Source organism: Zooshikella ganghwensis, assembly GCF_018263875.1.
GTDB lineage: Bacteria > Pseudomonadota > Gammaproteobacteria > Pseudomonadales > Zooshikellaceae > Zooshikella > Zooshikella ganghwensis.
Genome location: NZ_JAEVHG010000003.1, coordinates 346,029 through 403,699, shown reverse-complemented (window position 1 = coordinate 403,699; position 57,671 = coordinate 346,029). Strand labels below are relative to the sequence as shown.

Annotated in this window: 52 protein-coding genes (1 of these 52 only partly in view); 30 read left to right on the top strand and 22 right to left on the bottom strand. The window is 42.1% G+C overall.

The features are described from left to right. Positions 1-959: 959 nt before the first annotated feature. From KHS79_RS07800 to KHS79_RS07790, 3 genes are all read left to right on the top strand, one after another. Positions 960-1,568 (top strand): MarC family protein, encoded by a 609-nt coding sequence (locus KHS79_RS07800; RefSeq protein WP_212718109.1) that lies wholly within the window; start codon positions 960-962, stop codon positions 1,566-1,568. 85 nt (positions 1,569-1,653) lie between these two features. Next, complete coding sequence (locus tag KHS79_RS07795; RefSeq protein ID WP_212718107.1) at positions 1,654-2,148, top strand: GNAT family N-acetyltransferase; 495 nt, start codon at positions 1,654-1,656, stop codon at positions 2,146-2,148. Positions 2,149-2,573: 425 nt separating this feature from the next. Continuing rightward, a complete protein-coding gene (locus KHS79_RS07790) occupies positions 2,574-3,296 on the top strand; it encodes an alpha/beta hydrolase (protein WP_212718106.1) in 723 nt (240 codons plus the stop codon). Positions 3,297-3,807: 511 nt separating this feature from the next. On the opposite strand, the gene KHS79_RS07785 is transcribed toward KHS79_RS07790, so the two are convergent. The 5 genes from KHS79_RS07785 to KHS79_RS07765 all read right to left on the bottom strand — a co-directional run bounded on the left by KHS79_RS07785 (position 3,808) and on the right by KHS79_RS07765 (position 9,657). Beyond that, on the bottom strand, positions 3,808-4,584 hold the full coding sequence (locus KHS79_RS07785; protein ID WP_212718104.1) for a hypothetical protein: 777 nt from the start codon (positions 4,582-4,584) through the stop codon (positions 3,808-3,810). Positions 4,585-4,804: 220 nt separating this feature from the next. Next, on the bottom strand, positions 4,805-5,686 hold the full coding sequence (locus tag KHS79_RS07780) for a Hint domain-containing protein (RefSeq protein ID WP_094787591.1): 882 nt from the start codon (positions 5,684-5,686) through the stop codon (positions 4,805-4,807). 53 nt (positions 5,687-5,739) lie between these two features. Further along, complete coding sequence (locus tag KHS79_RS07775) at positions 5,740-6,564, bottom strand: hypothetical protein (RefSeq protein ID WP_094787590.1); 825 nt, start codon at positions 6,562-6,564, stop codon at positions 5,740-5,742. Positions 6,565-6,961: 397 nt separating this feature from the next. Continuing rightward, positions 6,962-8,587 carry an aldehyde dehydrogenase (NADP(+)) gene (locus KHS79_RS07770; protein ID WP_212718102.1) on the bottom strand — a complete coding sequence of 542 codons (1,626 nt, stop codon included), beginning with the start codon at positions 8,585-8,587 and terminating at the stop codon, positions 6,962-6,964. Positions 8,588-8,655: 68 nt separating this feature from the next. Next, the gene (locus tag KHS79_RS07765) at positions 8,656-9,657 is read right to left on the bottom strand and encodes a 4-hydroxyproline epimerase (protein ID WP_027709792.1); all 1,002 of its coding nucleotides are present in this window, start codon (positions 9,655-9,657) and stop codon (positions 8,656-8,658) included. 205 nt (positions 9,658-9,862) lie between these two features. Here KHS79_RS07765 and KHS79_RS07760 point away from each other — a divergent pair, with 205 nt between their 5' ends. After that, a complete protein-coding gene (locus tag KHS79_RS07760; RefSeq protein WP_212718101.1) occupies positions 9,863-11,125 on the top strand; it encodes an NAD(P)/FAD-dependent oxidoreductase in 1,263 nt (420 codons plus the stop codon). 58 nt (positions 11,126-11,183) lie between these two features. Next, a complete protein-coding gene (locus KHS79_RS07755) occupies positions 11,184-12,092 on the top strand; it encodes a dihydrodipicolinate synthase family protein (RefSeq protein WP_212718099.1) in 909 nt (302 codons plus the stop codon). 9 nt (positions 12,093-12,101) lie between these two features. Here the strand turns inward: KHS79_RS07755 and KHS79_RS07750 are convergent, their stop codons facing one another. Next, on the bottom strand, positions 12,102-12,848 hold the full coding sequence (locus tag KHS79_RS07750) for a substrate-binding periplasmic protein (protein WP_212718097.1): 747 nt from the start codon (positions 12,846-12,848) through the stop codon (positions 12,102-12,104). 227 nt (positions 12,849-13,075) lie between these two features. On the opposite strand from KHS79_RS07750, the gene KHS79_RS07745 reads away from it, so the two are divergent. Beyond that, a complete protein-coding gene (locus tag KHS79_RS07745; RefSeq protein WP_212718095.1) occupies positions 13,076-13,804 on the top strand; it encodes a carbohydrate-binding protein in 729 nt (242 codons plus the stop codon). 93 nt (positions 13,805-13,897) lie between these two features. Here KHS79_RS07745 and KHS79_RS07740 read toward each other — a convergent pair whose 3' ends face one another. After that, positions 13,898-14,524 carry a Smr/MutS family protein gene (locus tag KHS79_RS07740; protein ID WP_212718093.1) on the bottom strand — a complete coding sequence of 209 codons (627 nt, stop codon included), beginning with the start codon at positions 14,522-14,524 and terminating at the stop codon, positions 13,898-13,900. 149 nt (positions 14,525-14,673) lie between these two features. Between KHS79_RS07740 and prmB the strand changes: the two genes are divergently transcribed. From prmB to KHS79_RS07725, 3 genes are read left to right on the top strand one after another with little or no spacing between them, the layout of a single operon-like run. Continuing rightward, positions 14,674-15,606: a 50S ribosomal protein L3 N(5)-glutamine methyltransferase gene (gene prmB / locus KHS79_RS07735; protein ID WP_212718091.1), complete on the top strand. Its 933-nt coding sequence runs from the start codon at positions 14,674-14,676 to the stop codon at positions 15,604-15,606. Positions 15,607-15,666: 60 nt separating this feature from the next. Next, positions 15,667-16,803: a chorismate synthase gene (gene aroC, locus KHS79_RS07730; RefSeq protein WP_094787585.1), complete on the top strand. Its 1,137-nt coding sequence runs from the start codon at positions 15,667-15,669 to the stop codon at positions 16,801-16,803. A gap of 18 nt (positions 16,804-16,821) precedes the next feature. Next, entirely contained in the window at positions 16,822-17,985 is a 1,164-nt protein-coding gene (locus KHS79_RS07725) for an MFS transporter (RefSeq protein ID WP_212718089.1), read from the top strand. Here KHS79_RS07725 and KHS79_RS07720 read toward each other — a convergent pair. Continuing rightward, positions 17,973-18,485 (bottom strand): SixA phosphatase family protein, encoded by a 513-nt coding sequence (locus KHS79_RS07720; protein WP_212718087.1) that lies wholly within the window; start codon positions 18,483-18,485, stop codon positions 17,973-17,975. The two genes, KHS79_RS07725 and KHS79_RS07720, sit on opposite strands and share 13 nt — an antisense overlap. Before the next feature lie 83 nt (positions 18,486-18,568). Further along, on the bottom strand, positions 18,569-19,474 hold the full coding sequence (locus tag KHS79_RS07715) for a LysR family transcriptional regulator (RefSeq protein ID WP_094787582.1): 906 nt from the start codon (positions 19,472-19,474) through the stop codon (positions 18,569-18,571). Positions 19,475-19,685: 211 nt separating this feature from the next. Between KHS79_RS07715 and leuC the strand changes: the two genes are divergently transcribed. The 15 genes from leuC to KHS79_RS07640 all read left to right on the top strand — a co-directional run bounded on the left by leuC (position 19,686) and on the right by KHS79_RS07640 (position 37,577). After that, positions 19,686-21,107 carry a 3-isopropylmalate dehydratase large subunit gene (gene leuC / locus KHS79_RS07710; RefSeq protein WP_212718085.1) on the top strand — a complete coding sequence of 474 codons (1,422 nt, stop codon included), beginning with the start codon at positions 19,686-19,688 and terminating at the stop codon, positions 21,105-21,107. 9 nt (positions 21,108-21,116) lie between these two features. Next, a complete protein-coding gene (gene leuD / locus KHS79_RS07705; protein WP_212718083.1) occupies positions 21,117-21,764 on the top strand; it encodes a 3-isopropylmalate dehydratase small subunit in 648 nt (215 codons plus the stop codon). A gap of 45 nt (positions 21,765-21,809) precedes the next feature. Further along, a complete protein-coding gene (leuB, locus tag KHS79_RS07700; RefSeq protein ID WP_212718081.1) occupies positions 21,810-22,889 on the top strand; it encodes a 3-isopropylmalate dehydrogenase in 1,080 nt (359 codons plus the stop codon). Between the two features lie 113 nt (positions 22,890-23,002). Next, positions 23,003-24,025, top strand: a complete 1,023-nt coding sequence (locus KHS79_RS07695; protein WP_212718079.1) for an aspartate-semialdehyde dehydrogenase — start codon at positions 23,003-23,005, stop codon at positions 24,023-24,025. Between the two features lie 324 nt (positions 24,026-24,349). Then, positions 24,350-27,292 carry a FimV/HubP family polar landmark protein gene (locus KHS79_RS07690; RefSeq protein ID WP_212718062.1) on the top strand — a complete coding sequence of 981 codons (2,943 nt, stop codon included), beginning with the start codon at positions 24,350-24,352 and terminating at the stop codon, positions 27,290-27,292. Next, positions 27,293-28,150 (top strand): tRNA pseudouridine(38-40) synthase TruA, encoded by an 858-nt coding sequence (truA, locus tag KHS79_RS07685; protein ID WP_212718061.1) that lies wholly within the window; start codon positions 27,293-27,295, stop codon positions 28,148-28,150. It begins immediately after the preceding gene. An 80-nt stretch (positions 28,151-28,230) separates the two neighbouring features. Beyond that, the gene (locus KHS79_RS07680; RefSeq protein WP_212718056.1) at positions 28,231-28,854 is read left to right on the top strand and encodes a phosphoribosylanthranilate isomerase; all 624 of its coding nucleotides are present in this window, start codon (positions 28,231-28,233) and stop codon (positions 28,852-28,854) included. A gap of 16 nt (positions 28,855-28,870) precedes the next feature. After that, the gene (gene trpB / locus KHS79_RS07675) at positions 28,871-30,067 is read left to right on the top strand and encodes a tryptophan synthase subunit beta (protein WP_094787575.1); all 1,197 of its coding nucleotides are present in this window, start codon (positions 28,871-28,873) and stop codon (positions 30,065-30,067) included. Positions 30,068-30,081: 14 nt separating this feature from the next. Then, the gene (gene trpA, locus KHS79_RS07670; RefSeq protein ID WP_027708559.1) at positions 30,082-30,885 is read left to right on the top strand and encodes a tryptophan synthase subunit alpha; all 804 of its coding nucleotides are present in this window, start codon (positions 30,082-30,084) and stop codon (positions 30,883-30,885) included. A 51-nt stretch (positions 30,886-30,936) separates the two neighbouring features. Continuing rightward, the gene (accD, locus tag KHS79_RS07665; protein ID WP_212718053.1) at positions 30,937-31,983 is read left to right on the top strand and encodes an acetyl-CoA carboxylase, carboxyltransferase subunit beta; all 1,047 of its coding nucleotides are present in this window, start codon (positions 30,937-30,939) and stop codon (positions 31,981-31,983) included. Further along, positions 31,973-33,244: a bifunctional tetrahydrofolate synthase/dihydrofolate synthase gene (gene folC / locus KHS79_RS07660; RefSeq protein ID WP_212718051.1), complete on the top strand. Its 1,272-nt coding sequence runs from the start codon at positions 31,973-31,975 to the stop codon at positions 33,242-33,244. Before accD ends, folC begins: the two co-directional genes overlap by 11 nt. Before the next feature lie 174 nt (positions 33,245-33,418). After that, complete coding sequence (locus tag KHS79_RS07655) at positions 33,419-34,105, top strand: SPOR domain-containing protein (protein ID WP_212718049.1); 687 nt, start codon at positions 33,419-33,421, stop codon at positions 34,103-34,105. 73 nt (positions 34,106-34,178) lie between these two features. Further along, positions 34,179-34,703, top strand: a complete 525-nt coding sequence (locus KHS79_RS07650; protein WP_233468307.1) for a CvpA family protein — start codon at positions 34,179-34,181, stop codon at positions 34,701-34,703. 86 nt (positions 34,704-34,789) lie between these two features. After that, on the top strand, positions 34,790-36,301 hold the full coding sequence (gene purF / locus KHS79_RS07645; protein ID WP_212718047.1) for an amidophosphoribosyltransferase: 1,512 nt from the start codon (positions 34,790-34,792) through the stop codon (positions 36,299-36,301). Between the two features lie 58 nt (positions 36,302-36,359). Further along, entirely contained in the window at positions 36,360-37,577 is a 1,218-nt protein-coding gene (locus tag KHS79_RS07640; RefSeq protein WP_027708553.1) for an O-succinylhomoserine sulfhydrylase, read from the top strand. Positions 37,578-37,651: 74 nt separating this feature from the next. On the opposite strand, the gene KHS79_RS07635 is transcribed toward KHS79_RS07640, so the two are convergent. The 7 genes from KHS79_RS07635 to KHS79_RS07605 form a co-directional block, all read right to left on the bottom strand. Next, a complete protein-coding gene (locus tag KHS79_RS07635; RefSeq protein ID WP_212718045.1) occupies positions 37,652-38,452 on the bottom strand; it encodes a DUF817 domain-containing protein in 801 nt (266 codons plus the stop codon). 223 nt (positions 38,453-38,675) lie between these two features. Continuing rightward, positions 38,676-39,416 (bottom strand): hypothetical protein, encoded by a 741-nt coding sequence (locus tag KHS79_RS07630; protein ID WP_212718040.1) that lies wholly within the window; start codon positions 39,414-39,416, stop codon positions 38,676-38,678. After that, a complete protein-coding gene (locus KHS79_RS07625; RefSeq protein WP_212718038.1) occupies positions 39,413-40,450 on the bottom strand; it encodes an alpha/beta hydrolase in 1,038 nt (345 codons plus the stop codon). Before KHS79_RS07625 ends, KHS79_RS07630 begins: the two co-directional genes overlap by 4 nt. An 11-nt stretch (positions 40,451-40,461) precedes the next feature. Beyond that, on the bottom strand, positions 40,462-42,351 hold the full coding sequence (locus KHS79_RS07620) for a GMC family oxidoreductase N-terminal domain-containing protein (RefSeq protein ID WP_212718036.1): 1,890 nt from the start codon (positions 42,349-42,351) through the stop codon (positions 40,462-40,464). Next, positions 42,332-44,284 carry a GMC family oxidoreductase gene (locus KHS79_RS07615; RefSeq protein WP_212718035.1) on the bottom strand — a complete coding sequence of 651 codons (1,953 nt, stop codon included), beginning with the start codon at positions 44,282-44,284 and terminating at the stop codon, positions 42,332-42,334. Before KHS79_RS07615 ends, KHS79_RS07620 begins: the two co-directional genes overlap by 20 nt. Beyond that, positions 44,274-45,647: a hypothetical protein gene (locus tag KHS79_RS07610; protein ID WP_212718032.1), complete on the bottom strand. Its 1,374-nt coding sequence runs from the start codon at positions 45,645-45,647 to the stop codon at positions 44,274-44,276. Before KHS79_RS07610 ends, KHS79_RS07615 begins: the two co-directional genes overlap by 11 nt. Beyond that, a complete protein-coding gene (locus tag KHS79_RS07605) occupies positions 45,638-46,081 on the bottom strand; it encodes a divergent PAP2 family protein (protein WP_212718024.1) in 444 nt (147 codons plus the stop codon). Before KHS79_RS07605 ends, KHS79_RS07610 begins: the two co-directional genes overlap by 10 nt. 687 nt (positions 46,082-46,768) lie before the next feature. Here KHS79_RS07605 and KHS79_RS07600 point away from each other — a divergent pair. Further along, on the top strand, positions 46,769-47,353 hold the full coding sequence (locus KHS79_RS07600; RefSeq protein WP_212718022.1) for a DUF4412 domain-containing protein: 585 nt from the start codon (positions 46,769-46,771) through the stop codon (positions 47,351-47,353). 133 nt (positions 47,354-47,486) lie between these two features. Here KHS79_RS07600 and KHS79_RS07595 read toward each other — a convergent pair whose 3' ends face one another. Both KHS79_RS07595 and KHS79_RS07590 read right to left on the bottom strand, forming a co-directional pair. Further along, positions 47,487-48,767, bottom strand: a complete 1,281-nt coding sequence (locus KHS79_RS07595) for a YncE family protein (protein WP_212718020.1) — start codon at positions 48,765-48,767, stop codon at positions 47,487-47,489. An 864-nt stretch (positions 48,768-49,631) separates the two neighbouring features. Next, positions 49,632-50,438, bottom strand: a complete 807-nt coding sequence (locus tag KHS79_RS07590; RefSeq protein WP_212718018.1) for an alpha/beta fold hydrolase — start codon at positions 50,436-50,438, stop codon at positions 49,632-49,634. A 548-nt stretch (positions 50,439-50,986) separates the two neighbouring features. On the opposite strand from KHS79_RS07590, the gene KHS79_RS07585 reads away from it, so the two are divergent. The 3 genes from KHS79_RS07585 (at position 50,987) to KHS79_RS07575 (ending at position 52,138) form a co-directional block, all read left to right on the top strand. Then, a complete protein-coding gene (locus KHS79_RS07585) occupies positions 50,987-51,325 on the top strand; it encodes a DUF2845 domain-containing protein (protein ID WP_212718016.1) in 339 nt (112 codons plus the stop codon). Between the two features lie 80 nt (positions 51,326-51,405). After that, the gene (locus KHS79_RS07580; RefSeq protein ID WP_212718014.1) at positions 51,406-51,909 is read left to right on the top strand and encodes a hypothetical protein; all 504 of its coding nucleotides are present in this window, start codon (positions 51,406-51,408) and stop codon (positions 51,907-51,909) included. Between the two features lie 13 nt (positions 51,910-51,922). After that, positions 51,923-52,138, top strand: a complete 216-nt coding sequence (locus tag KHS79_RS07575) for a helix-turn-helix domain-containing protein (RefSeq protein ID WP_027709186.1) — start codon at positions 51,923-51,925, stop codon at positions 52,136-52,138. Positions 52,139-52,906: 768 nt separating this feature from the next. Here KHS79_RS07575 and KHS79_RS07570 read toward each other — a convergent pair. Beyond that, positions 52,907-53,284 (bottom strand): ankyrin repeat domain-containing protein, encoded by a 378-nt coding sequence (locus KHS79_RS07570; RefSeq protein ID WP_212718012.1) that lies wholly within the window; start codon positions 53,282-53,284, stop codon positions 52,907-52,909. A 560-nt stretch (positions 53,285-53,844) separates the two neighbouring features. Between KHS79_RS07570 and KHS79_RS07565 the strand changes: the two genes are divergently transcribed. Then, positions 53,845-54,444: a LysE family translocator gene (locus KHS79_RS07565; protein WP_212718010.1), complete on the top strand. Its 600-nt coding sequence runs from the start codon at positions 53,845-53,847 to the stop codon at positions 54,442-54,444. A gap of 513 nt (positions 54,445-54,957) precedes the next feature. Here KHS79_RS07565 and KHS79_RS07560 read toward each other — a convergent pair. The 3 genes from KHS79_RS07560 to KHS79_RS26340 form a co-directional block, all read right to left on the bottom strand. After that, entirely contained in the window at positions 54,958-55,455 is a 498-nt protein-coding gene (locus KHS79_RS07560) for a GNAT family N-acetyltransferase (protein ID WP_212717999.1), read from the bottom strand. Between the two features lie 569 nt (positions 55,456-56,024). After that, on the bottom strand, positions 56,025-56,429 hold the full coding sequence (locus tag KHS79_RS07555; RefSeq protein ID WP_212717997.1) for a hypothetical protein: 405 nt from the start codon (positions 56,427-56,429) through the stop codon (positions 56,025-56,027). A 213-nt stretch (positions 56,430-56,642) separates the two neighbouring features. Next, positions 56,643-56,831 (bottom strand): LysR family transcriptional regulator, encoded by a 189-nt coding sequence (locus KHS79_RS26340; RefSeq protein WP_407704223.1) that lies wholly within the window; start codon positions 56,829-56,831, stop codon positions 56,643-56,645. 437 nt (positions 56,832-57,268) lie between these two features. Between KHS79_RS26340 and opgC the strand changes: the two genes are divergently transcribed. Then, a protein-coding gene (opgC, locus tag KHS79_RS07545) for an OpgC domain-containing protein (protein ID WP_212717994.1) crosses the window boundary here: on the top strand, positions 57,269-57,671 show its beginning. The gene runs 740 nt beyond the window's last position; the window shows 403 of its 1,143 coding nt (coding positions 1-403); it begins with the start codon at positions 57,269-57,271; its stop codon lies off the right edge, out of view.

The following is a 57,671-nucleotide window of genomic DNA, read 5'->3' as shown; positions in this document are numbered from 1 at the left end:
AGATTACCAACCCCCTCGAAAAAACTACCGATAACCGGTGTTGTCGGTAATTTTGATCATTTTCTCGTAAAATACTATCACTTTTAGTATCCCCAATACGAATGGTTTTTAGGTGCGGCCATCGAGTGACGAAGCCCCATGAGCCTATATTAATAGGTGATTGGGGTGAGGAGTGAAGATAACAAAACCTAGAAATCATTCGTGAAGGGTATATTACGCAATACTAAATAGAGTATCCGCTTTAAATAGGGGGAGGATAAGAATAGCATCCAGGCCAATCGCTTATCATTTTACGGCAATAAAAATCACCTTTGTTGAACGTCTGTATAACACCCGTCGAACACGCTGTGAATCCTTCCCTGGAGGCTTGGTTACTGCATCCTTGCGGAAAACAGTTCGACATGTCTTACCCAGCCGTTGTCTTACAAATACCACATTGAAATATCATTTTTGTTTTTATAAGCATGAATGGAATATTGCAAAAAGCGGGTTTACAATGTTTGAATGGGTTTGTGACGCAGCTGCTGGGAGCACTGTTCGCAGTTGCAATTGCTTTGCAGCAGCTTACCCAGTTTTAGCTAGAAGACAAGGATTAAAAATCAAAGCTAAATTGACTGTCATTTACAACAGTTTAGCTACCATAGGTTACAGTCAATAGCGTACATAATATACAACAATCATTACCTTACTTGCCTTTCAACTGTTTAGAAAGCTGCTTTTAATTTACGAATAGTCATTCCAGGTATCGATTCAATAAGCCTGTTTTTAAAACAAACATTAAGCTTATGGGTTATGAAGTATCCCTTGAAAATAGCCATTCATCATTGTTATTTCAGGGGAGAGGATGCTTTAGAATTGAAGAGCGAGGTGCCCTATACTTTATAGGGTTAATGAAATAGTTAATGCTGAAGTTTTACAAGTATTGTGTGAATTCACTAACTAGCTGAGTAGATGATCAAATGGTGAGTATAATTGAATCTGGTACATTGCTGCTTGCCCTGCTGAATCCATTTTTACTGATTATCTATTTGGTTGATCCAATGAAAAAGCTTGATCAACTACAGTTTCAAAAGGTGTTAATAAGAGCGGGAGTTATAGCAGCTATTGTCTTTTGTTGTTTTGCTGTCTTAGGTGATGCAATTTTTTCAACCATTCATGCTGAGTTTGCATCATTTCAAATGTTTGGTGGTTTGATATTTATTATCATTGGTATGCAGTTCGTTTTTAAAGGTCCTACAGCGATAGAAATTTTACAAGGAGAAGCCGCTCATATTTCAGGTGCGATAGCAATGCCTGTTCTCATTGGTCCAGGCACAATTAGTGCCAGTGTTGTTATAGGTAAACGTCATGATCCACTTATCGCATGTGGTATAGTGGTTATCGCAGTTTTCGCATCTGTGGCAATTGTGATACTGCTTAAACTCATTCATGATTATGTTCAGGTGCGTCGAGAAGCATTAATTGAACGGTATATTGAAATCGCTGGGCGAATTACTGCGCTGTATATTGGTACTGTTGCCGTGGAAATGGTGATGACGGGATTAAGGTCATGGCTGATGAAAGTGTAGTATGGTTTTTTTTAGTTTCGACTCTATAATGGGCTAATTTACCTGATAAGACTGGCGTTATATAGTGAATTGACTAGGATCTTGTGTGGAAATTCTGGTAGGAAAGCGTTCTCACGTAGAAGCAATCACTGAAATATTTAATCATTATATTTTGACTTCAAATGCACGATTCGAAGAAGAAATATTTACCTATAAAAATCGTTTGGAATGGTTTTTACAATTTAATCATGATACCAGGCACCAAATTTATGTAGCACAGACTCATAATGAAGTGTTAGGATTTGCATGCTCTCAACCTTATCGGCCTAGTATGGCTTTTAGCGAGACTGTCGAAGTAACAATCTATTTGCGTGAAAATGCAAAAGGTGCAGGGATAGGAACAGCGCTGTATACCAGATTATTCTCAGCGTTATCTACTCAAAGAGTGCATAGAGCACTTTGTGGAATTGCCTCGCCAAATGACGCATCGGTCAATTTTCACAGACGTTTTGGGTTTAGTGAAGTGGGTGTGTTTAATGAGTATGCTAAAAAAAGAGGAGAGTATATAAGCGCTATTTGGTTAGAAAAAATGTTTATTTAAACTAGGGCCTGTTAACACTATTTTAATATCACTGTTATGGGGGTAAAAGCACTCATCTAGGCGCGAAGTTTAGTTGTTCTAAATGAACAATGAGCAACAACGAGTAGTGCTTTTACCGTCATAACCCATCGGGCCGTGATTATTTTTCCACCTAGCAGCGTTACAAGTCACTTATGTAGAATGACTACACGGCATTCCTTGTGCCTTGCCAGGTGGAAAAATAGTCTACGGCAGTAGTGATTCAAATAGTGTTAACAGGCCCTAGGTGATTCTAATTCAAAAGAAGCGTTTTTAGTGGGATTAAAAACTAGTGAGAGTAACAGTCAAAGCTAAAAAAACGCTAGCTGGACCGTTATGCGATGAAGAGCCTCAGGCAAGTAGTTTACTACTTTGAGTTTAAAAGTTAGATATTAAGGCTGTTCACAGTGCAAAGAAAAAACTTAATGATTGGTAGTATACCTGCAATTCTGTGGGGCGACGTATCAGAGAAGTTATTTATAGTAGTACATGGAGATAAATCAAATAAAGCAGATAATACAACTGTTATATTCGCAGAAGAAGCGACGAAATTAGGCTATCAAGTGCTCAGTTTTGACTTGCCTGAGCATGGTGATCGGGTTAATGAAACGTACCCTTGCAAAGTACAAAACGGTATCAAAGACTTAAACTGTATTATGCATTATGCTCAGCTTAGGTTTACAAATATTAGTTTGTTTGCATGTAGTGTGGGTGCATACTTTAGTCTGTTAGCGTATAAGAATGATGAATTGAAACAATGCTTATTTCTGTCTCCTATTGTTGATATGGAAGGCATCATCGACAAGATGATGAGTTGGTTTGGCATTAGTGAAGATAGACTGCAAGTTGAAAAAGAAATATCTACACCTATTGGACATACCCTTTATTGGGATTACTATTGTTATGTAAAAAAACACCCTATTGTCAATTGGTCAGTGCCGACGTCAATTTTATATGGCTCCGAAGATGACATAAGTGAGTTTGAAGTTATTTCTTCGTTTTCAAATCGATTTAACTGTCACTTGGACATTTTAAAAAATGGAGAACATTTCTTTTATAGCGAGAAGCAACTAGATTATTTTAGACGATGGTTGAAAAACAGGCTAAAAAAACAGGACAATCGCATATAAAAAGAGTATATGATGATCAGATATTGTACTTATGTAATGCTTGAATTCATTTGTTCCTCCCGCAGCAGAAGACCATCCTTGGTCTTTACTGCTTACGGTGCTCCTGGTACCTGTTTCACTAACAAATTCAAGTCCCTTGCCCTGAATATACCCATAATGAATAATTTTTAGGTGCCAAAATAAAGTGGTATATACTCACGGCGAAGGGTTATTTAGGCGAGGCCACCGAGCGATGAAGCCCCAGGAGTTTAGATAAACTAAATGACTGGGGTGGCAGTTAAATGCTCCTGCATAAACTGCATTCCCACCATCCTTAGTGGTCAAGAGCGATGGTAACAAAGCCTAAAAATCGTTCGTGAAGAGTATAACTACACATAATAGAAACTGCTGACGCATAAAGGGAGATTATGCCAATGTAATGCATGTGCAGGGCAATAGCATATAATTTTCCTTTATAGCATCTGTAGTTACTGATTTAACCAAGATAAGGGTATAGCACAACAAGTGATATCTATGAATTACTCATGGATCTTAATCTATTAGCCAGCCTCGCTGCATTATCTTTAAGCTGTTCGGCCTTTAGTTTAGCTAATTCATCAATATAGTGAACTAGTTTTTGATGTTTTTCACCAAGATTATAATTTTGCTTATATTGACTCCAGCGTTCGGGATGAAATACCGCTAATGCAAGTCCTAACTCTACTTTGTCACCTACCAAAGATTTCTTTAAGTCTGTTGATACATTATCCTGATAAGCTCTGTTATTAAGTACCTCAATCACAAGGTCAGATGCTAATTCTTGTTGTGATGAGTTATATTTTCCAACAAGAATAGTGGTTAAATATAATACTGCATCTAAACGCTCTCGTTCATAGACTAAATCAAGTTCATTGTTTTGGATAGATCGAAAGAGTATTTCTCGGCTGGTATTTAAGAGTGCATAATCATTCATTAACACTTGAAGTTTTATTTTTTCTTCTTGGCTAACTAAAGGCTTATCCATCAGCTCAATAAATGACTGAAAGTGAGGTGATGGTTTTCTCCAAGGCTTAATTTCTTTTTCTGGTGATACTGTTTTATCCGCGATGGATTCATGAATAACTACGTTTTCTTTATGTTCTTTATTCAGATTTACGTTAGTTGTCTGTTTTTCTTTGCTTTTGTAAATAATATTATTTGTCTGCGTAGTTATTACTTCAGAAGGTGATTGACTTGATAACCAATAGTTAAATGTGACTGCACCTACTGCTATGACGATTAATGCTATGGCGAACGGTCTTTTTTTCATGAAAGCCTCAGTCACAGGAAAAAGCGAATAGTTTTATGGGATTACTAGGAGAAGTTATACTGCACTGCATCAAAAATACCATAAAGACTATTCGCAAATGGTTGAAATATATACAAATCGTTTTTTTATATATAAGGCAATTGATCGACTGATCTCAATAAATCAATATGATGGATTATTAGAGAGTAACTTTTGATCATTCATGCCTTTTGGGATAATGCTAGAGTAAATCCTCTGGCAAGTTATCACGTAATACTAAACGATTAACATGATAAGCCCCGGTGTTTTGGTAATACATTGAACCACTTAAAAAGCCTTGAGCAATAACAATTTGGCCGTTTAAGCTTACACCTTCTTCACTACTGGAATTAGGTCGAACATTGTAAACTTTGCCAAAAAATTCAGTACTTTCTATTGATTTAATAGGATCAAAAGTACCATTTTGGGAAATAAGTGCATCACCCGCTTTTAAGTCCTCAGCATTCTTCATGTGGCCTGAGGAAATTAGGAGTGGATGATTGGGGGTTACTTTAAGCTGGCCGCCATTTTGTGTTTTAATGACCAGAATTTCATGTAGAACATCACGTACAGACTCGCTATAGGCAGCAACCGGACGAGTTGTATATTGGAGGCTGTCTAAACTTGCAGCATCAGCCAGTGTGACGATTTTTTTTACTTGGCGGCTAAATGCATCATAGATGGTGAGTTCGCCTTCAGGGAATAACAACTTTTGATCGGGTGTATAACAAGATGCTAAACAAGTGAGGATCTTAGTATATTTATCGCCAGCGCCTCTACCACATTTGGCTGTCCCTGTGGTAGGTGCTTTAAACCAATTATCGAAGTTATTGGGTTGATAAAAACTTGGATAAAAAGGACGTCCCCGACGATTACCAAAATCGTCATTAATATTAAAGTCCCAGGTTCTGTGGCTAATATATTGACACTTTTTGGCCCAGTCATTTCGGCCAAATGCTGAACTTGAGTTTAAGCTATCATCTTCGCAGCGCTTTTCAAATCTGATGGGATCGGTTGCAAAGGTTGAAACAGAGATTCCTGCTAACGTAATTGAAATAAATATTTTTAAAAGAGATGCTTTCATTGAATACTCCATGTAAATTTTTATTGTTATGAGAATTTATATTTGGCAGTATTTTATTCAAATTCAGAGCAACTGTAGTAGCCTATTAACTTTCCATTGTTACTACTGAATAGCGGTACCTGGTTCATTTCGCGGAGATAATCATATTCATAGGCAGTGATTTTGCCCTGACTCAAGGACTGTAGTCGAAATACTTCACATCCTTTATCACCATCTTCAGATACAGGCTTTGATGGAATGGTATAGCTACAAGAAACATCGATATAGTCAGCTTCACCATTTAAATCAAAATAGGCTTCATAGCGAGGATTTGTAATTCTATAACGTAGGTTTTTCTTACCTGGTCTGAAACGGTTAGGAACGCTGGTGAGAGGATCAAGGTTAGTGCCAACGACTTCAGCATTTACTATGTTACCAATGCCATAGCCAAGTTCTACAGTCATTAATAATGAGTTTTCTGTTTCCTTGGCATAGCAAGCCAGGTTTTCGGGGCGGATATCTTTAATACATTGGGACCATGCATTAATAACACTATCGCTACTGTGCTGAATTAAAATATGAGATGACTTACTGCCTTCGTAATTATAATCAGATCCTGAACAGTTTTCTTTTTTCCATTGTTTTGCAGACTGACCACTACCACCTATAGTAAAAATACCAATGACATCAAGTTCTAAGCCACCACCACCGCCTCCAGAGCTTGACTCATGGCTACATAGCCATTTTTTTAAAGCAATCTTAGAATCGTAGTTTAAAGTTGACTCATAAGTTTGTAGCGTTCCATTCACTAATATCTGGTTACAGTGCTCATAATAATCCGTTGCAGATGCCATTAATGGTAATGTGGCTAGTGCAATACTTAAACATTTTAACTTCATAGAAAAGTCCTTTTGTTTATGGTTAATACTAATTAGTTCTTCTTTTAACGAACGAAAATGTTCAATTGAAAGTTAATTTAGATAGAAAACAATTAGGTGGGTTTAATTAAAATAAAGTCCATTACTATTGCCTGATTACCAAAATTCCCTTTCAGGGTGACTTTATATAAAATCGGTAATCTCTGACAAGATATTATTGCTCAATATAGACTAAAGTATAATACCCTTTTGGGTTATTTACTTTTACCTCTATTTAAATAGTATCTTTTTTGGGATGACTGACTGAATGGTTATAAAATGCTGTATGAATGTTTAAGCGGAAATGGTAGGGTTTTGTTTAGTACGGGGAGATAGGGGGAGGTAATGAGTACCTCCCCATCAGAAGTATAATAATATATTACCAGCCTGCTTGCGTTAGTTTACCGTCAACTAAACGCCAGAGCTTTAATGGATTCGCATTTTGTAGTGCAGGAGGAAGTAATTCATCAGGCGTATTTTGATAGCAGCAAGGTTGTAGAAAGCGTTGGATGGCTTGACTACCAACAGAGGTAAAGTGACTATTAGTTGTAGCAGGGTAAGGACCACCATGATGCATGGCATGATTAACTTCCACTCCGGTAGGAAAAGCATTAAATATAATTCGACCTACACGTTGCTGTATTCTAAGCATTAATTGCTCAACAAGGGGCGTATTTTGTTGTTGGAAAATTGAGGCTGTTAACTGTCCAGATAATTGATCAGTAATTGCGAATAACTCATCTTCATTAGCGCAGATAATTAATAATGTTGTAGGTCCGAATATCTCGTTTTCTAGGTTAGGATGTTTTAGGAAGTGTTTTGCTGAGGTAGAAAGTAGTTGTACCTGTGCTTGATTATTACCTTGGCTGGGGCGGCCTGAAGCCAGGGTGATTACACCAGGTATTGACTGTCGTTTATCACATTGCTGTATATAATGCTGATAAATCGAGGCAGAGAGCATAGTTTGCGCAGGTTGTTGTGCGCATAGTTTTTTAAGCGTCTCTATAAACGTGGATAAATTTTCATCTTCCATTACCACTACTAAGCCGGGTTTTGTACAAAATTGCCCAGCATTAAGGGTGAATGACTTACATAAATTATCTGCAATATTTTCATGCTGTTGTTTTAGGGCATCAGGCAAAATAAAAACAGGATTACTCGCTGCCAATTCGCCAAAAAAAGGAATAGGTTCAGGACGTTCGCAGGCAAGGTTATATAAATGGCGACCTGCTAATAGTGAACCTGTAAAACCGACTGCTTTTATAGCAGGTTGTTTGACCAGTAATTCGCTTAAAGAATGTTGTTGACCTTGTAGCAGTGAAAATATACCCGCAGGCATGGCCGTTTCTTTAATCGCCAGATCAATAGCATAGGTTACAAATTCTGAGGTGCCAGGATGTAGGGGATGACCCTTAACAATCACTGGGCAACCTGCTGCTAAGGCTGAAGCCGTATCTCCACCGGCAACTGAGAAGGCTAGGGGAAAATTACTGGCCCCAAAAACTGCCACAGGCCCTATAGGTATTTGCGTTTGACGTATATCTGGTTTGGGGAGTGGCTGACGGTTGGGGCTTGCCTGGTCAATGATGGGGTATAAGTCTAGCCCTTGTGTGAGGAGATCGGCAAACAGTTTGAGCTGATTTATCGTTCGTTGCAGCTCACTGGTGAGGCGAGTTTCAGGCAGGGCTGTTTCATTAATGGCTTGCTCAATAATGCCTGGTCCAAGCTGTTGAAGTTGTCTTGCAATAGCGCTTAAAAAGTTTGAGCGTTGCTTAGCGGAAAGTAGGCGATATTCGCTAAATGCTGACTGTGCTTTTTCTGCGGCTAAATCGACCAAGGTCTGATCAGTTTCATAGTACTGGGTCGGTAGAAGCTCGTTTGTAGCAGGGTTATATGCATTGAAGGTGGGTTGACCAGTAGGCTTAACCCACTCTCCAGCAATGTAGGAAAGCCCTGTCAGTGAAGGAAGCATGGGAAGGGTTGATGAAGAGGGTATTTGTGGCATAAGTGCGTCCTTGCTTTGTATTCAGCGGAAAAGCGAAAAAACTCATCATATCGGTGAATGATGACAGGTTACTTTACTTCAAAGCCTTGCCAGTAGGGGTCATCAGTATCCACCCAAATAGTGTTATGCCCTATGACTTTGGCCCAACCAGTAATACTGGGAAGTATGGCAGGGTAGTGACCTACCTCTGTCATAGCTTCTATACGCCCAGTAAAGAGACTGCCAATTATGCTTTCATGAACAAAGTGATCTCCTTCGTTTAAGCGACCTTTGGCAGCCCACTGAGCCATTCGTGCACTGGTGCCAGTGCCACAGGGTGACCGATCGATAGCGTTCTTACCAAAAAAAACAGCATTACGGCTAATCGCTTCAGGTTGAGTTGGCGCACCTGTCCAGAGTATATGATTCAAACCCGAAATAGTTTCATCAAAGGGGTGTTGGCAGGTGACGGTTTGGTTAATTTGTTCACGAATACGTGGACTGTAGTGTAAAATTTGTTGGGCTGAAATTGACTCTAACCCCTGATAATTGGGTTGAGGATCAATAATGGCGTAAAAGTTTCCGCCATATGCAATATCGATGGATAGTTCTCCCAGTTCAGGGCAATTCACTTTTATATCCTGATGCGCTAAAAAGGCGGGCACGTTAAATATGGTAACTTCACTGACATAGTTACCGTGTGTTTTATAAGTGAGGTGAATCGTCCCGGCTGGAGCATCGAGTATTAATTCACCTGCTTTTTTGGGGTGTAATAAACCTGACTCCAATGCGGCGGTAACTGTGCCAATCGTGCCATGTCCACACATGGGCAAGCAGCCACTGGTCTCGATAAATAAGATACTGGCGTCAGCCATTTTAGTGCAGGGTGGATACAAAAAAGCCCCTGACATCATTGCATGTCCACGTGGTTCGAACATTAAAGCTTGACGGATCCAATCATAGTGCTCAAGAAAATACTGGCGTTTTTCACTCATGGATTCCCCGATTAAATGAGGGTGTCCATTGGTGACCAGGCGAGCTGGATTGCCACAGGTATGAGCATCGATACAAAAAAAAGTCCCTTTACGCATGATTATTTCCTTATTTTTTTGGTTTAAATTTACTGTAAAAGTGGATTATTTAAATGTCAAAAAAATGAATTACTGGTTATGTCTACCCTAAAAAGTATAAGTAACTTACGTCATGTAAACGTCATTATTTTAAGGGAATATCTAAGGAATAAGAGTGTGTTAATGTTACTTGTTTTTGATTTGGCTGATAAAAAAAATGATAAAGATGCCAGTAGAAAAAAGTGATGTGGCGGTCATTGGGGCAGGAATTATTGGTATTTGTTGTGCAATTTTCCTGCAGGAACAAGGCTTTAAGGTTACTTTAGTTGATCGTGATCCTCCGGTGATGGGTGCGTCAAAAGGTAATGCCGGGCATTTTGCGACAGAGCAGGTGTTGCCTTTAGCATCACCGCAGTTACTCTGGCAATTACCGTCGATTTTGTTAAATCCGTTGGGACCTGTTGCTATTCAATGGCGCTATATCTTCAAGATTATGCCCTGGTGGCTACGTTTTCTACGACAAATGTCAAAACGAAAATACCAGCAAAATAGTCAAGGTATTGCTGCATTGAATAATAATGCTTTGGTTATCTACCAAGAATTATTATCACGTACAGGTCTAAAAGGGTTAATTCGTAGTCAGGGCTCTATGTTGGTGTTTGAAACACAACGAGCTTATTTAAGTTATTTGAAGCAACTAGAAGTCATGCAGGCGCATGGGGTTCAGTATGAATTGATGTCTGGCGCTCAAGTGTTGAAAAGTGAGCCGGCATTAAATACCAATATTAAAGCAGGCATATTTTTTTCGGATACTTGGCATACGATTAATCCAAGCCAATTCGCGACACAGTTATTTAATTATTTTCGTCGAGCCGGCGGACAATTTAAACATGCTGAAGTACTTGAATTAACACGAAAGCATAATGATAGACAGCAAGGTATTAAGATTAAAACTACGATGGGAAAATCCTGGTGGGTACCCCGTGTAGTCCTGGCAACGGGGGCGTGGTCAAAGCCATGGGTTTATCAGTTAACGGGAAAAAAAATCCCATTAGATACAGAGCGAGGCTATCATTTACATTTGCAGGGCTTACAAAATGTTATCTCAATACCGATCACTTCAGGTGAACGGAAATTTATAATGACACCTATGAGTGAAGGGTTACGTTTGGCCGGTACGGTAGAGTTTGCCGGTTTATCATTACCACCAAATATGCGACGGGCCAAGATGTTATTACCCCATGCTCAAGCATTGTTACCAGGGTTACCTGAACAGAAAATCAGTGCTTCGCAATGTTGGATGGGGTGCCGACCCTCATTGCCTGATTCTTTACCGATTATTGATGAAGATGAAGGTGTGTATTTTGCTTTTGGACATCAACATTTAGGGTTAACTCAAGCGGCAATCACTGCTTTATTGGTGAGTCAATTAGTCACAAGGCAGCGGAGTGAAATTGATTTATCACCATATCGTTTATCTCGTTTTTGATACATATTAATACAAAAAATATCGAATAAAAATCAACCAGCGGAGGGAGCAAGCCAATATGGATATTAACTGGCAAGGGGTATTTCCTGCAATTACCACACAATTTAATCAAGATGAGTCGATCAACTATGCCGCAACACAGCAGCAAGTGGATCGTCTTATTCAGGAAGGTGTCGATGGTATTATCGCCTTGGGTACTGTTGGTGAAAACTGTTCTTTGCACGAAAATGAAAAAATAAAATTATTATCTGCGGTGAAAGAAGCCGTAGCAGATCGTGTCCCTTTATTGTCAGGTGCTGCAGAATATACAACACAAGGTGTGATTCACTATATTCATCAGGCTATGCAAGTGGGTGTAGACGGCATTATGTTATTACCAGGTATGGTATATTCTGCCTCTGAGGATGAAGTTATTACGCACTACCAGACAGTTGCTCATCATTTTTCTGATGTACCAATTATGGTGTACAACAACCCTGCAGTGTATGGCGTTGATGTTTCTATTGCGGTTATGACGCAGTTGGTCCAATGCCAAAATATCGTGGCTATTAAAGAATCGTCATCAGACACGCGCCGTATAACAGAGCTGTTTAATCACTTTGGTGAACGCTTTATCGTCTTTGGTGGTGTTGATGATATTGCCTTGGAGTGTTTGCTGCTCGGTGCAAAGGGCTGGGTATCAGGGCTGACAAATGCTTTTCCCAAAGAATCCGTTACATTGTATAAGTTGGCATGTGCTGGACGATTGGCTGAAGCAAGAGCACTATACCGTTGGTTTTTACCATTGCTGCGTTTAGATACATTACCTACATTGGTGCAGTGCATTAAGCTAGTGGATCATTTATGTGGGCAGGGTGCAGAATGGGTAAGGGCACCTCGCAGACCGCTACAAGGTGAAGCAAGGCAACAGGTGATTAACCTTGTTGAGCAAGCCATGGCTCAGCGGCCTAACCTGCCAGTTTACTAAGTCAGGTGATCAGTTTACTAAATCAGGTGAAAGATACTTCGCCATAAGTTGACGAATTTTTCCTTGGTTTCGCAAGCTGTTCATGCTTTGCAGTAAAGTGTTGCTAAGCTCTGGGGGATGCTGGGAACACAAACAGGTTAATGGGTAGTGAGCATCCCTTAGACTGGTTAGGCGCAGACTAAAATTTGGTGTGTTTTTTTGGCGATGGTAAAACGACCAGGTATTATCAATCAGCGAGTCAACTCGCTTTAGTGTTAACAAGCGGTACATTGAATCAGTATCCTGCCGGTTAAGTCGAACCGAATACTCTTTTTTGAAAAGCGCTTCAAGTTGCGGACTATAGGTATAACCTAGGCGTGTTGCCACCGTCATTCCTTGCAGCTGTTGATAGTTTTTAATATCAGGAGCATCTTCATTCTGAATAAAGTACTCCTCATAATGGGTTAAGTCTGGTCCCCAAATAAAGCGTTCAGGTTTTTTGAGCCAATGTCTGTTGTACAAACAAAGCATATGAATTTTATTCTCTGCTAGCCACTCTTCAGCACGGTTAGTTGGTATTGCATGGAATACAGCAATATAGCCTGCTTCTTGGGCAATGGCTGTTCCCACATCAAAAACAATACCACCCACTACCGTGTGGTCTTGTATGATATCAATTGGTGGGCCATGCGCAACGAACCCTATTTTTATCAAGTCTTTAGCGTTAACACTGAGTGTTAGGGCTACAAACAAGATGTTTAACCATTGATAGTTCATGGTTGGAACACCTTACTCTGGTTAATTGCTCAAAAACACTTCTTAGTATCACCTTGCTTTTAGCATAGTTGAGTTAAGCAAAAAGAAATTATTTGCATAAAGCTCATGAGATAAAAAAAGAAGTAATTGGTACGGTGATTGTAAATAAGCAGCAACTGTCTTGTAATTTGTGGTATAACACCAGCGCTGGTTACAGGGAGGTGAACAACAATGCAAAAGGACTAGTTATGTTAAAGCGTTTCAATCCGTGGTTGCTTACTGGGGTATTACTCTGCTTACTGTCGGGCGTGAGTTGGGCCAGCCACCCTATTCAATTAGAAAAAGCCACCATTGGTACTGGGTTGGGTTGTTATGGTGCCTGTGGTCATTTAAAGGTTGCTGTGACTGTGGAAAACCTGGTGGCGGACAAGCAGGTTGTTGTGAAATATACGGTAGATGGCCGGTCATGGTATACAGGACAAGCCTATTATCAAGAGACGCTTGATAACAATCAGGAGCGTTGGTTTTTTGAGGTTAATATACCTTCGCGGCAATCACCTGTTCAGTTAGCGGTAGGGATGCAAGCTAATGGTACATGGTATTGGGATAATAATTATGGCCATAACTTTTTGGCCAAAGAAAACTTTCAGCGTAAACCTATTCAGTTTATTTCGGCAGAAAGAGGCAGAGGTTTGGGTTGTTATGGGTTGTGTGCTGACTTTACTGTCCATGTAGCCGTTGCCAATTTAGGTTACGAGAAAACAGTGCAAATGGTTTATCGGCTGGCAGATGGTGATCAGTGGTATGAATCATCTATAGGCAGTTATGTTGGGTTACTTGATGATCGACGTGAGTCCTGGGTACTTTATCTTCCTTATATTTATCCCAAAAACCGAGCGATTGAATTTGCAGTGCGTTATCAGGTAGCAGGAAAAATCTACTGGGATAACAATAATGGTGAAAATTACCTGTTTTAATTAATCAGTCGATAAACGATCATTAATAAATTGGTCAAGTGGGATAATGATATTTTATATTCCACTTGGCCTTCTTCATGCTGTTTAGTCTTGTCATGACTCATTTTTTTTGTGCTGCTGACGGTTCACGAGCACGTACATTGAGCCCGCACCACCATCAGTAGGCGGTGTTGTACAAAAAGCTTGCACACTAGGAATCTGTCGTAGCCAGGTATTTAAATAATCTTTGAGGGTAGGGCGGGATGACTTGCGGCGGTGTGATTTGCCATGAATGATTTTTACACAGCGCATATTATTGGCTTGGGCAAAGCCCAGAAAGGCCATAAGCGTTGCTCGTGCTTCATCCACTCGATAACCATGCAAATCCAGGCAGTACTCAACGGGTAACTGACCCTGTTTTAGTTTACGCATTCGACTGAGTTGTACCCCAGAGCGCCGGTATTCAACCGAATCTTCAGGACCCAGGGGCAGTAACAGTGTGTCCGATAAGCCATCAACGGGTGGGCTTATCATTTGTTCTGCAGCCTGACGGCGGGCCGGTAATGCAACATTATGCGGGTCGGGTGTTGAGGCAGTATGCATCACATGGTTGTGCTGGTAACGTTTTACTCCTTTCATGGCTTCATTGAAGGCCGCCTCATCATCCTTGTTGAGTGTACTGCTACTCTTAATAGGCGTATCAGTGTGTTCAGTATCGGGTGGACGTTTAGCATCAGCCATGAGAAAACCATTAAAACCTACAGCCATGAAATTCTATGTTAGTGGTATAACTGGGTTACTTGAATAGAAAAACAGCATCATCGTTAACTTTGCGCTAACATAGCGTCTCGTTAATGATAGTCAATAGCTTTGACCAATAGGAGACGAATGTGGTAGGTCAGCAAAAGCTTGCTTTTGACGGTTTGGAAACAGTTCGAGACTTTATCCGCTGGGCGTACAGTCGCTTTAATGAAGCAGAGTTATTTTATGGGCATGGGACCAATAATGGCTGGGATGAGGCTGTTCATCTGATTTTGCAAAGTCTTCATCTACCCTGGGACATTGATCAGCGTGTTTTAGATAGCCGGTTGACTTTGGAAGAGCGAGCCCATGTTGCCAGCTTAGTCTCTCGACGTGTTAATGAGCGGATCCCCAGTGCTTACTTGGTAAATCAAGCCTGGTTTTGTGGGCTACCCTTTTATGTTGATGAGCGTGTTTTAGTGCCTCGCTCACCGATTGCAGAGCTTATTGACCAACACTTCGAGCCTTGGTTGGGGGTGCAAGCTGTTTCACGTATTCTGGATATGTGTACGGGCAGTGGCTGTATTGGTATTGCTGCAGCCTATGCATTTCCAGAAGCAGAAGTGGTACTTGCCGATATTGATCATGATGCACTTCAGGTGGCGACTATTAATATCGACAAACATGAACTGGATGAGCGGGTCACTACAGTTGAGGCGGATCTATTTAAGGGAATACCTCAACAGCCGTTTGATATTATTGTCAGTAACCCCCCTTATGTGGATGCTGAAGATCTAAGCGATATGCCCCCTGAGTTTCATCATGAGCCTGAGCATGGGTTAGCTTCTGGTGAGGATGGTTTATGTCATACTGTGCAGATTTTAGCGCAAGCAGCCGATTATCTTACCGAAAAAGGGTTATTAATTGTAGAAGTGGGGAACAGTCAGTGGGCTTTACAGGATCAATTCCCACAAGTGCCTTTTAATTGGCTGGCTTTTGAGCATGGTGGAGATGGTGTCTTTTTACTCGAGGCCGAAAACTGTCGTCAATTTCAAGAAGACTTTAAGCAGGCCCTAATATGATGAGCGTAGAGCAAAAAGCAAATAATCAGTTAACGTAAATATGTAGTAGAGAATCGATTCATGGCGGGTAATACATTTGGAACCTTATTTACAGTGACAACGTTTGGTGAAAGCCATGGGTTAGCACTGGGCTGTATTATTGATGGCTGTCCTCCTGGTTTGCCTTTAAACGAGGCGGATATTCAACAGGAGCTTGATCGACGTAAACCGGGTACATCAAAGTTTACAACCCAACGGCGTGAACCTGATGCAGTAAAAATTTTATCAGGCGTGTTTGAGGGGGTAACTACAGGTACGCCAATCGGTTTGTTGATTGAGAATACGGATCAGCGCTCCAAGGATTATGGCAATATTAAAGATCAGTTTCGCCCGGCCCATGCTGACTATACCTACTGGCAGAAGTATGGCATTAGAGACTATCGTGGTGGTGGTCGCTCTTCTGCACGGGAAACAGCAATGCGGGTTGCCGCAGGCGCGGTGGCGAAAAAATATTTGCAAACCAAAGGTATTATGGTGCGTGGTTTTTTGTCGCAGCTTGGCCCTATAAAGGTGATGCCTGATGTACTCACCGAAGTGAACTGGGATGAAGTGAACAACAACCCATTCTTTTGCCCTGATCCCAGTCGCGTTAATGAGTTGGAAACTTATATGCAGGACCTGCGCAAGGAAGGTAATTCTATTGGTGCAAAAATAACCGTTGTCGCTTCAGGTATGCTACCAGGCTTAGGTGAGCCTATTTTTGACCGGTTGGATGCGGATATTGCTCATGGTTTGATGAGCATTAATGCGGTGAAGGGAGTAGAGATTGGGGCTGGCTTTGACTCAGTGACCCAAAAGGGGACAGAGCATAGAGATGCGTTGACGCCTGGAGGTTTTACTTCTAATAACGCTGGGGGTGTCCTTGGTGGTATTTCCAGTGGGCAGGATATCATTGCGCATATTGCACTTAAACCAACATCGAGCCTGCATTTACCTGGAGATAGCATTGATGTTGATGGTCAGCCAGTTACGGTTGTCACTAAGGGGCGTCATGATCCTTGTGTAGGTATTCGGGCCACACCTATTGCAGAAGCGATGCTGGCATTAGTGCTGATGGATCATTACTTGAGACATCGCGGTCAAAATGCGGATGTTTCTGTATCAACCCCAGTCATTCCAGCCCAGGCTCCTGTATCCGATACTACCAACGACACATAACTACCCACTGTTTTGCTTATGTCTTCTGACAGCCCACCCAACACTGTGCCTGTTCGCTCTTTGGCCAGTGTCTATGGGTGGTACTTTGTCATCCTAGGGATTTTGGTGCCTTATTGGGCACCCTACCTGCAAAGCCAAGGTTTTTCCTCCAGTGAAATCGGTATCCTGCTTGCTATTTTAATGGCGACTAAAGTCATTGCTCCTCTGGTTTGGGGGCTATTGGCAGATTATTTTTTTTGCTCATTAAGGCTGGTGCGTATAGGCACACTTTGTAGTGTTGTGGCTTTTGCAGGCGTATTTGGTGTCGATGCCTTTTGGCCAATGGCATTTGTCATGGCTTGCTTTAGCTTTTTTTGGAATGCGGTATTACCGCTGCTTGAAGTCATTACTCTGCGTTTTTTAGTGGGGCAAACACAGTTTTATAGCCGGATACGTTTATGGGGCTCTATTGGGTTTATTGTTGCCGTGTTAGGCGTCGGTGGATTATTAGATTTCATTAGCCTGGACTGGGTACCTTGGTTATGCTGGCTAGCATTTTGGGGATTATGGCTTGCCAGCCTGGCGTTGCCGATGTCTACTAAAAGGGCTTCTGGCACAGCGGTCGTTCCACCACATAAGATGTACTTTAGAATGACGCCTGTGGTTGGTTTTTTCGCTGTAGCGGCGCTTGTGCAACTAGCCCATGGGCCGTATTACGCATTTTTCAGTATTCATTTACAGAATCATGGTTATAGTCATACCACCATTGGCAGTTTGTGGGCATTGGGTGTTTTAGCAGAGGTTATCTTGTTCCTGTTTATGCACCAGCTATTACCAAAGCTGGGGGTGCGTAACTGTTTGATGTTAGGACTGTTAGGTGCTGCCCTGCGCTGGTTTATGATTGGCTGGTGGGCAGACAGCCTAGTGCTCATTACCTTGGCACAGTTGCTCCATGCCCTGTCTTTTGGGGCCTGTCATGCCGCTTCGATTGAGTTTGTTCACCGCCAATTCCCTGAGGGACTGGCGGGGCGAGGGCAAGCACTTTATAGTGGTATTAGCTTTGGCCTGGGAGCAGGCCTGGGGGCGCTAGCAGCAGGCTATGGCTGGGAGAGCCTCGGCGCAGCTATGACATTCAGTATGGCTAGCCTGGTTTGTGTTCTGGGCTTATGGCTGACGTATGTTGTTTTACCTCAGGTGCGTTGATCACGCGTTAATACCTCCTTGGGGCGTAAACACTCTCGTACCTTCCCTGCATCAGGGCCAATATCACGCCAATGACTAATAGGTAAATCAATACACACTGCTGCGCAGGTGGTGAGGTGTCCAGGAAAAGCACTGTCTAGCTCAGTCGCAAGCATTTCTAAACCAGGGTTATGGCCGATAACCATTAAGCTTGAAATTTTATCAGGTACTTCACTGATCACCGTGTACAGTGCAGAGGTAGGCGCCTCGTAAATCATTTCTTCCCACTGCACGTTTTTCGACTTTATTTTAAAATAAGGCAGTAACAGCTTAGTGGTTGCTCGGCAACGTTTTGCTGGGCTGGCGATAATGTATTGTGGAACCCAACCGACATCGGCTAATACCTGTCCCATTTGGGGAGCAACGGTTTTTCCGCGCTTATTTAAGGGGCGATCAAAATCTTCGAGTGTGCTGTCTTTCCAGCTTGATTTGGCGTGTCGTAATAAAATGAGTTCCTTCATATATGTCTTCCTTTACCGAACATCCTCATTACACGTCATTAGCACTATACCCTTCAAGATCGGGGTATATGTTTGTTAACTCATTACTCTATTTGTTCATTAAGCTGCTTAATAAATGCACTTGCAGCATTGGATAGGGTTCGTTCACTGTGGTGAATATAGCCTAAGTAGCGATTTAGCAAGATATTTTCTGGGTTTAAAGCAGTGAGTTGGTCATCAAGCATCGTTGCCGGCAGTACACTCCAGGCCAGCCCAATAGAAACCATCATTTTGATGGTTTCTAGGTAGTTTGTGGTCATTGAAATGGTAGGGGTCAGACCTCTTGTGCGAAAGGCTTGTTTGACGATGCTATGAGTAAACGTATGGCTACCAGGGAATACGGCTTTTGTAGAGCATAGGTGTGCTAACGTCAGTGAAGATTGGGTAGCCAGGGGGTGGTCTGGGGCGACAACAAAGTTGAGCCTGTCCTGCCAGACTAGCTGGCTGCAAATATTTTCTGTCACTAGCTTCACACCGTTACTGGTGTGGTCAACTTGACTGGGTGCTAGTGTAATTACTGCCACTTCGACCTCACCATGCTGAATGGCTTCATAGGCTTGTTCTGAATCTAAGAAGCGAATATCCAGTGTGACTTCTGGATATGTCCGACTAAACTGGCGCAGTACTGGTGGTAAACGGTGTAAGCCTATGTGGTGACTGGTGGCAATGGCGAGTCGCCCATTAACTTCACCACTTAGGTTGCGAATCTCACGGCAGGTGTCTTCAATATTGGCAAGTATTCGGTAGGCACGGGGTAATAATGCGCTTCCTGCCTCTGTTAAAGTGATCTGGCGTCCAAACCGGTCAAACAGCCGGGTAGCGAGTAACTGCTCTAAGTTTGCGATCCTTTTACTGACGGCCGGCTGGGTCAGGCATAACTGGTCTGCAGCCAATGAGAAAGACTTGGATTCAGCAACGGCAATAAAGGCTTGTAAGGTTTGTGGGTCCATGATTTAACATTAAGCTATTCCTTTTTTTTATGCAATAATTAAAAATTATTAATTTGTTTTATCCGGTGGAAGAAATTAGCATTAAGCAACCTAATAATCACAATCCTTTATCTGTGTAGCCTGTGACTTATAGCCCAAGGCACTGGCTATGCTTTTTTAGCAGTGCTCAAGCGCAGGCTCTGCTGTTTAGCCTAAATGAGAGGATAGCCAAATGGCAGGTAGAACGTTATACGACAAGTTGTGGGATAGCCATGTGGTCAGTGCCCGAGATGATGGCTCTGCTTTACTTTATATTGATCGACATTTATTGCATGAGGTGACTTCCCCTCAGGCTTTTGAAGGGCTGCGTTTAGCACAACGAAAGCCTTGGCGTCTCGATACTAATCTGGCGACACCTGATCATAATGTCCCCACTACCACTAAAGAGCGAGCGCATGGTATCGATGGCATTGCCGACCCGATTTCTCAAATACAGGTAAAAACGCTGGATGATAACTGCCAGTATTTTGGGATTAATGAGTTTGCCATGAAGGATCAGCGGCAGGGTATTGTCCATGTAGTGGGACCAGAGCAAGGTGCCACATTACCAGGAATGACGGTTGTGTGTGGTGACTCCCATACATCAACCCATGGTGCATTTGCGGCACTGGCCCATGGTATTGGTACCTCCGAGGTAGAGCATGTGCTTGCTACTCAGTGCCTTGTCACCAAAAAAATGAAAAACATGCAGGTGCGGGTTGAGGGCGCACTGCCCCATGGTGTTACCGCAAAGGATGTGGTGCTGGCTATTATTGGTCAAATAGGTACTGCGGGTGGTACTGGCTATGCCATTGAATTTGCGGGTGAAGGCATTCGTAGCTTAAGTATGGAAGGGCGGATGACGGTCTGTAATATGGCTATTGAAGCGGGTGCTCGGGCAGGGATAATTGCTGTTGATGAAACAACCATCGACTATTTGCAGGGACGTCCCTTTGCGCCTCAAGAAGAGCACTGGCAGCAGGCTGTTGCTTATTGGCGTACGCTGGTATCTGATCCAGATGCGGAGTTTGATGAAGTGATCACTTTACCGGCAGCCGATATACAGCCCCAGGTAACCTGGGGGACTTCCCCTGAAATGGTGGCACCAGTGACCAGCCAAGTGCCTGATCCCAAGCAGGAAGCAGACCCAACCCGGCGGGAAGGTATAAGTCGAGCGTTACACTATATGGGGTTAACACCAGGCATGGCGATAAGCGACATTAAACTGGATCGTGTATTTATTGGTTCTTGTACTAATGCCCGTATTGAAGACTTACGCGCTGCCGCCGCCGTTGTGAAAGGTAAACATGTGGCTGCCACCATTAAGCAGGCATTGGTTGTACCTGGGTCCGGATTGGTAAAAGCGCAGGCCGAGCAAGAAGGTTTGCACCAGATTTTTATAAGTGCGGGTATGGAGTGGCGAGAGCCTGGCTGCTCAATGTGTCTAGCCATGAACGCAGACAAGCTGGGGTCAGGCGAGCATTGTGCCTCAACGTCAAACCGTAACTTTGAAGGGCGGCAAGGTTTTGGCGGTAGAACCCACTTAGTGAGCCCGGCGATGGCGGCAGCAGCAGCGATTGCCGGTCATTTTGTTGATATAAGACAGTGGCAGTAGGGGGAAATCATGCAGGCATTTACCACATTAACCGGTTTGGTCGCGCCTTTAGAGCGAGACAATGTTGATACTGACATGATTATTCCCAAGCAATTCTTAAAGTCCATTAAGCGCTCAGGCTTTGGGCCAAATCTGTTCGATGAGTTGCGCTACCTGGATGAAGGTCAGCCAGACCAGGATTGCAGCCAACGCCCACTTAACCCAGACTTTATATTGAATCAACCTTGTTATCAGGGGGCTTCTATTTTATTAGCAGGTCGCAACTTTGGCTGTGGTTCAAGTCGTGAGCATGCTCCCTGGGCACTATTGGATTACGGCTTTCGTTGTATTATTGCCCCCAGCTTTGCAGACATTTTTTACAACAACTGTTTTAAAAATGGCATTTTGCCGATAACGCTTTCCGAAACAGAAGTAGAAGCATTATTTCATGCAGAAAATGCGGCTAATGAAGGGCTAAAGCTGACCGTAGATTTACAACAACAGGTCATAACACTACCTGACGGACAGCAGTTTTCGTTCAACATTGACGAATTTCGGCGCAACTGTTTATTGCAAGGACTTGATGAAATAGGTCTGACGCTGCAACAGGCAGATAAAATTAAAGCGTTTGAAGCGCGTCATCAGCAGCAATTTCCGTGGTTATTTGCAGCGCACTAATTGATTATAAGGCAGTTTTTTTCTGTTTTAAGAAGAGAGATTTCCATGCAAGCAAAACGAGTTTTGACTTTAGCCGGTGATGGTATTGGTCCAGAAATAATGCAGCAAGGTATACGCGTGCTGGAGACGGTTGCGGCTAAGTTTAACCTGCCCATAAAAATGGAAAGTGCCCTGATTGGGGGAGCTGCTGTTGATGCTGAAGGCCAACCTTTACCTGCATCTACCTTAGCAGCCGCTAAAGAAAGTGATGCCATTTTACTGGGGGCGGTGGGTGGCCCTCAATGGGATACTTTGCCACGGCCACAAAGACCTGAGCAAGGTCTATTGGGGATTCGCTCGCAACTGGAGTTATTTGCAAACCTGCGTCCAGCCTTGTTATTTGAACCGTTAGCCAGTGCTTCTACCCTTAAACCGGAAGTAGTCGCTGGACTGGATTTACTGATTGTGCGGGAGTTAACTGGAGGCATTTACTTTGGTCAGCCGCGTGGCGTTGAAACGTTAGATAGTGGAGAACGTGAAGGCTTCAATACTTATCGTTATCGTGAGAGTGAAATTAAGCGTATTGGTCATGTGGCTTTTCAAGCGGCTCAACGTCGAGGAAAAAAACTGTGCTCAGTGGATAAGGCGAATGTGTTAGAAGTGACAGGTCTGTGGCGTGAGGTGATGAATGAACTAGCCGCAGAATACCCTGAGGTTGAGCTGACGCATATGTATGTTGACAATGCCGCCATGCAGCTTGTGAGAGCACCCAAGCAGTTTGATGTCATTGTGACGGGTAACATGTTTGGCGATATATTGTCAGATGAGGCCGCCATGTTAACGGGCTCAATCGGTATGTTGCCATCAGCATCACTTGCAGCGTCAGGGCTGGGAATGTATGAACCTTGTCATGGTTCGGCCCCTGATATTGCGGGTCAAGATAAAGCCAATCCTTTGGCTATGATTTTGTCTGTTGCCATGATGCTGAGGCACTCTCTACAGTATCCAGAAGCGGCTGCAGCCATTGAACAGGCTGTCGCTGACGTGTTAACACAGGGTTTGAGAACAGCGGATATTGCTCACGAAGGTAATTCCATTATTGGCACACAAGCGATGGGTGAGGCGGTTATCAAAGCACTAAATTGATAATTCGCAGTGTGATTTACGACAGTTTGCATTAGTCTGTAGAGTAATAGGTGTGCTTAGCGTAGTGCATTTATTTTAATCTTTGATCAAAAAAATAGGATAGATACAGCAAGATGAGTAAAACATTTGATGTGGCTGTAGTTGGTGCGACAGGTGCTGTAGGTGAAACTATGCTGGGCATTATAGCTGAGCGTAAGTTCCCGGTAGGTAAAATTTATGCACTAGCCAGTAGCCGCTCTGCGGGTAATACCGTGTTATTTGGTAGTAAATCAGTTGTTGTAGAAGACTTAGCCGAGTTTGACTTTAGTAAAGTGCAGATTGCATTGTTTTCTGCGGGTGGCAGTATTTCAGCAGAGTATGCACCTAAAGCGGGGGCTGCTGGGTGTGTCGTGATTGATAATACCTCGCACTTTCGTTATGACCCAGAAATACCACTGGTGGTGCCTGAAGTTAATCCTGCTGCGGTCGCTGACTATAAAAAACACAATATTATTGCTAACCCAAACTGCTCAACTATTCAAATGTTGGTGGCGTTAAAGCCAATTTATGATGCGGTTGGGATTACCCGAATTAACGTCGCAACTTATCAGGCTGTTTCGGGTACAGGTAAAGAGGCGGTTAATGAACTGGCTGGACAAACTGCTAAATTATTAAATGGGCAGCCGGCTGAAGCAGAAGTCTATCCAACCCAAATTGCTTTTAATGTTTTGCCGCATATTGATGTATTTCAAGACAATGGATACACCAAAGAAGAAATGAAAATGGTGTGGGAAACACAGAAAATTTTTGGTGACGCTGAGATTAAAGTTAACCCTACCTGTGTCAGGGTACCTGTGTTCTATGGACACTCAGAAGCTGTGCATATTGAAACGCGCACTAAAATTACGGCAGATGAGGTCAGATCTCTTTTACAAAAGGCGCCAGGTGTCGAGTTAATGGATGAGCGTCAGGATGGGGGATATCCGACACCCGTGAAGCAGGCATGTGGTCATGATCCTGTGTATGTTGGGCGAATCCGTGAAGATATTTCTTGTGATCTGGGTCTCAGTTTGTGGGTTGTAGCGGATAATGTTCGCAAGGGAGCGGCGCTAAACAGTGTACAAATTGCTGAGATATTGATAAAAGACTATTTATAATTGATACTTAGTAAGGTTATTACATCTAATTTCTAGATTTTGTTATTAACTAGTTATCAATTTTTTTGTGAAGTAATATCTTGTTCTATTGTGATGCTGGACAGGTAAGCGGGCTACTTATCTGTCCATTCTGTTTTATACTCATCAAGAAAATGACACTTTGTGCTATCACTTGAATATGCATTTTATTTTTTTAGGCTGCTTATGTGAGCTACGTTATGGTTACCTGGGGAACTGGCAGAAAAAAAACGGGTCGGGATGAGTATGAATTCTCTGGCTGCTCAACAGAGCAAGACTTTACCGAATAATAAAGGATTGAGAATTATGGTGCGCAAGTTAGTAGTAGCAGTCGCGGCTGCCGGATTATTGTCATCTGGCGTGGCGAATGCTCTTGGACTTGGGGAAATTACCCTCAATTCCGCATTAAACCAACCCCTCGATGCTGAAATAGAGCTGATACAAGTACGAGACTTGGGGTCTTCTGAGATATTGCCGAATTTGGCAACCAATGAGGACTTCAATCGTGCGGGTGTAGAGCGCATATTCTTTCTCAGCAATCTAAAGTTTCAAACTGTCGTCAAAAAAAACGGTCGGTCATATATAAAAGTCACCAGCCGTAAGCCTGTCAGTGAACCCTATTTAAATTTTTTGGTTGAGGTACATTGGCCAAGTGGTCGTCTATTACGTGAATATACAGTCCTTCTCGATCCTCCTACATTTAGCCAGCAGCCAGTTACAACTGTTCAAGCACCTGTTTCCAGCGCACCGGCTCAGCAACCTCGTGCTCAACAACCTACAGCAGAGCCAGTCAGCCAGCCTGCCACGACCGGTGGTTTAGATGGTGATCAATACACAATCCGGGCCAATGACACGCTGTGGGAGATCGCGGCACAAGTTAGGCCATCTCGAGATATCACTGTTCACCAGACAATGGTTGCCTTGCAGGTCCTCAATCCTGATGCATTTATCAATGACAACATCAACCTGCTAAAACGTGGCAAGGTGCTTAGAGTACCAAACTCTGAGCAAATCAAGCAGGTTTCACACAACGAAGCCGTTTCATTAGTGGCCGAACAAACCCGGGCCTGGAAAGCGGGCGATCTACAGGCGCCTCAACTGGATGCAACACGCCGTGCTTCGGCTGCCCCTGAGCCTGAAGCTGGAGACAGTGATGGTCGCTTGAAAATTGTGTCAGCTCCAACGCCTTCTCCTTCACAAGAGGACGGTGGTGGGGATACAGGGCAAACAGGTCCTTCTGCACAGCAAGTTGAGACGTTGCAAAATGAGCTGTCGGTTACTCAGGAAAACTTAGATAAAGCTCGCCGCGAAAATGAAGAAATTACTTCCAGGCTTACTGAATTGGAAGATCAAATTGGTACCTTGCAACGCTTGTTGAGCCTCAAAGATGAGCAGCTTGCTGCATTGCAGGCCAAGCTGAGTGAGCAGGAGTCTGCTGGGGTCCAGCAACCTGCTGTACCTGAGCCAGAGCCTGTCCGAGAACCTGCTGTTACCACTGAGCCTGAGCCACAGCCTGAAACGGAGCCTGTTCCCACGGAAACTGTCGACACACCTCAGCCAAAACCTGAAGTCAGTCTGATCGACCGTATCTTACAAGAACCAATGTATTTGGTTGGAGCTGGCGGTACAGTAGTGCTAGTAGTGTTGGGTCTGCTGTTTTTGTCTCGCCGAAATGCTCGTAAAGAGGAAGAGTTATACCAGGAGTCCTTGGACGCCGAAGCAGATACCATGCTGATCGACGAGGAAGAGGAACTGGAGCAAAAAAAAATTTCAGAAGCCGCGCTAGAGGAAGACGAGAAACCTTCAGCGCCAGTGAAACCTGAAACCAGTGATCCTTTGGGTGAGGCGGATATTTACATTGCTTATGGTCGCTTTTCTCATGCCGAAGATCTCTTGCGTAATGCGATTAATGATGAACCCAGCAGAACTGATCTCAGGGTAAAACTGCTGGAAGTTTATGCCGAAATGCAAAATGCCGATGCCTTTAAGCGAGAATTTTCAGAGCTTGAAGAGCTGTCTGATCAGGGTGCAATCAATAAGGCGAATGCTCTAAAAGGGAAGTTCCCTTCAGATGCCTTTGGTGTTGCAGCAACGGACGCAGGCATTGACTATTTGGCAGGTGATCAAGACCTTGCCAGCCTTGAAGCTGAGTTAGCCAGTGATACCTTAACCATGGATGATCTGGATGAAGAACTGAGCCTGGATGACTTAGGGCTGGAAGAACCCGAAAAAAAAGTTGAAGCACCTGAAGATGAGAGTGTTTTAACCTCAGATTTGGATGAAGAGTTAGATTTATCCCTGGATGATCTGGAAAAGGAAGTTGATGAGTTATCCGGTGAGTTGAGTCTGGATGCATTGGATGAAGCAGCTGAAGCCTCTTTAGAAATCCACCCTCAGGAACGTGAGGCTGGGTACACTGAGATGGAGGGGCTTGACTTTGACCTTGATAAAGAGCTGGCTGAAGTCGATGCGGAAGCACAAGGGTTAGACTTTGATCTGGACAGTATAGAGCCTGCAGCGACTGAATCACTTGATGATGCGCTCAGTCTAGATTTGGAGTCCACAGAATTAGCTACAGGTGAAGTAGAAAGCTTAGGTGATGAGTTTGCACTGGATGAAGAGCTAAAGCTTGAACCAGAGCAACCATTGGCTGAAACAGAAGAAGTCGAAATGGACTTCAGCTTGGATGACCTGGAGCTAGAAGGCACTGATGAGGTTGCATTTGACGAAGCCTTTGACCTTGCTGTCAGTGACGAGGCATTAGTTGATGAAGCTCCACTTACTGCGGAAGAAACTGTTACAGAACCAGAACTGACATCCGAAGAAAAAGACTTTATGCTTGGCGCTGAATTAGATGACGATTTGGCTTCTTTGGATGCGGCTACTGAAAGTTTAGCGGCAGAATTATCAGGAGCTGTAGGTGAAGAAGAGCCTGTAACACAGGAAATGGTTGAGCCTGAGCCTCAAGTTAAACCTGCTCCTGTTGCAGAGGTCAAACCTGAGCCAGCAGCTGTAGAGCCAGAGCCAGTACCTGAAGCACCTAAGGCAGCACCACCGGCTGCTGAAAGTGCAGATGATATGGCGTTGTTGGCTGGTGCTGATGAGACGGCCACTAAACTTGATCTTGCACGTGCTTACATCGATATGGGTGACCATGAAGGTGCGCGCGATATTCTTGATGAAGTGATGCAAGAAGGTAATGATAGTCAAAAACAGGAAGCCCAGACATTAATTAATAGTATGGGTTAAATGGTAAAAGAAGTAACTTTAGTGTCGGATTCGACTTCCCAGCCTGTTGACTCCGACACTCAGCGCTATGCCGCCAGTGTTGAATATGACGGCTCTCCTTTTCTAGGCTGGCAAACTCAAAAACATGGACCTTCAGTGCAAGCTGCAGTGGAAGTTGCGCTGTCCAAGGTTGCCAATCACCCAGTCAGTGTTGTCTGTGCTGGGAGAACGGACACAGGGGTCCATGCCTCTAACCAAATTATTCACTTTGATAGTTCTGCTGATCGTAGTTTGCGGGGGTGGGTGTTTGGTGCCAATAGCAATCTACCACCTCAGGTCGCTGTGCGTTGGGTTAAACCTGTCTCTACAGAGTTTCATGCCCGATTTCGTGCAGACTATCGGCGCTACCGTTATGTAATTTATAACGCACCAGTGCGTCCTGCTGCTTTGGCTAAGGGGGTGACGTGGAATTATCGACCTTTAGATGCAGAAAAAATGCACGAAGCTGCCCAGTGCTTAGTGGGTGAGCATGACTTTACCTCCTTTCGAGCGATTGGCTGTCAGGCCAAAACACCTTGCCGTAATATTTCGCATCTGACCGTAAAGCGTTATGGTGAACTGGTGGTTATTGATGTGCAGGCCAATGCATTTTTACATCACATGGTTCGCAATATTGCGGGTGTGCTCATGGCTATTGGTTGTGGTAAGCGCCCGGTAAACTGGATTCAAGAAGTGTTGGCAGTACAAGATCGCACACAAGGTGGAGTCACTGCCCCACCTTATGGTTTGTACTTTGTGGATGTGGGATATCCTGAACACTTTGGGCTGGAACGAGGGGTACTAGGACCTTACTTTTTATCAGCGTTATTACCAGAGTAATAAGTCAGGGGTGTTTGGATGGTAATCTGGCACCGCTTTTCATATTTTTTTGATAGTGGCATAAAGAAAAGGGCGTAAGGGTGAAGCCAAGAACCAGAATAAAGATCTGTGGAATAACTCAGCCTGATGATGCTGCCTATGCTGTCGCTGCAGGGGTTGATGCTATTGGTTTAGTTTTTTACCCGAAAAGTCCTCGAGCGGTTTCAGTTGCCCAGGCGCAGGCTATTGTGAGTAAAGTACCTGGTTTTGTAACGGTCACAGGTCTTTTTGTTGATGCTTCTGCAGCGTATATTTGGCAACACTTAGAGGCTATCCCGCTTGGTTTGCTGCAGTTTCATGGTAATGAGTCTGTGCATTTTTGTGAGCAGTTTAAGCGCCCCTATATAAAGGCAATTCGTGTGCGGCCAGGTATGGATATTAGAGCGGCGATCGGGCAGTATAAAACAGCTTGCGGCATATTACTGGATAGTTATCAGCCTGGAGTGCCCGGAGGCACAGGTATATGTTTTGATTGGCAGGCTATCCCTGATGACCTGGACCAACCATTAATTATTGCCGGTGGACTGAACCCAGACAATGTTCAGCAAGCGATTCAATCTCTTCAGCCTTTTGCAGTGGATGTAAGTGGAGGGGTTGAGAAAAGTAAGGGTGTAAAAGACCATCAAAAAATTCTGGCTTTTGTGAGAGAGGTTGCCAGTGTCTGAGCATATAAACGAGGAAATGTTAAAGAGTTTACCTGATGCCCATGGTCATTTTGGTAAATACGGGGGCCGCTTTGTATCTGAAACATTGATGGCGGCCTTGGATGAGTTGAATGAGACCTATCAGAAGCTTGCTCAAGATAAGGACTTTTTAGCTGAGTTTGATCGCGATCTTAGCCACTATGTTGGTCGCCCATCACCTCTCTATCATGCTGAACGATGGTCACGCACTGTAGGTGGTGCGCAAATTTACCTTAAACGGGAAGACCTTAATCATACAGGGGCACACAAGGTCAATAACACCATTGGTCAAGCTTTGTTAGCCAAGTATATGGGTAAGCCCAAGGTCATTGCTGAAACGGGGGCAGGTCAGCATGGGGTAGCTTCTGCAACAGTGGCTGCTCGGTTTGGCTTAGAGTGTAAGGTATTTATGGGGGCGGTTGATGTCGAGCGCCAATCACTTAATGTTTATCGCATGAAGTTGTTAGGTGCCGAAGTCGAAGCGGTTCAGTCGGGCTCAAAGACCCTAAAAGACGCCCTTAATGAAGCACTGCGACACTGGGTGACTCATGTTGATGATACCTTCTATATTATTGGCACTGTGGCGGGCCCTCACCCTTATCCGCAAATGGTACGGGACTTTCAGGCGGTGATTGGGCGAGAGGCTAAACAGCAGTGTATTGCGCAAACCGGTCGTTTACCGGATGCACTCGTAGCTTGTGTTGGCGGTGGTTCTAATGCAATTGGTTTATTTTATCCTTTCATTACTGATCACCAGGTCGCTATGTATGGGGTAGAGGCTGCTGGTTTTGGGGTTGACACAGGCAAACACTCTGCACCATTGTGCGCGGGTCGCCCTGGTGTACTGCATGGTAATCGAACCTATCTGATGCAAGATGATAACGGACAAATAATCGAAACCCATTCAGTTTCTGCAGGCCTTGATTATCCGGGTGTTGGCCCAGAGCATGCCTGGTTAAAAGATATTGGTCGCGCAAATTATGTGGCGATCACTGATGAAGAAGCGCTGTCTGCATTTCATAAGCTGACGCAATTAGAAGGTATTATTCCAGCGTTAGAAAGTAGCCATGCGTTAGCTTATGCAGAAAAACTGGCTGCAACCATGAGGCCCGAGCAAACGATTGTGGTGAATTTATCCGGGCGGGGCGATAAAGATATTCATACTGTAGCTGCGCTGGATGGGGTGCGCGTTTAATTGGGGGAGTAATCATGAGTCGTATTCAAGACTGTTTTGCTGCACTGTCAGCAACGCAACGCAAAGCGTTAATCCCATATATTACCGCGGGTGATAGTCACCCCTCGCTAACGGTACCCCTGATGCACGGCCTGGTTAAGGCGGGTGCTGATATTATTGAGCTTGGGGTACCTTTTTCTGATCCAATGGCGGATGGTCCCGTTATCCAACTTGCTTGTGAACGTGCTTTACAACATGGCATTAATATTCGACAAGTGTTGGCAATGGTGGCGGAGTTTCGACAAACTAATCAGTCAACACCTGTAGTGCTTATGGGCTATTTAAACCCTATTGAAAACATGGGTTATGAAGCCTTTGCTCAAGCCGCCGCCGAGGCTGGTGTTGATGGGGTTTTAACGGTAGACTTGCCGCCCGAAGAAGCTGACTCGCTATCCACAATCTTAAATACACATCATATTGATAGCATTTTTTTATTGTCACCCACGACAGAAGAAGCACGTATTGCACAAATTACCAAAGCCTCAAGTGGTTATTTGTATTATGTATCGCTTAAAGGGGTGACAGGGGCTGCCTCACTGAATGTCAGTGAGGTTGCCGAACGTTTGAGTTTAATTCGACAACACACCACGCTGCCGATTGCCGTTGGATTTGGCATTAAAGATGGAGCATCGGCTCAAGCTATTTCTGCCTTGGCAGATGGTGTTGTGGTTGGTAGTGCGCTGGTGGCTCAAATCGGTGCAGAACAAGAAAACCAAGACGTGGCTCTTGCCAAAGTGACTGCTATTTTGGCTGAGATGCGCCACGCAATGGATTCATAGTAATTATCCAGGGCGATTAATCGCCGCTTAGCAACAATTTTGAGAGAAAACATGGCTAATTGGCTACTCGATAAAATTCTGCCATCGCTTTCACGACCTGATGACAGTAGCAAACGTCGTAGTGTTCCTGAAGGGCTTTGGAAAAAATGTATAAAATGTAATTCTATTCTCTATGCGCCAGAGTCTAGAAGAAATTTGGATGTCTGTCCTAAGTGTGATCACCATATGCGGATATCTGCTCGTATTCGCCTTGATTATTTTCTGGATCTTAATGGTCGAGAAGAAATTGCTGCAGATTTAGAGCCTGTTGATCGTCTTAAATTCAAAGATAGTAAAAAGTATAAAGACCGACTCAGTGCTGCACAGAAGCAAACGGGTGAGCGTGATGCGCTGATTGTCATGAAAGGCGCTGTGATGGATGTGCCTTTAGTTGCTGCTGCCTTTGAGTTTTCCTTTATGGGTGGCTCGATGGGGTCTGTAGTGGGTGAGAAATTTGTGCGTGCAGTTAATACGTGTCTTGAACACCGACTGCCGTTAGTTTGTTTTGCCGCAAGCGGTGGGGCAAGGATGCAGGAAGCTTTGTTTTCACTGATGCAGATGGCTAAAACCAGTGCCGCGCTGGAAAAAATGAAAGAGGCTGGCTTGCCTTTTATCTCGGTATTAACTGATCCTGTTTATGGTGGGGTATCTGCCAGCTTGGCTATGCTGGGGGATATTAATATTGCTGAGCCGAATGCGTTGATTGGTTTTGCCGGTCCTCGAGTGATTGAGCAAACGGTTCGTGAGAAGCTACCAGAAGGTTTTCAGCGCAGTGAGTTTTTGCTTGAGCATGGGGCGATAGATATGATCGTGCCGCGTGCTGAGCTACGGGATCGTATTTCGGGAATTATAAGCAAGCTGGTCTATGCGGACCAACCTAAGGTTGCTGAGGACCAAAGTAGTTTGCTAGCAACTGATGATCAGGTTGCTGCTGACGAGTCGCCAGCAGCGGGAGAGCTTGAGACAGAAACAAATACCCCCTCAGAGTCCTATCTGACGGATGAAGCCGCTGAAACTGCTGAGCATAAACCGGAGTCAGTTAAAAAAGATGAGGTTTAACTGTCTGCAGGACTGGCTTCATTGGCAAGAGTCTTTGCATAGCCAAGAAATTGATTTAGGCCTTGAGCGGATACAGGTGGTGTGGCAAAGACTCGCTTTAGGTAAGCCAGCACCTTGGGTTTTTACTGTAGCAGGTACTAACGGTAAAGGCAGTACTGTTGCACTGCTCAATGGCATTCTGCAGCATCATGGCTATAAAGTGGGGGTTTACACATCACCCCACTTGCGACGTTACAATGAGCGGGTTGTTATCAATCAGCAGCCTGCCAGTGATCAGGATTTTTGCCGTGCCTTTACCGCCATTGATCAGGCACGAGGCGATATTCCCTTAACCTATTTTGAGTTTGGTACCTTAGCGGCATTATGGCTGTTTGCTCAGCAACCTCTGGATGCAGTGGTGCTTGAAGTGGGCTTAGGGGGACGACTCGATGCAGTTAATATCATTGATGCGGATGTAGCAATAATCACATCAATTGGGGTAGATCATGAGGCTTGGCTTGGCTCTGATCCTGAGGGTATTGCGGCGGAAAAGGCGGGTATTTTGCGAGCGGAGCAATGGGCCGTTTGCGGAGAGGTTCCTCACCCTCAGAGTATTGTGGTAAAAGCTAAAGACCTGGGTACCCATCTTTTTTGCCGAGAACAGGAATATCGTGCAGTAAAGCAAGGGGACGAGTGGACTTTTACCGGCCTTGGAAGCACTGGGCTGCCTGTTACTTGGTCATCGCTTCCTTTACCAAAACTGGCGATGGTGAATGCGGTGAATACCTTGCAAGCCCTTGCATTGTCACCCTTTACTTTGGAATATGATCTACTGTGTGCTGCACTAAAAGCAACGACAGTTGCTGGACGTTTTCAACGAATACCCTGGCGTAACCCTCAGGGTGAGATGATTGAGCTAATTTTGGATGTAGCTCATAATCCTCATGCCGCTGAGAATTTAAGCCGGCAATTACAACAGTTGCCGCCTGCTAAAATGCAAGCCGTACTGGCCATTATGATGGATAAGGATAGCCTTGGGGTGGTTAAGCCGCTCGCGGCCATGGTTGATACCTGGTGGATTAGTACAATACCTGGTCTGTCACGGGCTAAGCCTTGTTCGGTATTGGCAGATGAAATGCAAGCACATTGTCGTATTGAGCAAAAAACAACTGTTGCAGATGCGCTGATGAGTGCGATTGAGACTTCAGCTGCGGGAGATCGCATCATAGTCATGGGGTCTTTTTATACTGTTGCAGCAGCCATGGATGCCCTTGCACTGTAGTGTGCATCTTTAGCTGAAAATGATTGTCAAAAGAAATACGCTATAAGCCGTTTAGATAGTGAACAACCAAATAGCCAGCATGCCAGTGTAAGCTTATTACCTGGCATAAACTTTATTTATGTGAAGTCTTATACTGTTGGCGTCGTACAATAAGCTCGAGTACGAGGAATCTTCATGTTAATTGATGATGGTTTAAAACAACGTGTTGTTGGTGCCATCGTTTTAGTGGCAATTGCCGCTATTTTTTTGCCTTGGCTTTTTGATGAAAAGACCACCTATGAGCGAGTGAGTGCTGAGTTACCTCCACCACCACCTGTTATTGCAGAGCCAGATTTCGTGGATGAGGCAAGGGCTCAAGCCAAGAAAGAGCTTGCAGCGATTAATCCAAACCCTGAGCAAGCAGAAGTCGTTATTGATGAACCGGTTTTAGATGAGACGACTGCATCAACTGCAGCATTAGATACGACAAGTGTTTCTGAAAAAACTGATGCTGTATCTTCAGAACCTAACCAAGACACTCAGCAAGTGGTTGAGCCAAGTGTGGCGGAGCAACCGGCAGCAAAAGTCGTACAACAGGATAATGCTGAAGACAAACCTAGCCTCGATGCAAAGGGCTTACCCATTAGTTGGACAATTCAAGTCGGAACATTTGCAGACAGTAATAACGCAAACTCGTTAGTGAAAAAGCTACAGACCGAAGGTTATAAAGCCTATAGTCAAAAATTACCTAGTAATAAGCATGGTGTGATAACACGTGTTTTTGTGGGGCCTCGTTTTACGAAAAAACAGCTACAACCTGTTGTTCAAGCACTACATGAAAAGTGGCAGTTGGACGGTATCATTGTGAGGTATACCCCTTAGCCAAGCTTGGGCGCTTGGCTGCCATCTGTTACAATGCCCGCCAATTTCCTGACACAATAAAGTGAATATTTTTATGGCTGTGATGTTTACTTGGGTGGATTGGTTAATCGTTGGCATTATTGCTATATCTAGCCTTATCAGCTTGTCTCGTGGCTTCTTGCAAGAAGCTTTGTCGTTGGTTATCTGGATTGCAGCAGTGATTATTGCCTGGACATTTGGCGGTAGTCTTGCTCATATCTTCAGTGAATATGTCGCAACACCTTCAGTTCAAAAAATACTCGCCTGCAGTGTATTGTTTCTGGCGACCTTAATAGTGGGAGGCTTGGTGACCAAACTGTTGTCAGAGCTCGTCAAAGCAACAGGTTTAACAGGCACTGATCGTGTGCTGGGTATGCTTTTTGGAGGTGCACGTGGTGTTGTAGTGGTGGTGTTATTAGTTGGCATCGTGGGCTTTGCACCCGTTGAGCAAGATCCATGGTGGCAGCAGTCTCAATTAATTCCTTACTTTAGAGAGGCGGCTGATTGGTCTATGGATACCTTAATGACATGGCTTCAGCCAGTCTTAGACCAGGTAAGTCTTAAGCAAAAAACCACTTAGCTTTGCAAAAACAGAGCCTCTAGAAGGCTCTGGCCTTTAAAAATATAAACTATAGTTTGATCATTCAGAACTGATGAGGTAGCTGCATGTGTGGGATAGTCGGCATGGTGGCCAAGCGTAATGTCAATCAGCCACTTTATGATGCATTGACAGTATTGCAACACCGGGGGCAAGACGCAGCGGGGATCGTGACATGTGCAGATAACCGTTTTTTTTTACGTAAGGATAATGGTTTAGTTCGAGATGTTTTTCGAACACGGCATATGCAGCGCTTAGCAGGTAATATTGGTATTGGTCATGTTCGTTACCCCACCGCAGGAAGTTCAAGCTCAGCTGAAGCCCAACCATTTTATGTTAACTCACCTTACGGGATCACCTTAGCGCACAATGGTAATCTCACTAATGCAAACCAAATAAAAGAGCACTTATTCAAAGCCGACCTTCGTCATATCAATACTCACTCAGACTCAGAAATTCTCCTAAATGTTTTTGCACATGAGCTACAAAAGCAAAATAAATTCATACCAGAACCTGCGGATATTTTTGAAGCGATTAAACAAGTGCACCATCGGTGTGAAGGTGGCTATGCGGTGGTTGCCATGCTGGTAGGCCATGGTATTGTTGGTTTTAGGGATCCCCATGGTATACGTCCTCTGGTGTATGGTCGTAAGGAGACCGCAAATGGTTATGAGTACATGCTGGCTTCAGAAAGTGTTGCGCTGGACGCTTTAGGTTTTGAATTGGTTGCGGATGTTGCTCCAGGTGAGGCCATTTATATTTCTGCAGAAGGTGAATTGCATCAAATGCAATGTGCTGATTCTCCTCAGTTAACACCTTGTATTTTTGAGTATGTTTATTTTGCACGCCCTGACTCAATTATTGATGGTAGCTCCGTTTATAAGGCTCGCTTAAAAATGGGAGAAAAGCTGGCCGAAAAAATTCTGAAAGCTTACCCTGATCACGATATTGATGTTGTCATTCCGATACCCGATACAAGTCGTACCTCAGCATTACAAATGGCCAACCGACTTGGTGTTAAATATCGCGAAGGTTTTATAAAAAATCGCTATATTGGTCGTACTTTCATTATGCCTGGCCAAAAAGAGCGTAAAAAATCAGTACGACAAAAACTAAATGCGATTGATTTGGAATTTCGCGGCAAAAATGTGTTATTGGTGGATGACTCTATTGTTCGTGGTACGACATGTAAACAAATTATTGAAATGGCGCGTGATGCCGGGGCTGCAAAAGTTTATTTTTGCTCTGCAGCGCCTGCGATTCGTTTCCCCAATGTATATGGTATCGATATGCCCTCGGCCCATGAGCTGATTGCATTTAATCGTACCGAGCAGCAGGTAGCTGAGATTATTGGTGCTGACTGGTTGATTTATCAAGATTTGACAGACTTACAACATGCTGTAGCAGAAGGATCAGGAACGACTTTTGATGGCTTTGAGTGTTCAGTTTTTGATGGGCATTATATCACTGGTAATATTACGGATGATTATTTAGAACAATTACGTCAACAACGAAGTGATGCCGCGAAAAAGAAAAAAATTGCGGAAGACACTGTCATTGATTTGCATAATGATGCGTAAGTGATGAAGTAAAAATATTAAATCGTATGTTTTGTGTAGTAGATAAGTGGAAATAACCATGAGCAAATATGATTATTTAGGTGAGCGTTACCAGTTCGATTATTCTGCAACTGAACTTGCTACACAAGCCATTCGAATGGGACATCAGCGTAGCCCAGAAATGGAACACGCAGAGCCGATGTATATGACATCAAGTTATGTTTTTAACTCTGCTGCAGAAGCTGCTGCGTGTTTTGCGGGTGATATTCCTGGTAATGTTTACTCCCGTTATACTAACCCAACTGTTCACTTATTTGAGTCGCGGATAGCTGCATTAGAGGGAGGCGAGCGAGCGGTAGCCACTGCTTCGGGTATGGCGGCTATTTTAAGTGTGTGCATGTCATTGTTGAAAGCGGGTGATCATGTCGTTTGCTCGCGTAGTGTTTTTGGTACAACCACTACCATCTTTAGTAAATATTTAGCACGGTTTGGCGTGACAACCGACTTTGTTCCCTTAACAGATTTAGCCCGTTGGCAAGAAGCCATCAAGCCTGAAACCAAAATGTTGTTTTTGGAAACTCCCTCAAATCCCTTAAGTGAAGTGGCGGATCTCAGTGCATTAAGTCAGCTGTCTAAAGCAAATGACTGCTTACTCGTAGTGGATAATTGTTTTTGCACACCGATCATCCAACAACCTCTCAAATTAGGGGCAGATATTGTTGTGCATTCTGCCACCAAGTTTTTAGATGGTCAGGGGCGGTGTGTAGGTGGTGTTGTTGTTGGTCCAGATAAGCTACTGGAAGAGATCCATATTTATATGCGAGCTGCAGGACCTTCAATGAGTCCCTTTAATGCCTGGGTTTTTCTAAAAGGGTTGGAAACCCTTTCACTGCGTATGAATGCTCATTGCGATAATGCACTAGCGCTGGCTCAGTGGTTAAATGCACAGCCAGAGATCGAGCATGTTTTTTATGCAGGGTTGGAATCCCACCCACAACATGCGCTGGCAAAGCAGCAACAGAAGAAATTCGGTGGTGTACTGGCGTTTAGAGTAAAAGGCGGACAAGAAGAAGCTTGGCGTTTTATTGATGCGACACGAGTAGTATCGCTAACGGCGAACTTGGGTGATGCAAAAACAACCATAACCCACCCTGCAACCACCACTCACTGTCGTTTAACCGCTGAAGATAAAGCTCAGGCAGGTATTTCCGATAATTTAATCCGTGTTGCTGTGGGTCTAGAAGATATTAATGATTTGATTGCTGACATGCAGCGTGGCATTGATGCGATAAAATAATTGATGCTATAACATAATCGTTGCATGGCTAAATGGGTAGAGCGTTATATATGCTCTACCTTTTTTTATTTCTTTTAATTGATCTTTAAATGACCTACCCGACGTATTTTGACGTTATTAATTAACGATACTAATACAAAGCTGATTAGCATGAGTAGGTACCATGAGCTAAGTTTCGAAAGCGAAACCATTTGCCACTCTGACGATTGGTTTGGGTATAACCATATATTGGTAAACGTAGCGATATTCTCAGCAAACCATATGAATAAAGCAACCAAAAGCCACCCTACTAAAAGAGGCATATGGCGATGTGTTTTGATAATTTTAAAATAAATTTTTATACGATAAAACAAGAGTATGGTAAGCCCTAGTAATAGCCAGCGGAAATCCCAAATATAATGATGGGTAAAAAAGTTTATATAGATTAATGTGACTAAAATTAGGGTGGCAGGCTTTGAGGGGTAATGGGAATACTCAAACTTAAATATACGCCAAACGCGCGCGATGTAGCTACCTACAGCACTATACATAAAGCCAGTGAATAATGGTACGTTACCAATACCAAAGACATACTCTTCTGGATAACTCCAAGACTGTATGGCATCTGATGTTTTAAACAGCTCCATAACTGTCGCAACGATATGAAAAACGATGATAACAAGTGACTCTCTCATCGTTTCTAGCTTGGTTGCTAACAGTAAAACTTGAAAAGCGATAGCCGCAATAAAAATAAAGTCGTAGCGGTGAAGGTTTTCAAGGGGGTACCAATAACTTGTGATAATCATGGTAGCCAATAGAAAACCGCCAAATATACTGGCATATGCTTGCTTTAAACCAAATAGCCAAAGTTCGTTAATGATTTTTTTGAACGGCATAATTTCTTCAGATGTTGTTATGTAAAGAGTATTGCTTCTCTGACTTAATGTGGCCTAAATGAAGCTCGCTGATTATAGTAGATTAGGCGCAGGATTATTCGTTAACTAAGACGAGTTAAATAGATTTTGTCTATTTTGTTCGTTGTGTTTATGTTCAACTTCGCAATTATACACTTTATCAGAGGCGTTTATACTTACAGACCCTAGTGTTTTTTTATCCTTTTTATCTGTTCTTGGAGTGCTGTTTAGAAAAGTATACTTGTGTTAAAGAGCGTATGAAAAATACCAGAAATTGTTTGAGTGTCCGAAGTGGATGTGTGGCTTTAATTGAAAATGATATAAGTTGTTGAATAAAGCGCCAAGGGTAAATATAAATAACACCATAAGCGGAAGGCTGATTGTAGACAAGTATATCTCGTATTTTATCAAGACTGATTTGCTTATGTTGAGTGACGTCTGGTGTAAGTGCATATAGTGAAGTAAATAGTGTGGTGGTGTCTTGCCATATACGCCATGGTTTTAGCCAGGAAAAACCAGCATTACTCACTTTTTTAAAACCATGTACCAAAAAAAAACGACTATGATTGGCATTGGTGGCTATGAGTACATATTGCATATGTTTCGTGTTGGCATTGATGTGCCGAAACAGTGTAAACCGACCACTAAGGATCGTTAATTGGTGCTGCGTTGTTAAGGCTTGGTTTGTTTTATTAAATAAAGGATTAAGCCATAACTGACCTGCTGTTATCTTTCCTGGTAACCCTTTTTGGTATTGTGATGCAGTAAGCTGCTTTTTATTAGGGATTTTTACCTCAATGCTAATATCTTTAAGTACCATTTGATGTGTTACTTGATCCGCTATTTTAAAGGCATCAATATCTTTTAACTCGGGGTGTTGTGCATCAATATTGGGTTGCCAGCTTAGCTGGCCAGACATGGTTTCGGTAAAGCAAACGGAGGTCATGAGTTGTTGTCACCCTTTATTTTGTTGTTTAACCTAACGCATGGTGGTGATATTAAAGTGGGTAACACAAGTTGCTTGTCAATTTGCTCGCTTAAAAAAGCTATTATTTGATTGCGAATATATGGTCCTACAGGATAAGGCTCATGATCTAAAGCATGTTTGGCTTCTGGGCATTGCCAAATATCTACTTGAGTATGTTGCTTGGGAAATCGTTTGATCCAATGCTTAAGTTTGGGAGTATTTACATACCAGTCGGTTTGGTCTCCCGCTAGTGCAATAAATGTTGGTAGCTTTTGTGGAAGGGCCTGCTGCTGAGCTTGCCATGCAGCAGCCAGTAAGCGTATAGCGAATAATGGATTCTGGATGGGAAGAGCAGGACTCGGTGGCCCAGCAACGGGAGGATTAGGATTATTCGTTAATGTGCTTAACCGTGCTACTCCATCACCACCTGAAAAAGGATGAACAGCTATACCTGGAGTAATTAATAATAAGGCTGTTAATGGCCTGGAGAAGATCCGATGTAAATTTACTTGTTGGCTGATTCGAGTTGCCACTAAACCACCAAATGACCAGCCTGCCAGGATGAGTGGCCGCTCTTTTTCAGCTGCAGTTTGTTTTTCTACCAAAATTGCGATGGCTGCCAGCTCATCAAAGGTAAAAGTATCAATTGGCATGGTGCGTGACAGACCGTGTGATGGCCAGTCAAAGCTAATCACCCGAAATCCTGCCTGGGTCCATGTGTTAAAAAGGGTTGGGTGATTATCAAGCCGGTCAGCATGGCCATGCAAAAATAAAATATCTCCATGCGCTGAACGATTTTTGGGTTGGAAAATACCAACGCGTACATAACCTTTATGTTGAGCTTTAATATTGTTAATCGGCAGTTGAATAAACTCCTGAGTGGCATATGTGTGGGAAATCAACACTGCACAAATGACAAATGTAATAAGTTTTTTAAAAGAAGGTGTAAGGTAGATAATCCACGGCAGTAAATAAGTCGTTCGGTAACTGCTAAGCCTATTATCAGTAGTCATAACAGGGAATCCTAAGCTGATGTTTGGGTTGCTTGTTTAAAGGGTTTTGTGGTGGCTGGCTGAGCAGTAGCTATCTTGTTAGTTGTTTGGGTATGTTGAGGAAATAAATTGGGAAGGTCATGACGAATAATGAAATAACTAGCACGTTCAGCAAGTGCTGTGATGGTCAACAAAGGGTTAACGCCCAGGCTGGAAGGTATAAGTGAACCATCAGCGATATATAGTCCTGGATATACGCCACCATCCGGGTTATAAATCCTGCCACAATCATCCGTGACGCCATGCGTTATATCATCAGCCATGTTACAGCCCCCAAGAGGATGGACAGTAATTGGGACAGCGCTTTGACTTCCTAATAAAGAGACAGCTCTTGGGTTATTTTTGACATGAGCTTGCTGTTGATTGGCAAGTTGTTGCAATACTTGTTGTATATCTTGATAAATCTGTTGCTGACCAGCGTGTTGCCAGTTAATGTGAAGACTATTACCACGCCAACTTAGTTGGCCTTTTGCTTCATCTTTTCCCATCGCTAGCCACACTAAACTATGATTTAAGGGGCTTTTTGCATGCCAGGCAGAGTGAGGGGAGCGGCTCAAACTATGCAAAAGTGACAAGAGTGGTGATGGAAAAGCACCTTCTTCAAGAATAAAACGTTGCTCAGGTGGATCAAAAAATTGGGCGATATGGGTAATAGTGGGACCAGTATCGTAATTTGTATGATGCTGTTGGCCAGAACCTACACTTCCTGAAAAGGCTTTGTGGGCTGAGGTAAAGGCAATGGCATCGGCATTTCCGGACAGGTTTTTTCCCAGACGCTGACTAAACCGCATGTAATTAGTTGCAGCTGAACGTAACAGAATTTGTTGTGTCCCCAATACACCTGCACCCAAAACAAGTAAATTACAATAAATGACTAATTTTTTTTGTTTAAGCTGGTTATTTTCTAAATAACGTGATGTTGCTTGAATCAGGTAACGGTAATCAGGCTGGTCACTTGGCCGAATATGAGTAACTTCAACTTGACTAAAAATCTCTGCTCCTCGTGCTTTAGCTAAGGGTAGATAATTCATTGTCAGTGAATTTTTTGCTCCACGGTTACACCCAGTCACACAATCACCACACAGATTACACTTAAACTGTCGAATACCCTGGGTGTTGAGCGAGCCATGATGTTGAGTAAGATTGACGGCGATAGGTGCTTTAGCGACCCAGCTGCGACGCTGATGATGTGCTGCCCATGACTTTACAGTGTGGCGAAATAATTGCCCTTTAGCCAGTGGCGAGCGCTGGTAAATAGTTTGTCCTCTAAAGTCAGTTAGAGTGTAACTTGTACAGGTATGTGCTTTGGGTTCTTTACCAAACAGCCATGAGCCTTCCAGCTGCGGGTCATGACGTCGGACAACCGTAACATCATGATGATCATAGTACTTTTCAACAGCAAGCATCTGTCGTACTTGTCGATAAAAAGGCGTCAGTTGACTGGCAGTTAACCGACGAGGCCACACGGGTTTACCTTCAGATTTTTGCTCAAACACTGATGGTGCTGGTGCTAATACCACACCCGCATTAATCAGTGAGCCTCCACCTAAACCATTGGCAACAAGCACATCAAGATCACTTGTGAGTTTAAAGTCAAATAGACCCAATGGGGTTATGGGCGTTTTAAGTGCGTGTACTGCTTGTTTCAGGTACTTTGGAAAATCACCTGGCTGATATTCTTGTCCGCGCTCCAGAACTACTAGTTGTCCATTTGGAAAAAAAGGACTAAGCCTGGCAGCCATAACGGAGGCTCCATAGCCTGAGCCTACCACAACTGCCGTGAAGCAATATTCATTACTGGTTGGCTGTGTGCCGATTAATGAGGAAAGGCGTTGATATTGACTAGCTTGTTTTCTGGTCATGGAGGTATGCCTCTCTCAGAATATCATCACTGGCTTTTTCGGCAATCATGTAAATGGGTAATACAATAAAAAGACCAGGAATGGTTGGAAAAATTGAAGCGTCTACGATGCGAACATTTTCAGTGCCTATCACTTTAAATTGGTTATCGACTACGGCTTTTGGGTCACTAAGATGGCCCATTTTATTGCTACAGGAGGCATGATGGCCCCATGCTTCTTTTTTTATAAATGCATCCATTTCCGTTTTGGTATCAATGTCGGGACCAGGAACAATTTCGTTACCATGGTTAGTATCCAGCCAGCTTAATTGTTCGGCACGTTGATTAATTGTTCTGACAAATTCGATGCCTTCGCGAACTGCCGTAAGATCATAGTCACCGTCATGGCCATCATTAAAATAACGAAAATTAATTTCGGGAGGCTGGGTTGGGTCTTGACTGCGAATACGAACATAACCGCTTCGGTTGCGAGTATGTCCTTTTAAAATAGCCCAAGTAAAATAGCGTGGATCAGCAATAGCTTTACCGGCAAAGCCTGGTTCATATCCTTCAAAACGACTTGGGCCTCCAAAGATAAATAACTCAGGCTCTTTGCCTCCAGCGGTGTGGCGTTTTTTTATTCCTGCAAGAATGCCATTAGTGCCGTATGTTTTAAAAGGCTGCTGCTGTTGATACTCTTGCATACAAGGATCATTAGGCGCACCAAATGTGCAGTTTTTGAGGATATTAAAAGGCTGCTGGTAACGGCTGACCACAGCAACCTCAATGCGGTCTTGCAGGTTTTCTCCTACACCAGGACGATTTGCCAGTACTGGAATACGGTGTTGCTTTAACAGTGTTTTTGGGCCTATGCCTGATAGCTGTAACAGTTGTGGGCTGTTGAATGCGCCTGCAGCAACAATGACTTCTCGACGGGCAAATGCGACCTGCGGTTTATTTGGCGTAGTGCTTGAAGTCGCTGCGAGTGGGTCGGCTTGATATTGGTGCTTGCCTATACTGAATTGTACACCCGTTGCTTGTAACTGACCCGTTTTACTGGGTTTGAATAATATTTTTTGTACAAGGGCTTCTGTCTGCAGTACTAGTTTTGTTGGGTGTTGCTGCATGGTTTCAAGGACATATTCGCGGGTGCCTCGACGCTGATGATGGTAAGTTGATTGAGGAATCATGAATAAGCCTTCGGCCTGGGCTGACACGTTATCCCAGTCGTTAGGGTTTAAGCTAAATCGTGAACGCAGGGCCATCGCCGGATTATTTAAGTTCGCTTCGATATCGAAGGCTCGACCTGTGGTATTAGAGGTCAGTGAAGCAGCGGTAATTAATTTACTTAACACCTGATCTTTTAATAATACGGCTGGTGATGCCTGCTCAATAGGCAGCCACTGCTTTACCCGATCGAAGTATTGTCGCATAGGGTAACTTTGCCAGCTTTTATCTCCTGTCAGCTGTGCAATGTTGTCCCAGTCTTTATTGGCGGGATAAAGCGTTAACATGGCGTGGTGAGCGGTGCAGCCACCCACAGTACAGGCTCTGGGATAAAGCATGCCTTGTTGGGACTTGACGAAGCGCCGGCCATGGAGTTTAGGGTCGCTATAATGTTGAACATAAAAGTTCCAGTTCATGGTCGGGTCTTCAGAGGCTAATAAATGAAAAGCAGGAATCTGATAGTTCAGATTCTTTGCTTCCATTGCACCAGCCTCTAACAGGAGAACGGAATAACCTGCTTTCGCCAGATTAACCGCTACGGGGGCACCTCCAGCACCTGAACCGATTACGATATAGTCGTAGTGTGTATTTGGTTCTACGGCTGTAGTTATAGAGCGGCTTTTGGATATAGCTAAAGAGCTTAGGCAGATACCCGTTGAACCATACATAAGCTGACGAATAAAGTGTCTACGCAGTGGATTATGGAGTTTAAATGGGTTATCTGGCATGGACGACACCTGGTGTTTGAGTCATTGATAAGTGTTGACGGCTAAATTGTTTGTAACCAAGTCCAATGACACCCGCGGTTAACCAAAGCAATAATGAGATTGGCCAGTTGTTAAGTACGAGTGTTGAAATACTAAGGATGGTGCTAATAAGACTGATCCCTATACCAAAAAACAATGTAGTCATCGTTTTTGCGCTAAATAAAAAGCAGCAGCCAAAAATAAATAACAGTAGCTGGCAACCCAATACACCAAATAACCGATAACTTTCACTATTGAGTAGTGTAAGAGACATTAATACCCCAAGCGTCATTGCAAAAAAAGCCAGGTGTACGCCAATATAAGATGGTTGAGGTGATTGATGTCGTTGCTGTTTTAATAGCATTAATCCTACCAATAATAAAATACTAAATAATCCACCGTATATTTGAAAATAAGAAAAAGTATTTACGGGTTGGCTCGGTAACGCTGCAAAAAATTGCCAGCCCGCTTCAGTGCTTAAAGCAATCAGTAGAATGGTCCAAACTGTATAGCAAAATCTATTTATGGTGATTCGTTTATGTGGGCATAGTAACCCAGCAACCCCATGCCAAACTGTAAGTAACCAAAGGGTAAAATAGAACAGCTCTACGGTTAAATGTAATGGATAGTAGTCAGGGTTAAATAAGGGGTAGATGCTAAGCAATACGAAAAGTGTAAAATTAAATAAAGTTAATGTGGCTAAGCCTTGGCGCCATTGGATAGTAAATAAGTAAATAGCGTTTACTATTAATATAATTAAGTTAAACCAAAGGAGCTCCCCATATAGAAAGCTAAAATAACTCCAAACAGTAGCCAGAATTGAACTAAAACCAAGCAACCAAGGGTTTAATAAGGCAATACCAATTCCTGCCAGGCACAACCACCACCATAAAATACTTTCCGTTATCGTGTTGGTGAGAGCGAACCACTGGCAGGATGCAAATAAACTAATACCTATCGCTAAACCTCCCCAGCAACTCCAAACCCATGATTGTATTTGTTTGCCTTGCATACGTCTTACTAAACTAATAGTTATTGTTATAACGCCAATAAGCGCAAAAATAATGATATAAAGAAGTGGTGGAATTAAGATTAAATAGTCAGCAATTAATACGACTATGCCTGCAAGTAAAAGGCTGATCTGTAATTGTTGTAGTGAAACAATAAAGAAAGAACCTGTTTGACGATTAGCAAGTTGTGCTTTATTCATTTGTAACCATTGCCAAGCCATGATTAAAGTTGCCATTAAGTAGGGGAGAAATAAACGTATTTTTTTCCATGCTACTGCATAAAAAGGTAATGTTGGTTGATATTGTATTTGAGTTGCGGTTGGTATTACCCCCATAATGAAGCTCCAGCAGCACATATCAAACCAATCATGACACCTATGGCTACTTCTTTAGGTTGATGACCTATAAGCTCACATAATGGTGAAGAGAAGTTTTTTGAGGGAAAGCAAGTTTTATTTAATTGATTAATGGCTTTCGCATGATCATTTGCTGCAAGTCTAACCCCCATAGCATCTCTTAAAGTAATAAGCATTAAAGCAAAAGCGATGATGCTGGTTGTTGATAGCCCTTGGTAAAAAAAAGTAGAAAACGCCAAAGCGCTGACAAAAGCGGAGTGGGAGGATGGCATACCACCCTGTCCAAATATTAAATACTGAAGATTGATACGCTGTTGTGCCCTGCAAAAAAGCACACCTTTTGTCAACTGCGCAATACACCAGGCAGTTACACAGCTGATAGCAATCATATACTCACTATTTGACGTATTCATTAGCATAATTTTACCCAGTGGCGTTAGGTTATGGGACTTGTTCAGTAGTACTGAGTATTGATTAGTAAATGGTCATGATTGCTTACAGCATGATGATTGATAGAAACACGCACTAGTCGATATAAAAACAATGGTTGTTTAATTTTCATTTTAATAGATGACCTTTATATAAATAACAGTTGTTTTTTAATACTTTTAAATATCTTTTAATAAAATTTCATTTTTGATTTTGCTTATGGATGTAGGACTATAGAGCTTTAAATTCTGAAAAATATTTCGTACTTTTTTTGAAACGAGACAAGTTTTTTAAACTTGTTGAGTGAGTGATGTGTTGAATGTGAATTTTGTTCTATGTTGATGCTAGGGTCTGTTAACACTATTTGAATATCACTGTTATGACGGTAAAAGCACTTTTACCGTCATAACCCATCGGGCTGTGAGTCCTTCCCTGGAGGCTCCTTATATCAGAATAATTGCCACTTCCTTGCGGCAAACAGTTCAGCAGCTATTATCCAGCTTTTGTAATGTCATTAATATATATTGAGCTATTACTGTTACTGAGTTTGTTTGTGAAGCAGGTGCCAGGAGCACCTTGAGTAGGAGAGAAGATAACAAAACCTAGAAATCATTCGTGAAGGGTATATTTATGCTGAAAATAACTAATGATAAAAATCAAGGGAGTAGCAAATGACAAGGAAGCGTTTATGGCAGTGGATTGTTTCTATCGTCGTTGTTTTACCATTCATTGAGCTATCTGCTGCGGAAGAGTCAAAAGTAGAGTATGCCGCAACTCGGATAATTCAGTCAGGATCGGGGCCTTTTGAGGGAGAAGTCTCAAGTCAAATATATGTATCAGGTAATAAAGAACGCATAGAAACACAGGTTGGGTCTCAGTACATGATCACCATTGTTCGCCCAGATAAACACGTTGCCTGGTTATTAAGCCCACAGGAAAAAACATATCAGGAGATCGCTATTGATAATACGTTCAGTGTAAATCATGAGCGTTATTTTGATCGATCTAAGTTGAAGATGGTGGGAGAAGAGAATATTGAGGGTATTAAGACGATTAAGTATAAAGCAGTTTCAGCCAAAGGGCTTTTTGCAGGGCATATATGGCTTTCTGAAAAAAGCATACCTCTGAAAATTGAAAAAGCCGATGATAAAGTTTCAGGACAGTCTGGTGTCTCTATTATTTTGCGAGATCTTCGGGTTGGACTACAGACACCAAGTTTGTTTGAACTTCCTCAAGGTTTTAAAAAGGTGCCTTGATCAGAATAGTCTATGGTTTCTGGACCTTATGGCTACTTCTTTGATAACAGGAGGCAACATTGGCACTGTGCAGTTGCCTCCTTCAAGCTTTAATTTTTGAGGCGCCCTTTAAAAAAATGGGCCTCATATAAGGTTAATAACCTGCCCACATAGCAGGCACATATCCCTCTCGGATTCGTTGAGGGTGATCACCCACATCAACACGAACAACTTCTTTTTTTGTTTTATAGTTGATGACGGACATTTGATCGGTAGCACTCCAGGAAATATAACAATGCTCACCAGCCTGGTCACTGGTGACCCAGTAAGGCTTTTCTCCAAGCTCTGTAAGAATGTGATATTCAAATGTTTTACGGTCAACTAGGGCAACATAATCATCCATAGTACCTGCAACACATAAAGTGTCTCCTGCTTTATTCATGGCAATACCATGGTGGGCAGAGTCATTTACGTATTCAGTAATTGGCATATCAGGCACAAGGTTGGGTAATAGTGCCAGTCTTGTGATTTTATCCTCTTGCATATCATATTCAACAAAACCATGGAGGAATGATAATTGAAAATAAAAATAACGCTCATCTGGAGTGTGAGTCATTGGTCGAACTGCTGGACTCAGGCTATGCAGTCCTGCTTCTTTTAATTTATCAGCCATGTTGAATTGTTTTATGATCGTCAGCGTTTTGGTATCAACAACCTGAAATCGGCGTATACCTTTAGTAAAGTCCAGGAAATGCTCGTCTAAAGGAGTAAACACCATACCAATACTGGCATGATAAATTTTACTGCCATCTTTTGCGTAAACATTTTCATGGGGGGAGTCACCACTTGGGAACTGGCCCAGCTCTTTTCCTGTTTCTACATCCAGAATATGAACAACTTTACCTGTTGAGGCTGATACAGCTACTTGGGTGCCATCGGGAGACAGTGCCATATGGTCAGCACGGATACCTTTTACTGGGAAGCGCCATGCTATTTCATTGGTGGCAATGTTGATCGCAACCACATCAGCAAAGCTGGGGCGGGATACAATTAATAATCGTCCATCCTTTGTACTGTACATATCATCCACAAGTTGGTCATGACCTTCACCTATCATGTGACGTATTGCTTGGAAAGCAATTAGTTTTATTGGATTAAAGATGATTTCTGTCATTCGTTGTTGCTTGTCTGGCACACCGTTAATACGGCCAACTTTGACATATGTTTCAGCATCTATAACATCAATCATTCCTTCCCAGTTATTGCCTACAAAAAGTACCCGACGAGGGTCTTGCCAGTTAGTTTCATTGGCTAGAGATGTGTTACTAAATATCCCTGTGAAGAGCAAGCTAGTCGATAGGATAACTGTGAGTAACCGTTTTAAAGCAAAAGTATTAGAAAGGTGCTTAATTGGAAGCTTGTTAAATGAAAGCATGTTGTTTTCCTTGTTATTTTTTTATCCCTGCAGTGAAGCGTTAACATAGAGGTGCTTTTTAAATATCTACGAAATATACCCTTCACGAATCATTTTTTAGCGCTCACCCTAACGGGCCAGCAGCGCTGTTATATCAATCAAAGTGGCTACCGCAAGTTTCACAGAAGTAAACTTGCCCAGGGCTTCATCGCTTGACGGCCACCCCTAAAAACCCTTCGTTTTGGGTATAACACACTTAAGAACGGTAAAATGGGTTATTAAATGTTACCTGTAAGCGTTTATTAATTAAAATAGTGAATACCCAGTATTCTGGGACTGGTTTTCTAATCTAGAATAATAACGAGAGTTAATGGAAGTTTTTTGACTATACCAAGAAAAATTGACTTTATTTGTTAAATGTCTCTAGAAGAAGGGGAGGGCATTCGTATAGAGAATACTTTTTAACATACAGTTAGCACTCATGTATTCCCTTAAACAAAACGATTATTTTTGTGGTAAACAGTTTCAGATAACCTCTACTTTACCTTAACAGGCCCTAGGCATAGCAATAAGTTATCCACCAAGGCTGTGGATAGCTTTGTAGATGAATGTGAGAGAGCCATGCATATAGGGTTATACAGCTCTTGGGTGAGATTTGATCAGGCTGTGTGCGGCGTTACAATTTGGTACGATTGTGAGTAAATATAATACAGATTTCTCTGAGTGCGAAGAATTTTATTTTGATTGCAATATGCAGTATTAATTTTTTTATGAAAATATCGCTAAATGGTTGCCAGTGCTGGAAAACAAAAAATTGCAAGTAATTCGATTTCAGTTATAACTTGCACAGAATGTTATCCAGCTTTCATGTCAGTATTTACTCTGCTATTGTTTTATCTCTGAGATGAAGTTTTTAATAGCAGAGTAAAAAGCCATAGGTTCATTTTGTATCCAGTGATTAGCATTTTTAAACTCGACATTATCGAGTGTTTTAATGAATTCAATAGCGCGTTCACAACCTGCTAGACTTTTAGTACCCCAAAAATAACTTTTGGGAATTGAAAGTGTTTCATAAATTTGCCCCCAACCCACTACACCACGACAATCCAGTGTATTATGCTGAGCATAAATTTCACTAGCAGTTTCTCCCAATACCATCGGCTCACATCGTCGAACAGAAGATAGGTACTTTATTCCTGCGCTGTGGTGCCAAGCAAGGGGAAATTGATTAGCAAAACCGCTTCCTTTAACCCAAGCGCTGAATTCGTTTTTATTCAATGTAGAGTAATGTTCAGAAATGATTTTCGATAACAGAATGTTTTCTTCGTGCAGCCCTCCTTCTGCATTGATAAACCCTTGTATGATTTTATTTTCATCAAGCTGACATGCAAGTGTGCAGACATCACCACCCCAAGAATGACCCAGTAAATAGCACTTATCGATACTAAAGTAGCTTAAGGCCTTTAGAATACGCTTAGCTTGTGACTCTGTACTATGGGAAAAGTGAGAAGCAGGAGAGTAACCATACATTATTAAATTGTATTGTGGCAACCAGTCAATCGCATCTGCAAAACACAAGTGGGATTCACCCAGTCCATGGATAAAAACTAAAGTATCTCGTGTATCAACAAAGGATGAGAACAAACTATAAAGTTTATCACCGTCAATATCTAACCATTTTTCGTTTAACACTTTGTCACCGATGAGTTCATATGTATTGGAGGTTGCTTATGATAACCAATTAAGGGGAGAACGGAAGGCAAAATGGCGAAAAGCTTAGCTCTATATAAATGCTGCTTGAGTACGACATGTTACGCCTTACACTACCATTAGCCAATAGTGCTTTTAAGCTCTCCGATGGTACTGATGTTAGGGCCTGTTAACACTATTTTAATATCACTGTTATGGGAGTAAAAGCACTAATCTAGGCGCGAAGCGTGAAGTTTAGTGGTTCTAAATGAACAATGAGCAACAACGAGTAGTGCTTTTACCATCATAACCCTTCGGGCCGTGATTATTTTTCCACCTAGCAGCGTTACAAGTCACTTATGTAGAATGACTACACGGCATTCCTTGTGCTTTGCCAGGTGGAAAAATAGTCTACGGCAGTGGTGATTCAAATAGTGTTAACAGGCCCTAGGTTAGGCGACAATTTATTACATGTTGATGGGTTGATATTTATTATCGAAAAACGATAATATGTTATTGTTGTTTAGTAATCATAGATCGTGGGAAGTCATATGCGTATTCCAAGTAAATATATTTTCATTCAGATTCTATTACTGATTATAGGCATGTCGTTTTTGAGAGTGGGTTTGGCTAAAGTGTACTGTGGTCCCTATATGGTCAAAAAGGGCTTAACAACAGCAGAAGTTAAGAATATTTGTGGTGAACCTATGAGCATAGATGATCTTGGCACCATCATAGAAGAAACAAAAGAGGATAAGAACACAAAAATAATTCGTGAAACAGTTGTTTTGCGTTGGACATATGGTAAACCAGGTCTGCCTTTTAACTATATCACTTTTTATAATGGGAAAGTTAAACGAATAGAAGAAGGAAAAATAATGGTACGTTAACAGTATATAGTGTGCTTTGGCACTATGTTGTGTATCAATTTGGTAATTTATTCTTAATGATTAATTTATGCTGAGAGTTGATGATGAGTCCTTTAACAAAAATACGTGTAACAAGCTTGTTGGCAATTTTATGTTTGATATGCTTTGTATTGTATAATCTTTTTTTAATAATAAGTGGGGACAGCTATGTCTTAAACAGTGAAACTGTAGACGGTATGCATGAGCATGTAATAAGCTTTATTATTGTGGAGTTTATTTATCAAGCTATTATCGTAGGATTCATGGTAAGCATTTTTTATCAATTCTATGTGGGGGATATATTTTCAAAGAAAAATCTAAGGCTGTTTTTTGCTATTGGAGTCGTTTTTATACTGTATCCAGTTTACTCCTATATAGCAGATCTTATAATAGACTTGTTCTTTTCCCCTGAGCAAAAGTCAGGCTCATTCACTTTGAATTTAAGTTTAATTTTAATGCCACAGTCAAATAAAGAGCATATCGTGGCTGGAATCACTATACTGCCGATAGCGTATATCTTAAATCTTGGCAGAGAAATAAAGTCTGAACTGGATGACTATATTTAAAAGGACTTCGTATATGCCTATCGAGTGTCAAATAAACGTTTTACTAGCCAAGAAAAAGTTAAAGTCAAAAGATGTTGCTGAAAAAATTGGTATTACACCACAGAATTTTTCTGTTTTAGTTAATGACAGGGCTAAAGGTATTAAATTTTCTACTTTAGAACGGCTATGTGAGATTTTAGACTGTACTCCAGGTGACTTACTTCACTATCATCCAGTCAAAGATGATTAAATTGAAAGAACCATCGGCTTGTCGAGCACATTTATTTAAGCCATTAATGTCTGTTTAGTAGTTATACCCACGGCGAAGGATTTTTAGGGGCGGCCGTCAAGCGATGAAGCCCCTGGGCAAGTTTACTGCTGTGAAACTTGCGGTAGCCACTTTAATTGATATCACAGCGTTGCTGGGCGGTTATATTAATATGTGACTGGGGTGAAGAGCGAAGGCAACAAACCCTACTAATGTGTCGGGAACACATTAGAACAGTTTCGCTGGCCCGTTAGGGTGAGTGCTATGGATAGCGCACATAAAATTGATTCGCGAAAGGTATATAACAATAGTGTTATTAGTCATGTGTGTAGATACATATATCTTATAAGCAGAGCAATCTCATATAAAGTGTCTTTAAATTACCTTTGTTCAAAGTCTGTAAAATGTACGTCGAACACGCCGTAAATCCATCCTTGGAGGCTTGGTTGCCGCATCCTTGCGGCAAACAGTTCGAAGTACATTACCCAGCCTTTTTCTTACCTGATCCTACATTGGCATATCATTATTTGTTTATTTAAGCATGATCGGAAGGGATGAAAATCCATTTATTATTGTTTAATTTGGCACAATATTTTTCAATCATCAAGTTGCGCATATTGCATATGATTTGAAGAAAATAGCTGTTTTGTAAGTAAAATTCTTTTGAAAAATTTACGTTGCCAGGGTTGACTAATTTATAAATGAAGGACTAATTCTATAGTTATGACTGGTTTTTAGTTAAAATCAGCTCTATGCTGTCCTATTATTTTTTAATATTTTGCAGATTTCTAATGCTTTTGGTATCTCTGAATCAAGAGCAATATCTAACGCAGTCATCCCAATAGCATTTTTTAATGAAGTATTACAACCACACTCTATTAGATACTTAGCGATATCAAACTTTTCGAACTCTATAGCTTGCATGAGCGGCGTATATAATTCATCTCCTTGGTAGTTTATATCAGCTCCAGCTTCTATAAGTATTTGTACATCATTCAATGAGCCTGAAATAATCACAGAAAAAATAGGAGTATCTCCAATTAGACTTGGAGTATTTACTTCAACGTCATCGAATCCACTATATTCAGGAGTATCTTTTACTTGATCTAATATTTTTTTTATAGTCATGTTTTAGTAATCCGTATCTTTGCAGTGTTTTATTGACCACTACAGTGTAAATACAAACAGCTTGAATTAAGCTGTAATCTGAAGCAAGTTTTACTATCCGAAAATCACACTCTAAGTATAATGGACTTTTTAAGGGTACCAATGTAAAACGGACTAGTTGTTTCTCAAAAAGTATACATTTTAAGAGGGTAGGGTTATCAAAAGTACTCCAATAATTTATTGAATCACGTAATTGGTGTTGATAGATCAATTCTATATTTGTGTGCTTATACTCGGTAGATTGCTCTTTGGATGACTAAAACAAGCCGATGGATGTTGTAAGTCTATTAGTGCGTAAAAGGCTGATACGTGGGGATATCTGCTATTTTGGTGGAGGCAGTATTCAATAACATGCCTGATTAGCTGTTATGACTTTTTCTGTGGTATTGAATCATACGTGATCTGTAGCTGTACAGGACACATTCGCTACACGAGCTTTTGTGCAGAATACAACCAACTTGCCGCACTTGTGAGCAGGGTGTTAGTTTTTTCGCTCATCTCGAATATTGAAGGGGCCGCTATTGATTGATTTAAAAGGGTTTATATTAGCAATGATTCCAGTTGCTCTTTCTCCGGGGGCTAGTTTTACTCTTGCTATATCTAATGTGTCGGTAACAGGGCTTCGAGGAGCCTTTAAAGTCATAGCAGGAACTGGACTAGGTATTATCGTTCATGGAGCTCTCGTTGGATTAGGTATATCAAGTTTGCTTGTTGAAAATATGGCTTTATTAAGTGTCTTAAAGATAGCTGGTATTGCATTTCTATTTTATCTTGGCATTAGGCTTTTGGTCTCCGGGTTAAAAGCTCATGTTGGCACTTTTGAGTCCTTGAAAGAAGTAGGCGTGAAAGAAGCATTCTTATTGAACATTTTCAATGTTAAAGCATTACTGTTTTATCTTACGATCGTCCCTATCTTTGCTGGCATTGATGTCACCAACTACTTATACCTTTCTTCATTACATATTTTAACAATGGCTGTATGGACAATAATCTGTAGTTTTCTATTTATAGTGGCGCAAGAGAGGTTTAGCTTTTCAAAATCTAGCATGGTGGTAAATGTTGTTGGTGGTCTTTGCTTGGTTTATCTATCTTGTGCATCTGCTTTTGGTCTCAACAACTAACAGGGGGGTTAAGAGTGATTTTCAACGAGAGAGTTTATCTGTATACCTTGGCTAGCATGTGTAAGGATAAACTTTTCCAAGCACAAGGCAGGGCAATCGCATATAAAAAGCGTTTGTGATGATCTGTACTCATGCAATGCTTGAATTCATTTATTCCTCCCGCTGCAGAAGACCATCCTTGGTCTCTACTGCTCACTGTGCTCTTGGCAGCTGCTTCACAAATAAATTCAAGTATTGCCAACTCTCTTTGTGCTATACCCTAATCTCGCTTAAATCAGTAACAGTAATAGCTCACGATATTTTAAGGGCTCTACAAAGGCTGGATAATAGCCGTTGAACTGTTTGCCGCAAGGAAGCGGCAACCAAGCCTCCAGGGAAGGATTTACGGCGTGTTCGAAGGGTATTATTTAGGCTTTGGGAACAGGTGCTTTAAAGGAAAATTATATGCGATTGCCTTGAAGCACAAGGTTGTTAAGAAAGCAGTTTCCAGTATAGCTAACAGCTTTTAGCCAGTTAAAGAGTTGATACATGAAAGCGTATAAATTCCATTTGTATGCTTTTGTATAACTCAGTAGAAATACTTATATTTCCCGTTGCCACTGATTTTACTGCTTTTAGCCAAAAAATTTTTGCTCCCTCATTATCTGGAAGGACTCTGGTTATCCAAGCTCCAGGGTGCCTTGAAACAGATAGCTGAAATGCTTTTTTGCCAATACCTTTATGCTTGAATTTGCGTAAAATAAAAAATTGCCCCATATCGTAAAAGCTGTCACTCATAGGGTACTTCCTAACAAGTGAGAAACCAGCAACCTCCTTATCCACCATAATTAAATATGGGTAATGCTCGGGTTTTTTCCAATAGTCACTCAAGCCACTAATCGAATCATCAACGTTGAATGTTCCATTTTCATATGGAGGCCAGCCCGTATACTCTGACATGTCGTATATGTAGTATTGAAACAAATTCTTTATGAATTCATATTTTTTAGCGTGCTGAAGAGTAATTTTCATACATCCCTTAACTACGAATAAACTGTGCCTACTCTGTAAACGCAGATTACAGTATATAACTTAAAAAATATACATCAACTATCACCTTACTGATCACTAAGTTGGTCTACTATGCTGTGTTCATTTTACAAATAGTCGATATACAGTATTATCGACTATTTTGGTAGAGGCAGTACTCAATAATATGTTTGATTAGCAGTTAAGATTTTTTCTGAGACAGTGAGTCAAACGCGATCTGCGTTAGATAATTATGTAGGGCGCTTATGATATATGTTCCGCTAGCAGGTTTTTCCAGCCAAAGTGTGTGTGCACAAAGTATTTCACCAAGACTTTCTATGTCCTGAATTCCTAGTAGTTCAACAGTATTTTGTGTGTTCCTGCTGTGGAACGATAAAGTGGCATTAAATTCATTGCCAACGCGTTTTACGTGTAGATCGTTGACGACAACATTCTTGTAAGTTTGATCTAATTGCATTTTTCAAAAATACCCCTTTAACACCAAACCTAGCCACATTCTAGGCCTGGTTATTCATATCCAGCAAGTTGGCTAGGAAGCAGTTATTAGCTGACTAGATGGTTTCTCGCTCTGAACAAGTAAGTTGCTGCTCAGTTTTCAGTCTAGGTTTGCCATTTAAAGTCAGGTCATAGCTACAAGCATTGAATTTAATAAAGTTTCCGTTGAGTAGCTTTATTGTGTACTCATATCGATTGCCTGGCAGGCTGTCTTTGACGATATCCAGAATTGTTTCCATGTAAGTTCCTATAGTAAACCCAGGCTTACTAATTTGGATATTTAGGTCACTAACCTTGCGGAAAGTTAACTGGGCAGGAGCCACCTTAAATTTGCAGGACTCCTTTAATTGAACCCATTCAGTTATGTGGTCGATATTGAGTATTAAATTTGTCTCAAAGTCTTCATCAATAAACTCAATCGAATGGATTGTATTGTCGTGAAACGACTCATCTTGATTCACATGACATCCCTTGTTTGAGTCTAACAGTAATTTACGAGACTCTGACGAAAGCATATTCTCATTGTAGGCTTTAACATAGCGGCTATCCAGTAAGGTAGCAATATCTTAGCTGATTGGCCTTGTGCTTGATTAGTACATGTAACCCAGCCAATCAATATGTCTAACCCCCATTTTGAGCCTTTGTTAACAAAGCATTCTCTTTTTCTGTTAATTTCATTTCCATACTTGATCGCTCAAACAGAGATATCTGTAATTCTTCCTCAGATGCTTTATATGAGAACCGACGGCAGGTGGGGTTGTATACAGTTGTTTAGCTGCCAAGGTCAAGAAACTCGTTTTAGCTACAACGACAAATGCGCGAAGTTGACAAAACTCCGTGCTTTTACAGGAAGTATAAAGCAGTTGATAAAAATATAAAAAGATTCTTTTGAGTGCTTAATTAGACTAAATAATTAAAGCGAAAATATTTATGTAATAAGTTAGGATTAACCATAATCTCCCTAGATAGGTTTACAGAAGCATTCGACGTTTTAACTGTAAACGTTCTGATGGTAAAGGGCCAAAGTCTCTATCAGATAAAAAGATAAATAAACATATAATTGTGTAGCTTTGCTGGGAAGTAACGTATAAGACTGATATATAGATAACTTGCCTAAGCCATTTGAATGTTGAGTATGCTGGCCAAAAATTAACCTGTATACGGTTCCAGAGAAGGCAACATTCGGTTTGTACTAAATTTTACTTTTTAGCATGGTATTTAATAATAGATACAGTTAATATTAGTTTGTTTTACAGCCTGTTATCAATATATTTCAGTAAGTGTTTACAGGGTAGTTTTTATGAGTCGGATTCTTCAAATAGATTGTTTTCGTGGATGGATGCTTTTAATAATGACTGTAGACCATCTTTTCTTTCTTCCCTTTTCCTACCTTGAAGGTTGGTCAAATGTTACATATGGTTTTGCAGGATATGTAACCGCGGCAGAAGGCTTTTTCTTTCTATCGGGGTTAGTCTCTGGTATTGTCTTCACTAATCTTATAGTAAGCAAATCCTACGGTTATGCACGTTCTAAGCTGTTACATAGAGCCAGAGAGTTATACCTTTGGCACCTACTATGTTTTACTTTGGCAGCATTAATTATCTTCTGTTTCCCAAGTATCACGTCAAGCTGGGCAGAAAACCCATATATGACTGACTTTGTAGAAAGTCCTATGGTTAGTTTAATTATGGGAGCTTTTTTTA

Coding starts and splice junctions, on each gene's coding strand:
- KHS79_RS07800 (WP_212718109.1), top strand. CDS start 960: ATGGTGAGTATAATTGAATCTGGTACATTGCTGCTTGCCCTGCTGAAT.
- KHS79_RS07785 (WP_212718104.1), bottom strand. CDS start 4,584: ATGAAAAAAAGACCGTTCGCCATAGCATTAATCGTCATAGCAGTAGGT.
- KHS79_RS07780 (WP_094787591.1), bottom strand. CDS start 5,686: ATGAAAGCATCTCTTTTAAAAATATTTATTTCAATTACGTTAGCAGGA.
- KHS79_RS07775 (WP_094787590.1), bottom strand. CDS start 6,564: ATGAAGTTAAAATGTTTAAGTATTGCACTAGCCACATTACCATTAATG.
- KHS79_RS07770 (WP_212718102.1), bottom strand. CDS start 8,587: ATGCCACAAATACCCTCTTCATCAACCCTTCCCATGCTTCCTTCACTG.
- KHS79_RS07765 (WP_027709792.1), bottom strand. CDS start 9,657: ATGCGTAAAGGGACTTTTTTTTGTATCGATGCTCATACCTGTGGCAAT.
- KHS79_RS07760 (WP_212718101.1), top strand. CDS start 9,863: ATGCCAGTAGAAAAAAGTGATGTGGCGGTCATTGGGGCAGGAATTATT.
- KHS79_RS07755 (WP_212718099.1), top strand. CDS start 11,184: ATGGATATTAACTGGCAAGGGGTATTTCCTGCAATTACCACACAATTT.
- KHS79_RS07750 (WP_212718097.1), bottom strand. CDS start 12,848: ATGAACTATCAATGGTTAAACATCTTGTTTGTAGCCCTAACACTCAGT.
- KHS79_RS07745 (WP_212718095.1), top strand. CDS start 13,076: ATGTTAAAGCGTTTCAATCCGTGGTTGCTTACTGGGGTATTACTCTGC.
- KHS79_RS07740 (WP_212718093.1), bottom strand. CDS start 14,524: ATGGCTGATGCTAAACGTCCACCCGATACTGAACACACTGATACGCCT.
- aroC (WP_094787585.1), top strand. CDS start 15,667: ATGGCGGGTAATACATTTGGAACCTTATTTACAGTGACAACGTTTGGT.
- KHS79_RS07725 (WP_212718089.1), top strand. CDS start 16,822: ATGTCTTCTGACAGCCCACCCAACACTGTGCCTGTTCGCTCTTTGGCC.
- KHS79_RS07720 (WP_212718087.1), bottom strand. CDS start 18,485: ATGAAGGAACTCATTTTATTACGACACGCCAAATCAAGCTGGAAAGAC.
- KHS79_RS07715 (WP_094787582.1), bottom strand. CDS start 19,474: ATGGACCCACAAACCTTACAAGCCTTTATTGCCGTTGCTGAATCCAAG.
- leuC (WP_212718085.1), top strand. CDS start 19,686: ATGGCAGGTAGAACGTTATACGACAAGTTGTGGGATAGCCATGTGGTC.
- leuD (WP_212718083.1), top strand. CDS start 21,117: ATGCAGGCATTTACCACATTAACCGGTTTGGTCGCGCCTTTAGAGCGA.
- leuB (WP_212718081.1), top strand. CDS start 21,810: ATGCAAGCAAAACGAGTTTTGACTTTAGCCGGTGATGGTATTGGTCCA.
- KHS79_RS07695 (WP_212718079.1), top strand. CDS start 23,003: ATGAGTAAAACATTTGATGTGGCTGTAGTTGGTGCGACAGGTGCTGTA.
- KHS79_RS07690 (WP_212718062.1), top strand. CDS start 24,350: ATGGTGCGCAAGTTAGTAGTAGCAGTCGCGGCTGCCGGATTATTGTCA.
- truA (WP_212718061.1), top strand. CDS start 27,293: ATGGTAAAAGAAGTAACTTTAGTGTCGGATTCGACTTCCCAGCCTGTT.
- trpB (WP_094787575.1), top strand. CDS start 28,871: ATGTTAAAGAGTTTACCTGATGCCCATGGTCATTTTGGTAAATACGGG.
- trpA (WP_027708559.1), top strand. CDS start 30,082: ATGAGTCGTATTCAAGACTGTTTTGCTGCACTGTCAGCAACGCAACGC.
- accD (WP_212718053.1), top strand. CDS start 30,937: ATGGCTAATTGGCTACTCGATAAAATTCTGCCATCGCTTTCACGACCT.
- folC (WP_212718051.1), top strand. CDS start 31,973: ATGAGGTTTAACTGTCTGCAGGACTGGCTTCATTGGCAAGAGTCTTTG.
- KHS79_RS07655 (WP_212718049.1), top strand. CDS start 33,419: ATGTTAATTGATGATGGTTTAAAACAACGTGTTGTTGGTGCCATCGTT.
- KHS79_RS07650 (WP_233468307.1), top strand. CDS start 34,179: ATGGCTGTGATGTTTACTTGGGTGGATTGGTTAATCGTTGGCATTATT.
- purF (WP_212718047.1), top strand. CDS start 34,790: ATGTGTGGGATAGTCGGCATGGTGGCCAAGCGTAATGTCAATCAGCCA.
- KHS79_RS07640 (WP_027708553.1), top strand. CDS start 36,360: ATGAGCAAATATGATTATTTAGGTGAGCGTTACCAGTTCGATTATTCT.
- KHS79_RS07635 (WP_212718045.1), bottom strand. CDS start 38,452: ATGCCGTTCAAAAAAATCATTAACGAACTTTGGCTATTTGGTTTAAAG.
- KHS79_RS07630 (WP_212718040.1), bottom strand. CDS start 39,416: ATGACCTCCGTTTGCTTTACCGAAACCATGTCTGGCCAGCTAAGCTGG.
- KHS79_RS07625 (WP_212718038.1), bottom strand. CDS start 40,450: ATGACTACTGATAATAGGCTTAGCAGTTACCGAACGACTTATTTACTG.
- KHS79_RS07620 (WP_212718036.1), bottom strand. CDS start 42,351: ATGACCAGAAAACAAGCTAGTCAATATCAACGCCTTTCCTCATTAATC.
- KHS79_RS07615 (WP_212718035.1), bottom strand. CDS start 44,284: ATGCCAGATAACCCATTTAAACTCCATAATCCACTGCGTAGACACTTT.
- KHS79_RS07610 (WP_212718032.1), bottom strand. CDS start 45,647: ATGGGGGTAATACCAACCGCAACTCAAATACAATATCAACCAACATTA.
- KHS79_RS07605 (WP_212718024.1), bottom strand. CDS start 46,081: ATGAATACGTCAAATAGTGAGTATATGATTGCTATCAGCTGTGTAACT.
- KHS79_RS07600 (WP_212718022.1), top strand. CDS start 46,769: ATGACAAGGAAGCGTTTATGGCAGTGGATTGTTTCTATCGTCGTTGTT.
- KHS79_RS07595 (WP_212718020.1), bottom strand. CDS start 48,767: ATGCTTTCATTTAACAAGCTTCCAATTAAGCACCTTTCTAATACTTTT.
- KHS79_RS07585 (WP_212718016.1), top strand. CDS start 50,987: ATGCGTATTCCAAGTAAATATATTTTCATTCAGATTCTATTACTGATT.
- KHS79_RS07580 (WP_212718014.1), top strand. CDS start 51,406: ATGATGAGTCCTTTAACAAAAATACGTGTAACAAGCTTGTTGGCAATT.
- KHS79_RS07575 (WP_027709186.1), top strand. CDS start 51,923: ATGCCTATCGAGTGTCAAATAAACGTTTTACTAGCCAAGAAAAAGTTA.
- KHS79_RS07570 (WP_212718012.1), bottom strand. CDS start 53,284: ATGACTATAAAAAAAATATTAGATCAAGTAAAAGATACTCCTGAATAT.
- KHS79_RS07560 (WP_212717999.1), bottom strand. CDS start 55,455: ATGAAAATTACTCTTCAGCACGCTAAAAAATATGAATTCATAAAGAAT.